This window comes from Rhodanobacter sp. MP7CTX1, from assembly GCF_014205795.1.
GTDB lineage: Bacteria > Pseudomonadota > Gammaproteobacteria > Xanthomonadales > Rhodanobacteraceae > Rhodanobacter.
Genome location: NZ_JACHCN010000003.1, coordinates 1 through 57,671, shown reverse-complemented (window position 1 = coordinate 57,671; position 57,671 = coordinate 1). Strand labels below are relative to the sequence as shown.

The 57,671-nt window shown below is 58.3% G+C and carries 47 protein-coding genes and 1 pseudogene (1 of these 48 running past the window's edge); 31 read left to right on the top strand and 17 right to left on the bottom strand.

Annotation, left to right across the window (positions count from 1 at the left end):
- The 6 genes in view from pxpB to pcp are tightly spaced (at most 35 nt apart) and all read left to right on the top strand, a layout consistent with a single transcriptional unit that may run on beyond the window.
- Nucleotides 1-81, top strand: the final stretch of a protein-coding gene (gene pxpB, locus HDE77_RS05020) for a 5-oxoprolinase subunit PxpB (RefSeq protein ID WP_184416078.1). 627 nt of this gene lie to the left of the window's left edge; only the last 81 of its 708 coding nucleotides appear in the window; its start codon lies beyond the left edge, outside the window; the stop codon is at nucleotides 79-81.
- Nucleotides 78-1,061 (top strand): biotin-dependent carboxyltransferase family protein, encoded by a 984-nt coding sequence (locus HDE77_RS05015; RefSeq protein ID WP_184416077.1) that lies wholly within the window; start codon nucleotides 78-80, stop codon nucleotides 1,059-1,061. Before pxpB ends, HDE77_RS05015 begins: the two co-directional genes overlap by 4 nt.
- 14 nt (nucleotides 1,062-1,075) lie before the next feature.
- Nucleotides 1,076-1,855: a 5-oxoprolinase subunit PxpA gene (locus HDE77_RS05010; RefSeq protein WP_221444131.1), complete on the top strand. Its 780-nt coding sequence runs from the start codon at nucleotides 1,076-1,078 to the stop codon at nucleotides 1,853-1,855.
- Between the two features lie 31 nt (nucleotides 1,856-1,886).
- Nucleotides 1,887-2,582, top strand: a complete 696-nt coding sequence (locus tag HDE77_RS05005; protein ID WP_184416076.1) for a DUF969 domain-containing protein — start codon at nucleotides 1,887-1,889, stop codon at nucleotides 2,580-2,582.
- A 1-nt stretch (nucleotide 2,583) separates the two neighbouring features.
- Entirely contained in the window at nucleotides 2,584-3,552 is a 969-nt protein-coding gene (locus HDE77_RS05000) for a DUF979 family protein (protein ID WP_184416075.1), read from the top strand.
- Nucleotides 3,553-3,587: 35 nt separating this feature from the next.
- Nucleotides 3,588-4,244, top strand: a complete 657-nt coding sequence (gene pcp, locus HDE77_RS04995; protein WP_221444130.1) for a pyroglutamyl-peptidase I — start codon at nucleotides 3,588-3,590, stop codon at nucleotides 4,242-4,244.
- Between the two features lie 337 nt (nucleotides 4,245-4,581).
- Here the strand turns inward: pcp and HDE77_RS04990 are convergent, their stop codons facing one another.
- From HDE77_RS04990 to apbC, 3 genes are all read right to left on the bottom strand, one after another.
- Nucleotides 4,582-5,067, bottom strand: a complete 486-nt coding sequence (locus HDE77_RS04990; RefSeq protein WP_184416074.1) for a hypothetical protein — start codon at nucleotides 5,065-5,067, stop codon at nucleotides 4,582-4,584.
- 129 nt (nucleotides 5,068-5,196) lie between these two features.
- Nucleotides 5,197-5,763: a dCTP deaminase gene (dcd, locus tag HDE77_RS04985; RefSeq protein WP_184416073.1), complete on the bottom strand. Its 567-nt coding sequence runs from the start codon at nucleotides 5,761-5,763 to the stop codon at nucleotides 5,197-5,199.
- 512 nt (nucleotides 5,764-6,275) lie between these two features.
- Entirely contained in the window at nucleotides 6,276-7,364 is a 1,089-nt protein-coding gene (gene apbC / locus HDE77_RS04980; RefSeq protein ID WP_184416072.1) for an iron-sulfur cluster carrier protein ApbC, read from the bottom strand.
- 157 nt (nucleotides 7,365-7,521) lie between these two features.
- Between apbC and HDE77_RS04975 the strand changes: the two genes are divergently transcribed.
- The 5 genes from HDE77_RS04975 to nth all read left to right on the top strand — a co-directional run bounded on the left by HDE77_RS04975 (nucleotide 7,522) and on the right by nth (nucleotide 12,108).
- Entirely contained in the window at nucleotides 7,522-7,986 is a 465-nt protein-coding gene (locus HDE77_RS04975; RefSeq protein ID WP_184416071.1) for a DUF2147 domain-containing protein, read from the top strand.
- 167 nt (nucleotides 7,987-8,153) lie between these two features.
- Nucleotides 8,154-8,612: a DUF2147 domain-containing protein gene (locus HDE77_RS04970; protein WP_184416070.1), complete on the top strand. Its 459-nt coding sequence runs from the start codon at nucleotides 8,154-8,156 to the stop codon at nucleotides 8,610-8,612.
- A gap of 124 nt (nucleotides 8,613-8,736) precedes the next feature.
- Nucleotides 8,737-10,845 carry a methionine--tRNA ligase gene (gene metG, locus HDE77_RS04965; protein ID WP_184416069.1) on the top strand — a complete coding sequence of 703 codons (2,109 nt, stop codon included), beginning with the start codon at nucleotides 8,737-8,739 and terminating at the stop codon, nucleotides 10,843-10,845.
- A 7-nt stretch (nucleotides 10,846-10,852) separates the two neighbouring features.
- Entirely contained in the window at nucleotides 10,853-11,473 is a 621-nt protein-coding gene (locus HDE77_RS04960) for an electron transport complex subunit RsxB (protein ID WP_255482552.1), read from the top strand.
- The gene (nth, locus tag HDE77_RS04955) at nucleotides 11,470-12,108 is read left to right on the top strand and encodes an endonuclease III (RefSeq protein ID WP_184416067.1); all 639 of its coding nucleotides are present in this window, start codon (nucleotides 11,470-11,472) and stop codon (nucleotides 12,106-12,108) included. Before HDE77_RS04960 ends, nth begins: the two co-directional genes overlap by 4 nt.
- A 554-nt stretch (nucleotides 12,109-12,662) precedes the next feature.
- Here nth and HDE77_RS04950 read toward each other — a convergent pair.
- Nucleotides 12,663-13,277, bottom strand: a complete 615-nt coding sequence (locus tag HDE77_RS04950; protein ID WP_184416066.1) for a class I SAM-dependent methyltransferase — start codon at nucleotides 13,275-13,277, stop codon at nucleotides 12,663-12,665.
- A gap of 161 nt (nucleotides 13,278-13,438) precedes the next feature.
- Here HDE77_RS04950 and HDE77_RS04945 point away from each other — a divergent pair, with 161 nt between their 5' ends.
- Nucleotides 13,439-15,046, top strand: coding sequence for a DUF1800 domain-containing protein (locus HDE77_RS04945; protein ID WP_184416065.1), 1,608 nt, complete (start codon nucleotides 13,439-13,441; stop codon nucleotides 15,044-15,046).
- A 52-nt stretch (nucleotides 15,047-15,098) separates the two neighbouring features.
- Entirely contained in the window at nucleotides 15,099-16,301 is a 1,203-nt protein-coding gene (locus HDE77_RS04940; RefSeq protein ID WP_184416064.1) for a DUF1501 domain-containing protein, read from the top strand.
- A gap of 251 nt (nucleotides 16,302-16,552) precedes the next feature.
- Here HDE77_RS04940 and HDE77_RS04935 read toward each other — a convergent pair whose 3' ends face one another.
- Nucleotides 16,553-17,455 carry a sensor domain-containing protein gene (locus tag HDE77_RS04935; RefSeq protein WP_184416063.1) on the bottom strand — a complete coding sequence of 301 codons (903 nt, stop codon included), beginning with the start codon at nucleotides 17,453-17,455 and terminating at the stop codon, nucleotides 16,553-16,555.
- Nucleotides 17,455-17,817: a PadR family transcriptional regulator gene (locus tag HDE77_RS04930; RefSeq protein ID WP_184416062.1), complete on the bottom strand. Its 363-nt coding sequence runs from the start codon at nucleotides 17,815-17,817 to the stop codon at nucleotides 17,455-17,457. The genes HDE77_RS04935 and HDE77_RS04930 overlap by 1 nt, the downstream gene beginning before the upstream one ends.
- A gap of 436 nt (nucleotides 17,818-18,253) precedes the next feature.
- Between HDE77_RS04930 and HDE77_RS04925 the strand changes: the two genes are divergently transcribed.
- Both HDE77_RS04925 and HDE77_RS04920 read left to right on the top strand, forming a co-directional pair.
- The gene (locus tag HDE77_RS04925) at nucleotides 18,254-20,389 is read left to right on the top strand and encodes an AAA family ATPase (protein ID WP_184416061.1); all 2,136 of its coding nucleotides are present in this window, start codon (nucleotides 18,254-18,256) and stop codon (nucleotides 20,387-20,389) included.
- Nucleotides 20,390-20,391: 2 nt separating this feature from the next.
- Nucleotides 20,392-22,194 carry an ATP-dependent helicase gene (locus HDE77_RS04920; protein ID WP_184416060.1) on the top strand — a complete coding sequence of 601 codons (1,803 nt, stop codon included), beginning with the start codon at nucleotides 20,392-20,394 and terminating at the stop codon, nucleotides 22,192-22,194.
- Between the two features lie 1,455 nt (nucleotides 22,195-23,649).
- Here the strand turns inward: HDE77_RS04920 and HDE77_RS04910 are convergent.
- Both HDE77_RS04910 and HDE77_RS04905 read right to left on the bottom strand, forming a co-directional pair.
- Nucleotides 23,650-24,636, bottom strand: a complete 987-nt coding sequence (locus HDE77_RS04910) for an AAA family ATPase (protein ID WP_184416058.1) — start codon at nucleotides 24,634-24,636, stop codon at nucleotides 23,650-23,652.
- Nucleotides 24,633-27,035: a hypothetical protein gene (locus tag HDE77_RS04905; protein WP_184416057.1), complete on the bottom strand. Its 2,403-nt coding sequence runs from the start codon at nucleotides 27,033-27,035 to the stop codon at nucleotides 24,633-24,635. Before HDE77_RS04905 ends, HDE77_RS04910 begins: the two co-directional genes overlap by 4 nt.
- Nucleotides 27,036-27,877: 842 nt before the next feature.
- Between HDE77_RS04905 and HDE77_RS04900 the strand changes: the two genes are divergently transcribed.
- The 4 genes from HDE77_RS04900 (at nucleotide 27,878) to HDE77_RS04880 (ending at nucleotide 34,051) form a co-directional block, all read left to right on the top strand.
- Nucleotides 27,878-28,621, top strand: a complete 744-nt coding sequence (locus HDE77_RS04900) for an SseB family protein (protein WP_184416056.1) — start codon at nucleotides 27,878-27,880, stop codon at nucleotides 28,619-28,621.
- Between the two features lie 672 nt (nucleotides 28,622-29,293).
- Nucleotides 29,294-30,058: a hypothetical protein gene (locus HDE77_RS04890; protein WP_184416054.1), complete on the top strand. Its 765-nt coding sequence runs from the start codon at nucleotides 29,294-29,296 to the stop codon at nucleotides 30,056-30,058.
- A 280-nt stretch (nucleotides 30,059-30,338) separates the two neighbouring features.
- Entirely contained in the window at nucleotides 30,339-32,474 is a 2,136-nt protein-coding gene (locus HDE77_RS04885; protein ID WP_184416053.1) for a P-loop NTPase fold protein, read from the top strand.
- Nucleotides 32,475-32,599: 125 nt separating this feature from the next.
- Nucleotides 32,600-34,051, top strand: a complete 1,452-nt coding sequence (locus tag HDE77_RS04880) for a hypothetical protein (protein WP_184416052.1) — start codon at nucleotides 32,600-32,602, stop codon at nucleotides 34,049-34,051.
- A 207-nt stretch (nucleotides 34,052-34,258) separates the two neighbouring features.
- Here the strand turns inward: HDE77_RS04880 and HDE77_RS04875 are convergent, their stop codons facing one another.
- Together HDE77_RS04875 and HDE77_RS04870 are read right to left on the bottom strand one after the other, a co-directional pair.
- Complete coding sequence (locus HDE77_RS04875; RefSeq protein ID WP_184416051.1) at nucleotides 34,259-34,822, bottom strand: hypothetical protein; 564 nt, start codon at nucleotides 34,820-34,822, stop codon at nucleotides 34,259-34,261.
- A gap of 572 nt (nucleotides 34,823-35,394) precedes the next feature.
- Nucleotides 35,395-35,544, bottom strand: coding sequence for a hypothetical protein (locus HDE77_RS04870; protein ID WP_184416050.1), 150 nt, complete (start codon nucleotides 35,542-35,544; stop codon nucleotides 35,395-35,397).
- A gap of 150 nt (nucleotides 35,545-35,694) precedes the next feature.
- On the opposite strand from HDE77_RS04870, the gene HDE77_RS04865 reads away from it, so the two are divergent.
- From HDE77_RS04865 to HDE77_RS04845, 5 genes and pseudogenes are all read left to right on the top strand, one after another.
- Complete coding sequence (locus HDE77_RS04865) at nucleotides 35,695-36,324, top strand: hypothetical protein (protein WP_184416049.1); 630 nt, start codon at nucleotides 35,695-35,697, stop codon at nucleotides 36,322-36,324.
- Nucleotides 36,325-36,470: 146 nt separating this feature from the next.
- A complete protein-coding gene (locus HDE77_RS04860; protein WP_184416048.1) occupies nucleotides 36,471-36,701 on the top strand; it encodes a hypothetical protein in 231 nt (76 codons plus the stop codon).
- Between the two features lie 48 nt (nucleotides 36,702-36,749).
- Nucleotides 36,750-37,825, top strand: a pseudogene (locus tag HDE77_RS04855) (IS3 family transposase).
- Nucleotides 37,826-37,930: 105 nt separating this feature from the next.
- The gene (locus HDE77_RS04850; RefSeq protein ID WP_184416046.1) at nucleotides 37,931-38,689 is read left to right on the top strand and encodes a DUF4145 domain-containing protein; all 759 of its coding nucleotides are present in this window, start codon (nucleotides 37,931-37,933) and stop codon (nucleotides 38,687-38,689) included.
- Nucleotides 38,690-39,130: 441 nt separating this feature from the next.
- Nucleotides 39,131-39,343 carry a hypothetical protein gene (locus tag HDE77_RS04845; protein WP_184416045.1) on the top strand — a complete coding sequence of 71 codons (213 nt, stop codon included), beginning with the start codon at nucleotides 39,131-39,133 and terminating at the stop codon, nucleotides 39,341-39,343.
- Nucleotides 39,344-39,433: 90 nt separating this feature from the next.
- Here the strand turns inward: HDE77_RS04845 and HDE77_RS04840 are convergent, their stop codons facing one another.
- Both HDE77_RS04840 and HDE77_RS04835 read right to left on the bottom strand, forming a co-directional pair.
- Entirely contained in the window at nucleotides 39,434-40,546 is a 1,113-nt protein-coding gene (locus HDE77_RS04840) for a hypothetical protein (protein WP_184416044.1), read from the bottom strand.
- A gap of 69 nt (nucleotides 40,547-40,615) precedes the next feature.
- The gene (locus HDE77_RS04835) at nucleotides 40,616-41,212 is read right to left on the bottom strand and encodes a hypothetical protein (protein ID WP_184416043.1); all 597 of its coding nucleotides are present in this window, start codon (nucleotides 41,210-41,212) and stop codon (nucleotides 40,616-40,618) included.
- A gap of 657 nt (nucleotides 41,213-41,869) precedes the next feature.
- Here HDE77_RS04835 and HDE77_RS04830 point away from each other — a divergent pair.
- Nucleotides 41,870-42,550 carry a VOC family protein gene (locus tag HDE77_RS04830; protein ID WP_221444129.1) on the top strand — a complete coding sequence of 227 codons (681 nt, stop codon included), beginning with the start codon at nucleotides 41,870-41,872 and terminating at the stop codon, nucleotides 42,548-42,550.
- 13 nt (nucleotides 42,551-42,563) lie between these two features.
- Complete coding sequence (locus HDE77_RS04825; RefSeq protein ID WP_184416042.1) at nucleotides 42,564-42,818, top strand: hypothetical protein; 255 nt, start codon at nucleotides 42,564-42,566, stop codon at nucleotides 42,816-42,818.
- 455 nt (nucleotides 42,819-43,273) lie between these two features.
- Here HDE77_RS04825 and HDE77_RS04820 read toward each other — a convergent pair whose 3' ends face one another.
- From HDE77_RS04820 to HDE77_RS04805, 4 genes are all read right to left on the bottom strand, one after another.
- Complete coding sequence (locus HDE77_RS04820) at nucleotides 43,274-44,119, bottom strand: enoyl-CoA hydratase/isomerase family protein (protein WP_184416041.1); 846 nt, start codon at nucleotides 44,117-44,119, stop codon at nucleotides 43,274-43,276.
- A gap of 54 nt (nucleotides 44,120-44,173) precedes the next feature.
- A complete protein-coding gene (locus HDE77_RS04815; protein WP_184416040.1) occupies nucleotides 44,174-45,739 on the bottom strand; it encodes an aldehyde dehydrogenase (NADP(+)) in 1,566 nt (521 codons plus the stop codon).
- A 69-nt stretch (nucleotides 45,740-45,808) separates the two neighbouring features.
- A complete protein-coding gene (locus HDE77_RS04810; protein ID WP_184416039.1) occupies nucleotides 45,809-46,678 on the bottom strand; it encodes a 3-hydroxyacyl-CoA dehydrogenase in 870 nt (289 codons plus the stop codon).
- 13 nt (nucleotides 46,679-46,691) lie between these two features.
- On the bottom strand, nucleotides 46,692-47,315 hold the full coding sequence (locus tag HDE77_RS04805) for an isochorismatase family cysteine hydrolase (RefSeq protein ID WP_184416038.1): 624 nt from the start codon (nucleotides 47,313-47,315) through the stop codon (nucleotides 46,692-46,694).
- A gap of 149 nt (nucleotides 47,316-47,464) precedes the next feature.
- On the opposite strand from HDE77_RS04805, the gene HDE77_RS04800 reads away from it, so the two are divergent.
- The gene (locus tag HDE77_RS04800; protein ID WP_343206060.1) at nucleotides 47,465-48,370 is read left to right on the top strand and encodes a LysR family transcriptional regulator; all 906 of its coding nucleotides are present in this window, start codon (nucleotides 47,465-47,467) and stop codon (nucleotides 48,368-48,370) included.
- Nucleotides 48,371-48,430: 60 nt separating this feature from the next.
- On the opposite strand, the gene HDE77_RS04795 is transcribed toward HDE77_RS04800, so the two are convergent.
- Nucleotides 48,431-49,075 carry a response regulator gene (locus tag HDE77_RS04795; protein ID WP_343206064.1) on the bottom strand — a complete coding sequence of 215 codons (645 nt, stop codon included), beginning with the start codon at nucleotides 49,073-49,075 and terminating at the stop codon, nucleotides 48,431-48,433.
- 247 nt (nucleotides 49,076-49,322) lie between these two features.
- Between HDE77_RS04795 and HDE77_RS04790 the strand changes: the two genes are divergently transcribed.
- The 4 genes from HDE77_RS04790 to HDE77_RS04775 all read left to right on the top strand — a co-directional run bounded on the left by HDE77_RS04790 (nucleotide 49,323) and on the right by HDE77_RS04775 (nucleotide 57,488).
- Nucleotides 49,323-49,706, top strand: a complete 384-nt coding sequence (locus tag HDE77_RS04790) for a response regulator (RefSeq protein WP_184416037.1) — start codon at nucleotides 49,323-49,325, stop codon at nucleotides 49,704-49,706.
- A gap of 153 nt (nucleotides 49,707-49,859) precedes the next feature.
- Nucleotides 49,860-55,376 carry an ATP-binding sensor histidine kinase gene (locus HDE77_RS04785; RefSeq protein WP_184416036.1) on the top strand — a complete coding sequence of 1,839 codons (5,517 nt, stop codon included), beginning with the start codon at nucleotides 49,860-49,862 and terminating at the stop codon, nucleotides 55,374-55,376.
- Between the two features lie 272 nt (nucleotides 55,377-55,648).
- Entirely contained in the window at nucleotides 55,649-56,983 is a 1,335-nt protein-coding gene (locus HDE77_RS04780) for an epoxide hydrolase family protein (RefSeq protein WP_184416035.1), read from the top strand.
- Between the two features lie 58 nt (nucleotides 56,984-57,041).
- The gene (locus tag HDE77_RS04775) at nucleotides 57,042-57,488 is read left to right on the top strand and encodes an Ohr family peroxiredoxin (protein ID WP_184416034.1); all 447 of its coding nucleotides are present in this window, start codon (nucleotides 57,042-57,044) and stop codon (nucleotides 57,486-57,488) included.
- Nucleotides 57,489-57,671 lie beyond the last annotated feature (183 nt).

The window sequence follows — 57,671 nt, the reverse complement described above, 5'->3', positions numbered from 1 at the left end:
CTGGCTGCGGGAGATCGTGTGCGGTTTCGCGCGATCGATGAAGAGACCTTTCGCCAACTTCTGGCAGCCTCTCCAGGATGAGCGTCAGCATTCTCAAGCCGGGTCTGCTGAGCAGCCTGCAGGATGCAGGGCGCCCGGGCCATGCAGCTCTCGGCGTGGGCCGTGCCGGTGCGATGGATGGGCCAGCCTGGCAGCTGGCGAATGCGTTGGTTGGCAACCAAGGCGGCGAGGCGGCGATCGAATGCACCCTGGTCGGTCCCAGCCTGCGCTTCGAACGCGCCTCCGTGATCGCACTGACCGGCGCGGTGATAGCAGCCCACGTAGGCAGCCAACCGATTCCCCTGTGGACCAGCTGTTTTCTACCGGCCGGCAGCGTGTTGCAGCTCGGCGGCATGACCCACGGTTGTCGCGCATATCTCGCCGTGCGCGGCGGTTTCGACGTGACGCCGGTACTGGGTAGCCGCAGCAGTGACCTGCATGCACGGATCGGTTACGAGCACGGCCGTGCCCTGCGCGCTGGTGACGTGTTGCCGATCGGTGCGGCCGCAGCATTGCCCGCTCTGCCAGCTGGCAACGACTTGCGCCCATTGCACTGGAGCCTCGATCCGCAACCCTGGTTCGATTTCGATCGACGTCCGCTGGCGATGCTGCATGGCAGTCACTGGTCGCAGCTGGATAAAGCCTCGAAGCAATGGTTGTCTGACGGCAGCTTCGTCCTGAGCAAGGACAGCAACCGCACTGCCGGCCGTCTGGATGGCCATGTGCTGCGTTTACAAGCGCCGTTGGAATTGATCTCCGAAGCCGCACTACCCGGCACGCTGCAGCTGCCGCCGTCAGGCCAGCCGATTGCGTTACTGGCCGAGGCGCCGGTGACCGGCGGCTACCCGAGGATCGGCCAGATCGCCGCGATGGATCTGCCGCGGCTGGCACAACTTCGGCCGGGCGATACCGTATGCTTTCACGAGAGCACACTCGACGAGGCGTTGACGCGCCTGGCCGCGCGCCAGCAACGACTGACACAGCTGGTCGAAACGATCGCGCAACGACTGGAACATCCTTGATGGGAACCACCTTGATGGAAACCGCCGCAATCAACCGCATCGACCTCAACTGTGACCTTGGCGAATCCTTTGGCGCCTGGCGGATGGGTGAGGATGTGGCGTTGCTGGAGCTGGTCAGCTCGGCAAACATCGCCTGCGGCTTTCATGCCGGTGATCCGGAAATCATGAGCCACACCGTGGCGCAAGCGATCGCGCACGGCGTGGCGATCGGCGCACACGTTTCGCTGCCGGACCTGCAGGGCTTCGGCCGGCGCGAGATGAGCGTGACTCCCGCCGAAGCGCACGCGATGACGCTGTACCAGATCGGCGCCCTGCACGCGTTCGTCCGTGCCGCCGGCGCCAAGCTGTCGCATGTCAAACCGCATGGCGCGCTGTACAACATGGCCGCACGCGATCCCTCGCTGGCGAACGCGATCGCCCGCGCCGTGCGCGACTTCGATCCGCAGCTGCGCCTGTTTGGACTGGCGGGCTCCGCACTGATCGAAGCTGGCAACGCACTCGGCCTGCCGGTGGCGTCCGAAGCATTTGCCGACCGTCGCTATCGTGCCGATGGCTCGCTGCAATCGCGTCGCGAAGTTGGTGCGGTGATCGAGGATGCCGAGCTGGCGACGGCCCAGGCAATCGGCATCGCGCGTGATGGCAAAGTACACACGGTGGAGGGCCATAACGTGCCATTGCAGGCAGATACGCTCTGTCTGCATGGCGACGGTGCCCATGCCGTGCTGTTGGCCCGCAACTTGCGCAAGGCTCTGGAGACGGCCGGCCTGCGCATCGCCGCACCGGGCACGGCGTGACGACCTCCTCACGATCCTGTGGAAACTGCGCATGAACTACTGGCCGCTGCTCGGCGTCGCGGTGATCATTGTCGGCTTCGCGCTGCGCTTCAATCCGGTGCCGGTGGTGGTAACCGCTGCATTGACTAGCGGCCTGCTCGCCGGCTTCCACGTACCCGCTTTGCTCGCTCTACTGGGCAAGAGTTTCGTATCCAGCCGGATGCTGCTGATCTTCGTGCTGACGTTGCCTGCTATCGGCCTTTTGGAACATGCCGGCTTGCGCGAACATGCGCAGCGCTGGATGGCGCGACTGCAGGGAATGACCCTGGCAAGGCTACTTATCGGCTATCTGCTACTGCGCCAATTGCTCGCGATGCTTGGGCTCACCGGCGTGGCCGGCCCCGCGCAGACAGTGCGCCCGTTGCTGGCGCCCATGAGTGAAGCGGCGGCGGAAAAAATTCTGCCCGAATTGACTGATGACGATCGCGACCAGTTGCGCGCGGTAGCCGCCGCCACCGACAACGTCGGCCGTTTCTTTGGCGAGGACGTCTTTGTTGCCGTGGGCGGAGTGTTGTTGATTCAGGCTTTCTATACCCAGCACGGCATCGAGTTGACCCCGCTTTCGATCGCACTATGGGCGCTACCCACGGCCATCGCCGCGTTTGTCATTCAGTCCGTACGCATCTGGCTGTACCAGCGCCGACTGCAGCGTCGCGCCGCGTACGACCAAGACACATCGGCAAGCTGACATGCTGCGCATCGAATACGCCTACTGGTTGATCGCCGCATTCCTGCTCTACACAGGTCTGCGCAATCTGCGTGAACGACGTGGCTGGCACGCCGCTTTCTGGTTGGTGCTTGGCACGTTGTTCGGCGCTGGCGATTACATACTGGCGCAGCAGGCGGCTGGGCATGCGCTGCCATCGGAATTCGCCGGTGCCGGAGTGATTACACTGGCGTTGCTGGCACCGCGCCTGCATCGAACACCACACGTCGAAACCGATACCAGTGAGCGACGCCTGCAATCGGCCATCCGACTGGGGCACCGCTTGTTTGTGCCAGCTCTGTTGATTCCGTTGGTGACTTTGCTGGTGGCGGTCCTCGGCGCGCATCTGTTCATTGCAGGACATGCTGTGTTCACCGCACCCCAGATGACGCTGACCGGGCTGGCGCTGGCCTGTATCGTCGCTCTTTTTGCCGCATCAAGAGTGGCACGCACACCATGGCACGCCGGCGTGGCTGAAGGTCGCCGTCTGCTCGACGCAATCGGCTGGGCCGCACTGCTGCCGCTGCTGCTGGCGTCGCTAGGCGAGGTGTTCACCCAGAGTGGGGTAGGCACAGCGATCGCGGCCCTGGCTGGCACGTTCCTGCCGACAGGCAGCGCGCTGGCCTGCCTGCTGACCTTCGCACTGGGCATGGTGCTGTTCACGGTTATCATGGGCAATGCCTTTGCGGCGTTCCCGGTGATGATGGCCGGCATTGGTTTGCCGCTGCTGATCCAGCAGCATGGCGCGCATCCGGCGATACTGGGTTCGATGGGCATGCTGTGCGGCTATTGCGGCACCCTGCTGACACCGATGGCAGCCGACTTCAACCTGGTGCCTGCGGCGCTGCTTGAGCTGCGCAATCCCTACGGGGTCATTCGCGCGCAGGTCTGGAGCGCACTGATGATATTTGCCACTAACGTCGTGCTGATGTGGTTGTTCGTGTTTCGCTGATCCTGCCCTACTGTTCCACCGAAGAGCCGACACTTATGAGCCCAAGTCTGCCGCGCATCCTGCTGACCGGTTTCGATCCGTTCGGTGGCGAAAGCATCAACCCTTCGTGGGAGGCTGTGCGCAGCTTGCACGGTCGCCGCATCGGCGGGCACCTGATTGTCGCGCGGCAGCTACCTACCGAGTTCGCCGGATCGCTGCGTGAGCTCAAGGCAGCAGTGCGCGAAGTGGCGCCGACGATCCTGCTTGGCGTTGGTCAGGCGGGCGGCCGTCACCAACTGTCGATCGAGCGGGTGGCGATCAATGTCCAGGATGCGCGCATTCCCGACAATGCCGGCGCGCAGCCGGTGGACGAACCGGTGATCGCCGACGGCCCGGCGGCCTACTTCAGCACGCTACCGATCAAGGCCATGCTGGCTGCGCTGCACGCACAGGGGTTGCCCGCCGAGATTTCGCAAAGCGCGGGCACCTATGTCTGCAACCACATCGCGTACGCCATGCTGCACCTGGCAGCGAAACGTCGCGGTGTGCGCGCAGGCTTCATCCACATTCCATATCTGCCCGTCCAGGCCGCACGTTTGCGCGGAGCCGCCAGCATGGCCCAGGCAGACGTCGTGCGCGGACTGGAAATCGCGCTGCGCACGGCAACTTCTACGGCGGTTGATCGCAAGCTTTCCGCCGGCGCCATCGACTGATTGGGCACCTCTCCCAAGAGGAACTCCCTTCGGTCCCAACATCCCCTGCGCCCCAAAGAAGTCCCTTCTTCGGGGCGAGCAGCGAGCAGAGCAAAGAGCTGACGCGCGACGGAGGTGCTCCCTGCCCTGCTCGCGGGGGAGGGTTGGGGTGGGGTTGCTCTTGGCCTTCGAAGATCAAAAGCACTACCCCTCCCAACCTCCCCCTGCGAGCAGGGGGAGGAGCAAAACCCAACACGTGAATATCGATGCCTGATGACGCCTGTACTCGCCCACACAAAAAAGCCCGCGAATCGCTTCGCGGGCTCTTTCTATCCATCCACAGTGTGACTGTGTGCGATCAGTATCCGACCGAACCGGTGTGATCCTGCGGCGGCGGCGCCGAGTCTTCGACCGGCGGCTTCTCGTGATGATCCTGCAGATCGCGCGCCTTCGTCTCGACCGGGTTGATTTCCTTCAGCGTGCCCTTGTCGTCGTAGAACACGCGAAAACCGTAATCGAGCTGCATGCGCGCCATATACTGCAGGTGCTGCTTGCGGATCTTCGAATCGTCGCTGGACTCCAGCAGCACGGTCTTCGGCAACTTGCCCTGATCCTTCAGGTAGGCGAAGTGGCTGCTGACATCGATCGACGAAAGCACGGCGCCATCGACCATGAACTGGCCTTCCTTATAGGCTTCGATGGTGGCGTCGAACTGCCCCTTCATCGAAGACGTGGTGACATCAGGATGCTTGGTGCCGCCGAGGCTGCAGCCAGCAAGCAGCAGCAGGCTGCCCAGCATGATCGCGCCCGTGGCGCGCGTCAGCAATGTGGAAAAACGGATCATGTGGGTCTCCTAACGATCAATCGGTTGAATCAAGGACAGAGTGTAACGCCGGGCCGTCTCAATGGCGGTGGCCACAGACGACATCCGTTCAGGCAAAATTGTTGAGGCAGATTTATTGGGGAAAATCGCTCAGGTACGCGGCAGGGTCACACCCTGTTGTCCCTGATATTTGCCGCCACGGTCCTTGTAGCTGGTCTCGCACTCCTCGTCGGATTCGAGAAACAGCATCTGCGCCACACCTTCGTTGGCGTAGATTTTTGCGGGCAGCGGGGTGGTGTTGGAGAATTCCAGCGTCACATGGCCTTCCCACTCCGGCTCCAGCGGCGTTACGTTGACGATGATGCCGCAGCGCGCGTAAGTACTTTTGCCCAGGCAGATGGTCAGCACCTGGCGCGGGATGCGGAAATATTCGACCGTGCGCGCCAGCGCGAACGAGTTCGGCGGAATGATGCAGACGTCCGCCTCGACGTCGACGAAGCTCGACGGATCGAACGCCTTCGGATCGACGATGGTCGAGTTGATGTTGGTGAAGATCTTGAATTCGCGCGCGCAACGCACGTCGTAGCCGTAGCTGGAAGTGCCGTAGGAAACCAGCTTCTGGCCGTCGCGCACCTTGACCTGCCCCGCCTCGAACGGTTCGATCATGCCGTGTTGCTCGGCCATGCGCCGGATCCACTTGTCGGATTTGATGCTCACGCGATCTCCACTGTCGATATCGGACTTCGGCCCATGCGTCGGCCCGGCCAAAGATGCGCAAAATACCATGCCGCGGGTGTCAGGCGGCGGATGGGGCACTGGCAGGCCCCGCTGGTACACCCCGTAATTCGCTGCGGCGACATCGCAACCCGCCAGGCATTGGGATTCGCTGGCGCTCATCCCAACCTGCGGAATCCCGAGCCACAGCTTACCGAAGCCGTTCGGGCTGAGCGTAGCGCCGAAGGGGCGAAGTCGAAGCCTCCCACCAGGCCCCCTTCGACTTCGCCGCTGCGCGGCTACGCTCAGGGCGAACGGTGGATGGAGGGAGAGGGAGTTGGCTGCTGCCACAACACGCGACACGGCGCCCCGACCAACAGCTGCACGGAAGGAGCGTGGCGCGTAGGTTGGGGTGAGCGCAGCGACGCCCAACCTCCCCACACTTGCCCGCAAATCCCAGGTCTCTACGATTCAGCACAGCCTCGATCACGCGATGCGGCTTAAACAGCGGGCACTCAAGGCGCGCCCTGCACCACGATCTTGCCCAGGCCCAACGACTTGTTGCGCGGTTGGCGCGATAAGCGCCCGGCCGTGTTGCGGGCGATCTCGCGATAACGGGCGGTGAGATCGGAATCCGGCATTGCGGCCACGGTTGGGTTGCCGCCATCGGCCTGCTCGCGAATGCGGATATCGAGCGGCAGCGAGCCCAGGTACGGCACGTCATATTGAGTTGCCATCCGCGCGCCGCCGCCTTCGCCGAAGATGTGCTCCTCGTGGCCGCAGTTCGAGCAGATATGAGTGGCCATGTTTTCCACGATGCCGAGCACCGGCACCTCAACCTTTTCGAACATCTTCAGCGCCTTGCGCGCGTCAAGCAGCGCGATATCCTGCGGCGTGGTGACGATCACCGCGCCGGCTACCGGCACCTTCTGCGACAGTGTCAGCTGGATGTCGCCAGTGCCCGGCGGCAGATCCACAATCAGATAATCGAGTTGCTCCCAGCGGGTGTCGTTAAGCAGCTGCATCATCGCCTGGGTGACCATGGGGCCGCGCCAGATCATCGGCGTGTCCTCTTCCACCAGAAAGCCGATCGACATCACCGACAAGCCATGCGCTTGCATCGGGATGATGGTCTTGCCGTCCGGCGACTGCGGCTTGCCGCTGGCGCCCAGCATGCGCGGCTGACTGGGGCCGTAGATATCGGCATCCAGCACGCCGACCTTGGCTCCTTCGGCCTGCAACGCCAACGCCAGGTTCGCAGACACCGTGGACTTGCCGACGCCGCCCTTGCCGGACGCCACCACGATGATGTTTTTCACGTTCGGCAAAGGTGCCAGCGTGCCTTGCACCTTGTGTACGTGGATGCGGCTGGTGATCGAAACGGCCGCCGTCTCGATCGCCGGATCGGCTTCCAGCGCCTGGCGCACGCGGTGGCTCAGGCTGTCGATCGCACCCGTCGCCGGATAGCCCAGCTGGATATCCACCGATACCCGGGGCCCATCCACGCCCACCGCACGCAGGGCATCGACCAGTGGCGCACCGGTATGGGTGTCGATCAGGTCGCCAAGAATGCGGCGGACCAGGGCTTCGTTCGCCTGTGTCATATCGGCTCGGATAGTTAGCGGAGAGTTGCCATTATGCCAGCCCAGGCCACCCCACCTTCAGCGGAATTCAGCCCAGGCCTCCGTTGCGCAATGCAGCTTGACGCCCCCGGCGGCCACCGGCAGGCTCACCCCGTACGCTTTCGTATGGGAGGACACAATGAAGCAACTGTTTCGACTCGCCATCGCCGCCAGCCTGCTGCTGGGCGCCGGTGCTGCATTTGCCGCCAACGACACGCCAGCGGGCACCTGGAAACAAGTGGACGACGAGACTGGCAAGCCCACGTCGATCATCCAGATCACCGACACCGACGGCAAACTGCAGGGCAAGGTACTGCAGGTGATGAACGAGAGCCCGGACGACATCGCCCGCGATGGCAGCCCGCCCAAGTGCACGCAATGCAGCGGGACCAACAAAGATCAGCCGATCATCGGCATGACCATCATGTGGGGCGTTGGCAAGGACGGCGACCATTGGGATGGCGGCCGGATCCTCGACCCGAAGAGCGGCAAAATCTACAAGGTCAAGCTCACCCTCTCCAACGCCGGCCAGAAGCTCGACGTGCACGGTTACATCGGCTTCGCCCTGCTCGGTCGCAGCCAGACGTGGGAACGTCAGCCGTAGTCGCTACGGCGCCCTTCGCACCCAAAAAGGCACGCCATCGGCGTGCCTTTTTTTGGCGTGGCATGATCGTGATGCGCTTGTCACGCCTGCCGTCGCACAATGCAGGCTGGCACCTCTGAGGGGCGCCAGCGCACCCCACTCAACCACTTTTGTTCAGGAAGAACGCCATGCATCTTTTCCGATTGACTCTCATCTCCGGATTTCTGTTTGTCACTGGCGTAGCGATGGCTGCCAACGACACACCGGTCGGCACATGGAAGCAGATCGATGGCACCGGCAAGACCCGGTCGATCATTCAGATCGCCGAGACCAACGGCGAGCTCAAGGGAACGATCAAGGAAGTGTTGAATCGGTCGCCCAGGGGTATGGCTCGGGACGGCACTCCCCCGATGTGCACGCAATGCAACGGTGCCTTTAAAAACAAGCCGATCATCGGCATGGTCAACATGTGGGGGGTCAAAAAGGACGGCGACGTATGGGATGGTGGAAAGATCCTCAATCCAGCGGATGGCAAGACCTACAAAGTCAGGCTGTCGCTCGCTAACAATGGCCAGAAACTCGACGTACGTGGGTATATCGGCGTGCCACTGATGGGCCAGAGCCAGGTCTGGGAACGTCAGGAATAACGCCGACCTTCCTTCCATCGTTGGCCTTCCCACGGCAATGGCGGCTATCTCGGGATAGCTGGGCCCGCCTGGCCTGACGTTGCCGCATGCCATAATGCGAGGCTACCCAGCCAACGCAGCCGCCATGAGCCGTCGCCTCCTCGTCACTCACGCATTGCCTTACGCCAATGGCCCGCTCCATCTGGGTCATATGCTGGGCTACATCCAGACCGATATCTGGGTACGCGCGCAGCGGATGATGGGCAACGAAGTGCATTTCGTCGCTGCCGACGACGCCCATGGCACGCCGATCATGCTGGCCGCGGAAAAGGCCGGCATGACGCCGGAAGCGTTCATCGCGGGCATTCGCGCCGGTCACGAGGCGGATTTCGCGGACTTCCATTTCAGTTTCGATCATTACCACACCACGCATTCGCAAGAGAATCGCGAGCTGGCCTCGCTGATCTATACGCGTCTGTGTGATGGTGGCTACATCGCGCGCCGCAGCATCCTGCAGCTGTTCGATCCCGAAAAGGAAATGTTCCTGCCGGACCGCTACATCAAGGGCGTATGCCCGAACTGCGGCACACCGGATCAGTACGGCGACAACTGCGAACACTGCGGTGCTACTTATGCGCCCACCGACCTGATCAACCCGTATTCCGTGATGTCCGGCGCCACGCCTGTATTGCGCGACTCGGAACATTACTTCTTCGAACTCGGCAAATTTGAAGGACTGCTGCGCGACTGGTTTGCCGGCAAGTTCACCGGCGGCAAACCAGTGACGAACAGCGGCGTCGCCGCGAAGCTGAAGGAATGGCTGGACGGCGGCCTGAAGGATTGGGACATCTCGCGCGATGCACCCTACTTCGGTTTTCCGATACCCGACGCGCCCGGTAAATTCTTCTACGTGTGGCTGGACGCGCCCGTGGGTTACCTCGCCAGCTTCAAGGCGCTGTGCGACACGACCGGGCTGAAGTTCGACGATTTTCTGGGTCCCGACAGCACTGCCGAAATGCACCACTTCATCGGCAAGGACATCATCAATTTCCACGGCCTGTTCTGGCCGGCGATGCTGCATGGCGCGCAGTTCCGCACGCCAACCGCGCTGCACGTCAACGGCTACCTCACCGTGAACGGCGCGAAGATGTCCAAGTCGCGGGGCACCTTCATTCAGGCACGAACGTATCTGGACGCCGGCATCCATCCGGAATTCCTGCGTTACTACTTCGCCACCATGCTGAGCGATGCGCCGGTCGACGTCGATCTGGACCTCAAGGCATTCGAGGAACGCGTCAATTCGCACCTGATCGGCAAGTGGGTGAACATCGCCAGCCGCACGGCCGGTTTCGTGCAGAAATTCTTCGACGGCAAACTGGCCGATCACTTCGACGTCGAGGAATCCGCCCTGTGGGAAACCCTGCTGTCGCACTACGACGGCATCGAGGAGCTCTACGAAACCGGCGAATTCGCCGAGTTGACGCGCCGCTTCGTTACCATCGCTGATCTGGTCAACGGCTATATCGCGACCAAGGCACCGTGGTTGCTAGCCAAGGATGACAGCCGCCGCGAAGAACTGCAGCAGGTCTGCACACTGGCGCTGAACGCGTTCCGCCTGCTTGCCGGTGTGCTCAAGCCCATCCTGCCGGCCACGGTGGCTGCCGCTGAACAATTCCTCGCCGCGCCGATCGCCGATTTCCACGACGCACGGCGCGAATTGCACGGTCACACCGTCAACGTATTCGAGCCGTTGCTCGCCCGCATCGACCCCAAGCACGTCGAGGCAATGGTGGAGGCATCCAAGGAATCGCTCGGCGCTTCCATGGAAGAAGCCAAACCGGCGCCCGCCAAAAAATCCAAGGAATCCAGCAAGGCCATGAGCGGAACAAGCGCGACTCCAGAGAAGGTCATCGACGGCGCCACTGTCATCGGCATCGACGACTTCGCGAAACTCGACCTGCGCATCGGCAAAGTGCAGGTCTGCGAATTCGTGGACGGCTCGGACAAGCTGCTGCGCTTCGAACTGGATGCCGGCCCGCTCGGCACACGACAGATTTTCTCCGGCATCCGCGCTGCCTACGGCGAACCTGAAAAACTGGTCGGCCGCAACGTGGTCTTCATCGCCAACCTCGCGCCGCGCAAGATGCGCTTCGGCCTGTCCGAAGGCATGATCCTTTCCGCTGGCGACGGCGGCGACGACCTGTTCCTGCTCGATGCCGATCAGGGTGCCAGGCCGGGCGCAACCGTCCGCTGATATCGTCATGACGCTGGTCGATCGCATCGACGCCCTGCTGCCGCAGACGCAGTGCGAACAATGCGGCTACCACGGCTGCCGGCCCTATGCGGAGGCGATCGCGCGCGGTGACGCTCCGATCAATCAATGCCCGCCCGGCGGTGAAGCTGGCATCGAAAAACTCGCCGCATTGCTGCAGCGACCGGTGCTGCCGCTGAATCCCGAACACGGCATCGAGAAGCCGCGGACGCTGGCGCGCATCGTCGAGGCCGACTGCATCGGCTGCACCAAATGCATCCAGGTCTGCCCGGTCGATGCGATTGTCGGCGCGTCGAAGCTGATGCATACGGTTATCACCGATGACTGCACCGGATGCGAACTGTGCGTGCCAGCCTGCCCGGTTGACTGCATCGTGCTGTTGCCGATGCCGCTCGAGCAAATCGATGCGCCGCATGCCGACGCCGCACGCACGCATTTCCAGCAGCGTGAGGCGCGACTGGAACGCCAGCATCTGCAGCGTGAGGCCGAACTGGCCGTACGCAAGACGACGGTGGATGGCAGTGCCGTCGAGGCCGGCACCCACCAACGCAACCCGGTGCTGGAAGCGCTGGCCCGCGCCAAGGCAAAACAGCAGGAACCGAAACCGTGAAGCGCAGCGACGTCATCGAGCTATTCACCCGCCTGCGCGAGATCGATCCGCACCCCACCACCGAACTCAACTACACCACCCCGTTCGAGCTGCTGGTCGCCGTGGTGTTGTCAGCGCAGGCCACCGATGTCGGCGTCAACAAGGCGACCAAAAAACTTTATCCGGTGGCCAATACACCGCAGGCGATCCTTGCTCTGGGCGAGGAAGGCCTCAAGCGTTACATCAGCACGATCGGCTTGTTCAACGCCAAGGCGAAGAACGTCATCGCGCTATGCCGCTTGCTGATCGAACAACACGCCAGCGAAGTTCCACATACCCGCGAAGCGCTGGAAGCGCTGCCCGGGGTCGGCCGCAAGACCGCCAACGTGGTACTCAATACCGCATTCGGCGAGCCCACGATCGCTGTCGATACGCACATCTTCCGGGTGGCCAACCGCACCGGGCTGGCACCAGGCAAGGACGTGCGCACGGTCGAGGACAAGCTGGTGAAAGTGATACCCGCTGAATTCAAACAGGACGCCCACCACTGGCTTATCCTGCACGGCCGCTACGTATGCAAGGCACGCAAGCCGGATTGCCCTCAATGCGTGATCCGCGACCTGTGCCGCTACAAAGACAAGACTGTCGCCGGCTGAGCGGACACCGGCGCCCACACGTAGGTTGGGATGAATGCCGGCGACCGCGAAGGCAGGATGCCGGAGCGAGCATCCGTGTAACGGATGGCCCAAAGGGCGGGCTGCAGGAGCGGCCCGTAATCCCAACGCTCTGGAGGGAGCTTCAGGGTTGGTTGCTCCAGCGGAAAACGACGGGGTTCGCCGCTCTGGTGGGAAATGTTGGGCATCGCTGCGCTCACCCCAACCTACGCGATACATGCCGCCCAACCTCCCTCTCCGTTCGCCCTGAGCGTAGCCGCGCAGCGGCGAAGTCGAAGGGGGCTGCCTCGAGGCTTCGACTTCGCGCCTTCGGCGCTACGCTCAGCCCGAACGGTTTCTTTGGCCCGAACGTTTCTTCGGCAAACCATCCATCGAGCATCGAAAAGCAACGTCGAGAGATTCCGCTCGCCCGGCCGAGCACGTAGCCCGTAGGTTGGGGTGAGCGTCAGCGAAGCCCAACGGTTTGACGCGGCATTGTTGGGGCTCGCTATGCTCACCCCAACCTACCAACCTACGCGCTTGATCCGCGCTCCTGGCTAGCCCGGTGCCGGCAGCTGCGCCCGCTCCAACGCCGCTATGTGTCGTTCCAGCCGCGGCCCGAGATAACAGTGCGAGCCACACGACAACAGCCCGACCTCACCGAATTCACGCAGATACCAGGCCGGTGCGCGAGATATGAAACCGTGGTGATCGCCGGCAACATCGTCGCGGCTGGTGAACACTTCAAGAAACGCGACGCCCTCGAGCATCTCGCCGATGCCATGCAGACCGGCGCGGATCTCGGATGGCTTCAGGTAATGCAACACATCGGTGCAGACGATCAGATCGAACCGGGTATCGAAGCGCAGCTGTTCGAGCTGTCCGAAACGCGCCAGCCCGATGTTGCGGCTGCGGCCGTAGCGCGCCACCACGTACTCGCTCGCATCCAGCCCGCGATACGCGATGTCCGGCCGCAACGCCCGTAGTGGCGCGCGCCAAGTCGCTTCGCCGCAACCCACATCGAGCACGTTGCGGATCGGTCGGGCCAGGTAGTACTCGGCCTGCGCCACCACCATGGCCACCTTGCGCCGCAGTTCCGCCGGCGACCCCACCGCGTGCTGCGGGTCGCGATACCACTTGTCGAAATAGTCGCGATCATAGGTTTTTGGCATGGCAGGCTCCGGCGGGTGTCGCATGGTACCCGTCACGGCGCACAACGGCGATCCAGATGAATCGCGCCGCAATATGTGCCACCCGTCACGGCGCCACAGTCAGCCGAACCGCCACCCTGTGCGTTAACACTACTCAACACCCATTCCCGGAGTACGGACGCATGCCTGCCGCCACCCCGCTTCGCTGCCGCACGCTGGTTCTCGGCCTGCTGCTGACGCTCGCTCCCGCACTGGCTTGGGCCGACGAAGCCCCCGCACCGGGAAAGCTGCCGACCGTCAAGGTCACCGCGAAGCTGGACGGCCTCAGGCTGGGCGACATCGCGTGGCTACGCCGAGACGGCTTCGGTCTCGACAGCACCACACTGGCGCGTTATCGCGAACTGGGCCGCACGCGCTTCCTCGACGAACAGCTTGCCGGCGACGACGACAGCCTGCCTCCCCAGGTGGCCACGCAGATCCGCAACCTGGCCGTCATCAACACACCGATGACCCAGCAGCTGGCCGAATACCAGGAGCGCGCGCAGCAGTTCAAGCAGGTGCCGGATGGCCCGGCCAAGGACGCCGCGAAGACAGCCTTCCAGCTGTACCGCCGCGACATCTACCAGCAGGCCGCGCAGGCCGAGATGCTGCATGCCATCTACGGCGGCGACCAGCTCAAGGAGCAACTGGTGTGGTTCTGGCTCAACCATTTCAGTGTGTATGCGGACAAGGGGCCGGTGCGTCTGTTCACCGCCGACTACGAGGAGCACGTGATACGCCCGCATGCGCTGGGCAAGTTCAAGGACCTGGTGATGGCCACGCTGCAAAGCCCGGCCATGCTGGTGTTCCTGGACAATGCGCACAACGTCAAGGACAAGACCAACGAAAACTACGCTCGGGAGCTGATGGAACTGCACACGCTGGGCGTGAATTCCGGCTACACCCAACAAGACGTGCAGCAGCTGATGCGCATCCTGACCGGCGCCACCGTGCTGCCGCCGAAGTTGGCCACGCGACAGAACCTGGTTGCCCGCGTCCGCCCCGGCGTGCTGCGCGACGGCTTGTTCGTGTTCAACCCGAATCAGCACGATTTCGGCGACAAGATCTTCCTCGGCAAGACCATCAAGGGCAGCGGCTACGACGAGATCGCCCAGGCCGTGGATCTTATCGTGCAGCAGCCCGCCTGCGCGCACTTCATCTCGAATAAGCTCGCCACCTACTTCATCGCCGACCAGCCGTCCTCGGCGCTGGTCGATGCCATGGCGGAAACATTCCAGCGCACCGACGGCAACATCGCCGCAGTACTGCGCACGATGTTCCTGTCGACCGACGCTGCCGCCATCAACGGACACAAGTTCAAGGACCCGATGCGTTTCCTGGTCTCTTCGATGCGGCTTACCTACGACGGTCAGCCGATTCCGAACGCGGAGCCACTGGTCAACTGGCTGCGACAGATGGGAGAGCCGCTATACGGCCGCATCACCCCCGACGGCTGGCCGCTGGATTCTGCGAGCTGGACGGGCTCGGGCCAGATGAGCAAACGGTTCGACTTCGCCGGCGTGATCGGCAGCGGACGCAACCGGCTTTTCGTCGAAAACAACGATCCTGCGATGTCAGGCAATTTCGCCAATCTGCCGAAGGATGCTCCCGCGTTGCGCGACTCATCCCTTTACCGAGACGCGATCGCGCAAGGTCTGTCCGCCGCTACCAGCAACGCACTGGACCAGGCCAAGTCGCCGACGGAATGGAATACTTTCCTGTTGTCTTCGCCCGATTTCAATTACCGCTGATGTTCTCTCCCTGCCTCACTAGCTAGCTTGCTCACCATCACCGAGGTGCCGCATGAACCGTCGCGAATTCCTGCTTGCCGCCGCCAGCGCCGCTGCCGCTCTGCCGGCGCTATCGTTCTCCGGAAAATTGTTCGCCACGCCGGCCAATGCGCCGCGTTTCCTGTTCGTATTCCTGCGCGGCGGTTACGATTGCAACAACCTGCTGGTGCCCCTGGGCAACGACTTCTATTACGAATCCCGACCGACCTTGGCAATCGCCAAGCCGGATCCGAACAACCCCAACAGCGCGATCGCACTGGATGCGAACTGGGGTCTCAACCCAGTGCTGCGCGACACGATCTATCCGCTGTGGCAGCGCAAGCAGATTGCGTTCATTCCGTTTGCCGGTACCGACGACCTCTCGCGCAGCCATTTCGAGACACAGGACAACATCGAATCGGGCGAGCCCACGGCGCAACGTGGTGACTTCCGGTCCGGCTTCCTCGCGCGGCTATCCGGCACTCTGCCCGGCATACCACCGATCGCATTCACTCAATCACTGCCACTGAGTTTTCAGGGCGCCGGCAAGGACATTCCCAACATCTCGCTCAAGGGCGATACCAAGTCGCATTTCGACGCCCGGCAATCGGCCATTCTCACGCAGATGTACCAAGGCACGTCGCTGGCCTCGGCCACTGCAGATGGCCTCGCCTTGCCCGTTACCGTATCGCAGGACCTGCGCGATGAAATGGTTCACGCCAGCCGCGGTGCGCCCAGCGCGACGGGTTTCGCTGCCGAGACGCAACGCATCGCCACGCTGATGCGCAATCAATACCGCCTCGGCTTTGTCGACGTCGGTGGCTGGGATACCCATGTGAATCAGGGCAGCATCACCGGTGGCCTTGCGAACAATCTGAAAAATCTCGGCGCCGGCCTGGCGGCCTACGCCGACGCACTCGGCGACGAATGGAACAACACGGTGGTGGTCGTGGTTTCCGAGTTCGGCCGCACCTTCCGCGAAAACGGCAACAAGGGTACCGATCACGGCCACGGCACCGTGCACTGGGTCCTCGGCGGCAAGGTCAACGGAGGGCGCATTGCCGGCGAACAAGTCGCCGTCAGTCAATCGAACCTGTTCCAGAACCGCGACTATCCCGTGCTCAATAATTATCGTGACGTACTCGGCGGCACGCTCAAGCGTGTCTGGAATCTATCCAACGATCAGTTGCAGACGGTGTTTCCAGGAGCGAGTCCACGCGATCTGCAACTCGTCTGACCCCCGCTGCCGTGAATCGAGCCGCCACCCGTAGGTTGGGGTGAGCACAGCGAACCCCAACGCATCGATACGAAAACGTTGGGGTTCGCTGTACTCACCCCAACCTACGCGCCACCTCAATCACCCCTACCCGTTCGCCCTGAGCGTAGCCGCGCAGCGGCGAAGTCGAAGGGTGCCTCGTGCAAGGCTTCGACTTCACGCCTTTGGCGCCACGCTCAGCCCGAACGGTTGCGGTGAGCAGGCGACTACGGTCACGCCGCCGAACTTGGGACCAGCAAACCCTTGGCAATCTGCCCATGCAGACGGCCGATGCCGCGTACCAGATGCAGGCTGGCAAAGAGCAGCACGATACCCACGAGACAAAGCGCGATGGTGCCCGCCCAACCCGGACCGTAGTAACTGAAACCATCGACATCCATGTTGATCACATTTAATCCGAACGCCTTCACGAACGGCGAACCGATGAAAGCCAGCGACACACTTAGAAAGGTTACTGCGATCGTGAAGTAGATGATGCCCAAGGGCAGCATCAACAGCATGTAAAACAGCGTGGTCCAGGTGCGCCCGTCGGTGAACATCGCACCGATGCGTTTCAGCAGTGGCAAACCTTGCTGCGCCGGATACGGCGGTCGCCGCGGCATGCGCACACCCAGCATCGTTTCCACGATGCGTCCTTCCAGCAGAGACAGCCCGCGCACGCTGCCAAGAAACAACAGGAAGAACGGGATGCCGATGATCAGCACCGACAGGCCGGCCGACAGCGACAGACCGGTGACCGCCCACGTGAAATAGAAGATGCCGGTGACCAGCGCAAGCAACAGGTAGAACAGCGCACCATAGGTATGCGGATCGGCCGCCACACCAAAGAATTTTCCCAGCACCGAGCGATGTTGCGGCGGCGGCGGTGGACGAATCGCGCGCTGGATCTTGATCTCCTGGTCGCGGTAGATATCCGCCACTTCGTCCGGCGCGCCGTAGCTGCCAACCACGTGTTCGAGCATGGCAGCCTCGTTACGACCAGGCTGCTCCGCGAGCTCGGCGCGCAGATGTTCCTCGGCGTCGTACAACGCATCCTGGATCAAGGCCGGGTCCGCACCGCGCAACGCAGCGCGAAGCTGTTCCAGATATTCGGCGATCGTGCGTGGCGCATTCATTACACCCCTCCTTGCAAAACGTTATCGACGGAATCGCGGGTAGCGGTCCATGCCGCCACCCATTCGCGCAATGCCTCGCGCCCCGGTTTGGTGATGCGGTAATAACGACGCGGCGGCCCACTGATCGACGGCTCGACTTCACTGCCGAGCAACCCGGCCGCCTCCAGATTGCGCAGCACCGGATACAGCGCACTCTGTTTGCCGGCCAATACCCCCTCACCCACTTCTTCCAGCCGCTTGGCAATCTGGTAGCCATACATCGGCTGGCGCGATTGCCCAAGCACCGCCAGCAACACCAGCGAGACGGTGCCACTGGAAAGCTCCTTCTGGAACTTCTTCAACTGGCTGGCACTATCTTCCACGAGCTCACCTGCACTGCCACTTAGACTTTAGTGAATCATAGTGTTTAGTTATGACTAGTACATGGGCCTGAAGTCATGCCATCGCTGTGCCTATGACTTGGGCATGACACCAATGTATGTACCGGTTGTACAAACATTGGTGTCAGGGGGTATGTACAAACATTGGTGTCAACCAAGCAACTACCCAGGCGCCGCCTCAAAGTGATATGCCTTGGACCTTCCCGCGTCTTGGCTAAAGGTTTCACACGGGGGCGTGCAACCTGAATAGCCGCCTTGTTTTCTTCAAGGGCCACTAAACATACGCCTTGGCACGGTGAGTCCAGGATCAGGACTAGCACGGCACCCCCAACCTATCGCAAGAACAAGCGTCCTGTAACATGGCCGCTTCTGAATGTGAGACGGGCGTGCGACCTTCGCATGCGCCAGGGAGGGACTCATGCACATTTCAAAGCTAAGCCTAGTCAACTATCGCAATTTCGCGAATGCCAAGCTGCTATTTCAAAAGGGTATCAACACGATCCTTGGCGAGAACGGGTCGGGCAAGACCAACGTCTTTCGCGCGATTAGGCTCTTGTTAGACGACAACATGATTCGGGCCGCTCATCGTCTGGAAGAGATGGACTTTCATCGGGGCCTAGGCCCCTGGAGGGGGCACTGGATCATCATCAGTCTGGAGTTCCAGAACGTTTCGTCAGACGAGGCGATCCAATCACTGTTTCTCCACGGTACCGGTGCAATCCAGGATGACCCTTTAGAGAAGGCAACTTACACGCTCATTTTTAGGCCTCGACTTGATGTTCGCACAAAATTGTCCAAACTTCCCCACGGTAACAAGATTGCACTTGCCGAAATTCTTGACCCTCTTCGCATTGAGGACTACGAGACTGTGTTCATGGGGCGGAGCCCAGCCGACTTCAACGACCCCGCCGTATACAAAGACGTTGTAGGCGATTTCGAAAATGTCATTTTCAACAAAGAACTTGACCCACCTCAGCTTGGCTCGCGCATCCCGGCCCAGCTGTCAATTTCGAAGGAGATAAGCTTCACCTTCGTGCAGGCCCTCCGCGACGTGGTCGCGGAGTTCCACAACAATCGTACCAATCCTCTACTAACTCTACTCAAGAACAAGAGCGGCGAGATCGACCCTGACCTCTTCGTCCCAATAGCGAAGCAGGTAAAAGATCTAAACGACTCCATAGAAGCATTGAAGGACGTCAAGGCCATACGTACTGACATCGCCGAGACGATTAAGGATGCCGCTGGCGAAGCCTACTCGCCGAGGTCACTATCCATAAGATCGGACCTATCTGACGAGGCCGACAAGCTTTTCCAATCGCTCAAGCTATTTGTTGGTGAGTCCGAGGAATCCTATGAAGGCGGTATCAGCGAACTCAGCCTTGGAGGCGCCAATCTAATCTTCTTGACCCTTAAGCTATTGGAATTCAAATATCAAAAGGCCAAGCAGTCCTTTGCCAATTTTCTATTGATCGAAGAGCCCGAGGCACATATCCACACGCATATCCAAAAAACCCTCTTCGATCGCTTGAGTTACGCTGACACACAGATCATCTACTCAACGCACTCAGTGCATATTTCAGAGGTTAGTAGCGTCGAGCGGATGAACATCCTAGGCCGCGAAGGCGGAACATGCGCGGTGTTCCAGCCCGCGACGAATCTGAATTCTGTCGAAATCGCAACCATTCAACGCTACCTTGACGCGGTCCGAAGCAATCTTCTCTTTGCTCGCAGCGTCCTATTGGTCGAAGGCGATGCAGAGGAACTGCTTGTTCCCATCATAATTAAGAAGGTTCTTGGCATCAGCCTGGATGAGCTTGGGGTCAGCCTCATCAACATCCGAAGCACAGGATTTCAGAACGTCGCCATGATGTTTCACCAGGAGCGCATCAGAAAGCGCTGCGCGATCCTTACGGATCTCGACACATCCATTGTTGATGTCACGCCAGCACCAGGTGATGGCAAGGCTCTTCTGAGCTACAAGGAAAAATGCGCTGGATCCCAGAAAAGTGGTGCCGAACGGAAGGCTATCCTGGAGGCCTTTCAATCCGGGAATAACTGGCTATCGTGCCACTACGCGACCCACACTTTCGAAGTTGACTTTGTAGCGAGTGGTAACTCGGAAAAAGTGGTAGCCGTTGTGCCCATGGTCTACAAGGATGCAGACACCATCAAGAAGGCAGAAGAGGACCTGAAATCAAACGACGTGGCTCGGTTTGGTCGTAGAGTTCTAACGATGGCTTCCAACAAAGGCAAAGGATGGTTTGCCCTTCTTCTCGGCAACGCGATCGACCATCAGACCGTTGTTCCAAAGTACATACTAGAAGCACTCGCTTTTGCCAACCCGGAGCTTGGCCGCGAGGTATGGTTTAACGTCCTGCGTCATCGGCTTCGACTGATTAAGTTAGCAGGAGCCACCGACCAAAATGCCATGAGGTCATTCGCTCAGCATCTAATCGCGTATCGTTCTGGAAACGTAAGTTTTGTAGATCTTCGGAGCGAAATGTATAAAGCTTTTCCTGAGGATCGGATAAATGGCGTACTTCAAGCTTACTGATTATGTTCATATGGAAGGATGGCGACCTAAACAAAGAACAAGAAGCCGCAGTCATGGAGTGTGGCAGCGTATTTCTTATCGCCTGCCCAGGTAGCGGCAAGACCCGTGCTTTGACTTACAAAATCGCCCAAGAGCTTTCGCGACTGGGTACTCAAAAAACGTTTGTCGTTGCAATTACCTATACGAACCGCGCCGCGGACGAAATACGGGAACGTGTTGAAGCTCTCGGCGTTGACACATCTCAGCTTTGGATAGGCACCATCCATGCGTTCTGTTTAGAGTGGATACTAAAGCCATACGGCATCTACAACAATGCGCTGAAACATGGCTTTCGAGTCATCGACATACACGAGCGGGAAATGCTTTTTGAGCAACTATGCGCACCATATCGCGCAGAAAAAATCAGCATATTTGATTGCGACTTCTTCTTTACCTCCGAAGGATACCGACTTTGTTGCCTGGACGAAAGAAAGCATCTGCGAGTTCGCCAGATACTCATACAGTATTTTTCGACGCTGAGAGAGAATCGACAAATTGACTTTGAAATGATCTTGTTCTACGCACATAAATTAATCAAATTTAACAAGAACATTACCCACATACTCTCAATGCTGTTTTCTATGGTGTTGGTTGACGAATATCAAGACACCAAAGAAATTCAGTACGCCATTGTTGCCGCCATCCTGAAAGCTGGGGAATCACGAATGAGAGCCTTCATCGTTGGTGATCCTAATCAGGCCATTTACGAGACACTGGGCGGATACCCCATTGAACACTCGGATTTCGAGGCAATGGCTGGCATCCAGCTTAAGCAAATGAGTCTGACCAGGAATTATCGCTCTTCCGAAAAGATCATCCACTACTTTTCGAAATATAAAGTGTACCCGTCTGAAATAGAATCATTTTCAGCGAGCAAGGATTACCCGAGTCTTATTTCTTACGAGCGAGGGGTGATGAAGGCAGATCTGTTAGAAGAGCTTGTCAGATTGGTCCGATTGAATATTGAATCGCTAGGCATCGCCCCTAGGCAAATTTGCATTGTAGCCCCCTGGTGGGTGCAGCTCGCCGGTATGACGCGTCATCTAGTCGCGCGAATGCCCGAGTATGACTTTGATGGGCCTGGCATGGTGCCCTTTGCCAACAACATAGAAAACTTCTGGTACAAGCTATCGAAAATTGCGCTTACCAAAGCGTCCCCGGGCATGTACGTTAGACGCCTGCGATGGGCGGCGGAGCTCCTGAAGGACCTCACTGCCATAGGCGTTGATATCTCAGCGCTTACGGCGAAGTCTTTGCTTCGAGAATGCAATGCTATTGAGATTGAAGAAAGCGATGGATTGAGATATCTCCGCTCCTTCTTCGAAGATATTTTTGCAGCCTTGGAGATCGATTTTCACCTGTACCCCACGCTTGATGAGCATCACGAAGCGTTCTTCCAGAGCTCGCAGGCCAGGATCGACAAACTTAAAAAGGATGGCGCAGAGTTCATTGGGGACATTGTGGCCTTCCGCAAGGTATTCCAGCCACGCACCGGCATTACCATTTCTACAATCCACGGGGTCAAGGGAGCAGAATTTGATACCGTGATTTCCTTCGCGCTGCTCGAGGGTATGGTTCCTCATTTCAAGGATCCTAACGGACAGCAGAACGCGAAAAGAATGCTTTACGTCCTTGGTTCTCGCGCACGAAAGAATCTTCACCTTATATCTGAATGTGGTCGCCACAACGGCATTCGCGAGGAATACAAGCCTACGCGGCAGCTTGCCTCATGTCGTTTTACATACAACGCTACAGACGGCAGCTAAGCTTCGACCTGGCACTTACACTCCACTCGCCCCTTGCCAGCACTCGGAACGCCAACTATCGAGCCACTTTCGCCTAAAGGAATCGCCGTCGCTCTAAGAACCAGTCCAGCGCTGACCGGAGGGGAAGCCCAGAGCGATACTTTTCGATCATCTCTTCCGTCTGGGTCTCCCTCATTAGTTTGGCGCCCTCGAGCACCATCGTCGCATCCTGAAGGCTAACTTCCATCAGCCTTGCAAGCCTCTCGGCTTGGCGATTTAAATTCGGAAAGCCCCTTCTGCAGGGATGAATAAGCACCCTCCGCGCGCATAGGAACGAACTTCGCAAACACGCCAGCCGTGAGCGAGAACCTTGGCTGAGGTAGCGTTCTTCATAAGCATGAAAGATATCGGCTGCGACATCTTTTAGTGCGAGAAGCTGGATGTGAAAACAAAGAAGCAGGATGTTCATGGGAGGAAGAAAGGGAGGATCTAGCGCGAGAAAGTCCTCTAGATACCGAGACGCAGCATGAATTCTTTGCGCGTGAACAGCAGAAGGCAGGGGCAAGTAGCTCATACCGGGCCACTGATCAAAGAGCAGCGGCCCAGACACCTGCCTCGGAGCGCATAAAAGCTCCTGCACAGATATACCCTGTAATGCGCAAACGTTGAGCAATGAACGTAAGGTTGGTCGCCGCGAGTTTCGCCGTGCGTGCCGCTCGATGTCCTTGAGTATGAGCCGCATCACTGTGTCCCTCCGGCCGCTCCTTTTGGCGTTGATGCACAGGCCCATCGCGAAATCGGTATAGATCGACAATGGCGCTGGCACGGCACGAGGCGTCGCGCAAAACTCGATCAGCTGCATGATCTGCTCATCGACCCAATGGGCGAAGTCCGGACGTTTCGGCCATATCGCGCCTGTAGAGAGAGAGGTGCCACATGCCCAACAAGTCCGACGAAGGTCGAGTTGGTAGGTATCGCGCTGAAATTTTCCACACTTCGGACAGGTGCATTCCATGCGACATTGGTGCCGTGGACAGACGCCTAAGAGGTCGACTCGCCAAACGAGAGGCTCATAGGAATTGCTGTCCCAGTCCTCGTAGCATTGAGGACACCATCGTCGCTTGTACTCGCCATAGACATTGGTTTTATAGGACATGATCTCTGATAGCGCCCAAAGAGAGCCGCAACGCAGATCCTTTTCCCCACTGAGGGATTCGAGCTCCTCGACACGAGATATCGCAATCGTGTTGAGTGCCTCCGAGACCATAAACGTGGTTGAACTTCCTGAGCCAGGAATAGCACGACGAGCCACGCATCTTACGAGGTGGTTCAAAGGAACGCCCGTCGTCCAGAGCATGCGAGCCACGTAGCTAGGCACCGATTCCACGAGCGAAGTACCCACGCCTTTTAACTTCAGGGGAGGGAGAACGGTCCATCGAGCTTTCAGATCACTCTTAGCGATGGAGCGCTGAGAATTCATTTGAGAATCCTCTTTATGGTGCTCGAATTCGCCGGCGTTCGGAGAACATCAAACTCTACCGCGTCCGCGTGAAGCGTCTTCAGCACGGCCTCTGGCTGGACGGCCCCTTCAAGATGGACCAGAGTGATGGATTCCGCGCCATCGCTCGCGCGCAAGTCGTCGGCGCGCAACAGGTAGCTCTTCAGCTCGCCGCAAACTCCAGCGCTCGACACGTAGGCAAGGTCGAAGTTTCGACGTAGAAGGTTCCGACGAGAGAAGGTAAAGCGCTGAGCGAGGCTCACAGCCAATCGTTCAAAATTCACGCAATCTTCCGCATTTTTCAAGCGATAGCGCTCAACATAAACAAATCTTGAGCGCCGAAGGATCTCCGCGTTTCCCTCCCAGAGTTTCGCTGCACGAGGAACGCCGAACAGCACCAAAGTGATGCCAATCTCTTCGGCTAGACACATGTAGTTCACCATGTGATTTTCAGGATCCTTTGACGTATGCGTGTAGGTAAGCGAGGCGGCCTCCTCAACAAAGACGCCTCGTACACCTCGGGCAGGAATCATGCGCTCCACATAAGTACGCAGCTGGTGCTCGGTCGTGCGACGCCGCATATCGATCCAAAATGCATCTGACAGGCGAGCGTCCGCCCTGCGATGCACCAAATCCGGATCGTTGATCACATTTCGTCCAGTGAGCCAGCGAAGATCGGGTTCATGCAGTTCAAGGTAAAAGCGAGTCATAAACTCCTTCGGACTAAAGCGGGATCGATCAGTCGGCGCTGCTCGCAGCGCAATCGCGGGCATCTGACCGTCTGGCCACTGATCCAGCGCTCCGGCAAACGCCTGCATCGCCTCATAGCGAATTTCAGACTTGCCCGATCCCGACAGACCGATGACAAAGATAATTTGCCCGCGCTGGTCCGTGTCCAGGGCCCGCACTAAGGCGTCCCGCGCTCGGACAAAGGCAGGATGGGGAATAATAGGCTGGCGGTTCATAGGTCACCCTGTCCGGTGGTGAAGGGGGCAATTGGGCTTTTGAGATCACTCCAGATGCGTGTTTTCTTAGTCTTCGGTGGCGCATCTTTCGCAGGCTTAAGCATGTATGTGAGGTGGTCCGCCGTCTTGGCTGCTAGGTTTGCTTCGGCAATGCGCTCTGCGCGTTTTCTCCGAAGTTCGTCGCGTTTCTGCGCCCCTTCGCTTCTCAGCTTGCTATCCATGATGGATTCGAAAAGTTTGGTCGCGGTATCCCTACCACCGGTTTGCAAGCTTTGGCTGGTCATTGCGAGCACCCACTTCGATGGAAATCGCACGTACATTCGGTGCGGATCCACACAATCCAACCGTATGTCGATCGGCTTATGAAAGCGAAGGAGTTGCATGAGGTCAGCGCTGGCGTAGGTTCGTTGGAGATAACGGATCCCACGACGAGGATCGGCGGTGACTCCTCGACCGAGAGGAACCGAGGTTACGATCAGGAACTCATCCAGATTCCGAATCCTTACTGCACCAGCATTGCCATAGAGGGCGGTAAGCTCATCGTTCCTTTCCTGAGGGCTGAACCGCGTAGACAACAGTGGTGTCTCGGGGACATCTTCGAAGAGATATTTCTCAAGGTGTTCTGCGATCGTCGAGTAACGATGGCAGGCTGTGGCGTAGCTCTTTTGGCGTGAAGTGACCGAGCGTCCCTTTTGATCCGGCGCGGTGCTACCCAAGAAGCGATGCGCGAGTTCGGCGTTGATTCGACCTAGGGCGTTTTCTGCAAGCGAGTTCCTGCGGGGAGTACCCGGAGGTGGCTGTATGCGGGTAGCGCCAAAAAACGAACACGCTTCTGCAAACCAGGGGCCGACATATTCCGCGCCACCATCAGCGATCCAGTAACGAGGCAAAAAACCTTGCCTGTGAAAGATGTCGCGAATGAGCACAGCTAACGCGTTGCGGCACGCCGGACCAAACAATACGGCGTAGCCCAACGGCTTAGCTGCAGCCGAATCCATGGCCACGTAGAGTGTCGGACAGTCGAACTCCAAGGCACCCAGGAAATCGGGAGTACAGCGCAAATCGAACTTCGTGGAGTCGATGTGCACCATCAGGCCCGGCACGTTGCAACGCAGTGTTCTATTACCAGGGTCTGATACACACTCCGCGGCGTGGTAGCCCCTGTAGCCTCCTTCGGTATAAGCGCGCACCAAGTCGCTCGACTGACGAAGGCGAGCGTTGAAAGTCGCACGGCCCGGAGGACGAATGCCCTTAAGATCGCAGGCTTTTACCAAATAGTCATGGGCTTGGAGCTTGTTGCGAATATCAGGATTCTTCCGATACGCGTCAATTGCCGCGGCCATTTCGCGCTCTTGATCGCCCGTCAACTGACCTATGCGTCGACCCGAGTTCGCGTAGCGCGTCAGGCAGACTTCGAGCTCGCTCTGTCCGTCTGATCGCGCTTGGCACACGATGCGGACCAAAGGAGCATATCGTCGAGTCGCGGGCACCTCACCCGCCAAGATTCGATTCACCTTTGCTAGGCGAAGTTGGGCGCTGGCGTAGTCCTTGGGGCTCGCCAGCATAAGCTTCGAGCCGACGTTGGGCTGGCTGACATGCGCCTTCAGCTGACTCAGCAGTCGCTCATCGCACTCGACCGCCTGCGCTTTGACGCCGAAAAGCGTGAAGCGGCCAGCCTCGTCGAGAGGAACCGACTGCAAAGGACCGAAGATGTATCCCTTTGCCAGCGCAGCGAGTACGTGCACTCCAGAGAGGCCAGAGACCCTATCGAGTGCGTCGCATATGGTTAGGGGGCCTTTCTGCAATAACCTGCGTAAGCGCCGAACGCACTTCATTTCGGCTTCTCGAGCCGCTGTATCGGCCACCACTCCGTAAAGAGACAGTAGGTTTACCTGACAAATGCCGTGAGGTTCCGGTGGGGACCAGATGGTGTAGGTCAGACCTCGATCGCTTGCCCACGCTTCCACCGGCGGCCTCGTCCAGCGCCCCGCGTGGCATACCCACTCTTCGGGGTTCGAAGTACCCAGCGCTTCCAGTCGGCTTTGCGGCTTTACTTCAACGAGCCGGATTCCCGCCCGATCAAACACCATGAAGTCGACGGTGAGCGAGCTCGTCCGCCTATTGCGAACCACGTTCTTCGGCCGCACCTGAGCGTAGTACTCGTCGCAGCCACTGAACACCTCTAGATAGAGCGCGAAGAGAAATTCGCCGGTATAGCTCTCCAACAACCACCGCCGGTCGCTCATCGTTGAGTGGAAGTCGACAATGGTGTTCGTGAGGCCACGTTGACTGGGTTCTCGCGCCGGGCTGTTCACCCTCATCTCCTCGACTTCGCGCAGGGCGGTGGAATGTAGACCTCGTGCTTGGTAGTAAAGGCTTCGCTGAGCATCACTAAACATGGGTGTGCCTCCTCGCTGGGCGCGCAAGGACCTAGACGGCCTGGCAGGGTCGCCGGAAATCCGAACACGCGGGATCAACTCATCACCGCTATGCGGTGAAATCGCTTGACGTGCTCTGGGGGCGGCACTATAAGGAAGGAGAAGCGCGATTCTCAAAAGCTTCGCCTTCGTATCCGAGCCCTGCGTCTTGCCACGCGGGGCTCGAACTTTTATAGCCCGCCAAGTGGGCTATTCGCTCATAGTCATCTCCTGTCTCCTGGGTTGGTACCGACGCCCCCTTCGGACATGACTCCGTGCAACCACTCTCTCACAGCGGGAGTAGCCGCAAACCAGCCTCGTCGTCCAGGTAAGCGAAACAGGTCGATCGGCAGCCGTCCGGCTTGCCGTGCCTTGTAAAGGGCTTCGGTAGTGGAAAACCCCATGATGCGGGCAGTCTCTGCGCCGCTTATAACCGGTGTCCTGGGCAGGTACAGCTCAAGGTCCACTCGGGATTGGGGGTTATCGCCCATGACCAACGCCTCTCAGTCCGGATTGGTCCGGATTAAGCCCACTCGCCGGGGTACGGGCAGACGACGCGGGAGCCCATCCCTCTGACGGCGATCCGGGGTGTACTCACGGGCAAAAACTGGCATATTCGCACTGCCAAGTCAAGCGTAAGTCATTGTTTTTCCGTGTGATATACACGATACGAAAGACAAGTCCGAAACGGCTTCAGAACGGGCTTTAGCCGGCCGATCCGCGGTGACAGCAGAGTGGAGAAATCACCCTTGAACGGTTTTGGTTCGCGTAGTGGCTAAGAAGCAGAAATTCTCGCGGCGTGCGGACTAGAAAAGGAGAAGACGATGTCAGATGAGCACCATGACCCATTGGGCGAACAGATAGATGCTGGATTTTTAAGTGAGAATGGTGAGTTGGATTTCCTCGACCAGCTGTCGACGAGCACCATCGTTGCCATACTCAGATGCCCACCCGGTCCAGGCGAGGCAGACCCCAGACACAATCTGGTCGAGTGGGGGTATACCGATGGTCGGCATGTTGTTCCCCTCTTCACTTCGACATCTCGTGGACCGCCAGCCTTACCTTCCCCAGCGACCTATGTCCGGGTGCACATGCTTCGTTTGTTATTGAGCACAAACAAGCGGCGCTTTGTGATCAATCCGCTCTCGCCCGTCAAATATGAGATAAGCGATTTCGCGTACAAACGATTGCAGGCTCTTGCTGCAGCCGACCCGGAATTCGGGAGCCTTCCGTCGCATGACAGTCCGTGGGTGTTCCGATTGCCTGACGATAGCCTCTACCCAGTTGCCTACGCCTTGGCGTCCTGGTTTGTGTCCACCGGTTACATTGATGAGGCCTACATGTACGAATTGCATCACCCCAATCGTGACGTGCCGCCGCAGATTGTTCTCGCAGTAAATGCGGCGCACGAGGCTGTACTAGAGGACGCACTCATTCGAATCGCATGTGACGCAGGCCTTACCTCGAACATGTTTCAAGTTTGCTTCCTTCCCCAAGAGCCGTCCCATCGTGCGGGAATATCCGGCCTGCAACTCGAACCGTTTTACAGACGTCCCGCTTCGACGTGACCGAATTCAGCCGCCCTAATGGGGTCAACCCCGTCAACGCAGATACCTTCAAGAAGACCGATGACCGAACAATGAGGAGGACACGTCATGCGAGATCTTCCCAATCCGTCAGTCCAAACGGTGCCAATTTTCACTCGGATGAGCGAGCTGCTTAACCTGAAACTTGACTCTGAAGCCGATGTCGTCCGTGCGGTTTCCAGTGGTATCAGCGCCCGAACATACATGCGCGTGACGGCAAAGCTCAGGTTGCCACCCGGCCTTCTCGTCCCTGAAAGTACAGTGCGGCGCCGACTCGCTTCTAACAGCCGATTCGCCGTACACGAATCCGATCGTGTCGTGCGCCTGGCCCGTGTCTTTGCCGAGGCTGTGCAACTGTTTTGCAATGAGGAAGCCGCATTGAAGTGGCTCCGCACTCCCGCAAACTACATTCCCAAGCAAATTCCCATCACTCCGATGGCCTTAGCTGTAAGCGATAGCGGTGCCCGTCTAGTAGAGTCCCTGTTGTACCGAACAGCACATGGGATTTACTAGGGCGTGGCGTTCATCGGGGCCCGCGGACGAAGTAGGCTGGAACTGCTTATGATTCAGGGGGCGGGCCACCGCCCAGTCTCGCTCCGCGAGACCAACCCAAAGCCTAATGGCAACTTCGTCAAAATTTAGAGGATATGCAACATGGACGCTGAATCTGCAGCCACGGATGGTGGGAAAGAAAAGATGGCTTGGTATGCCATCGCCAAATGGCTAGTTACCGCAATCGCAATCCTTACACCCGTGTTCTATTTGAACGGGGTAGCCTTTCACGAAGGCTATCTTGGCTACTTTCACCTATCCTCTTCCATGTTCCCATCCGATGTCCCCGATACATTGACCTTTGCAGCGCTCGCCTGGATGGGAGGGGCAACCAGGGTCTTTACGGCCATCAGTGACACCTTCAAAATGCACTGGGCGGCCACCACTCTGGTGCCCGCTATTTCAATCGTGGTATTGGCTGTCGGCGCTTATTACCTTCGCCAGCTTGCCGAGCGCTGGCGTAGCTCACGATCGCATCAAGGTACTCGGTCGCTTTCGCTGCACCCTGCGGTAAAGCTGGCAGCCCTTTGGGTCTTCAGCGCCTTCTTCGGCGCCTATATGCTCTACACCCTGTGCCTTGTAATTGGCGCCACGCTCCTACTCCTTGTGGCACCTTTCCTGCACGTAGGAGCTGCAACGGCTGCGGAAGACTTCGCGCGAGGGTTTCCCAATGCGCCGGCGATCGTGGTCACGTCTCCTGACGGAGTGCTTCACTCATATCGGATCATGCAATGCTCCGATCGCTTCTGTGCCCTTTTCTCCCATGAGGAAGTAGTAACCGTACCGATAGGATCGGTAGTGTGGGCAACGTCCAGAGTGCAGCACAGTGATGGAGCCACCTCAACCCCGACGAACTCATCTCGATGATGCTCTGATAGAAGGTGAATAGACCCGACCATCGACAGTTTAAGCATCACTTCCCTTCCGGCATGTCGGTTACCGATCTCCTCGGCATATCTACAAGGGACTGGTGACTGGAGAGCCGATTTCGCGGTCGCAGACTAGGACCGCCGCGGAGAAAAGCATCGGCTATTCTTCGAAGCGGCAGGATCGGCGTCGGCGAAGAGAGAACGGCCAGGCCGATTCTCACGCCAAGAAACGCCCAGTGCAATATATATAGTAGGTTACAAAGCCTACGGAGAAAGGGATGTCCCAGTACTTTAACGACAGTCCAATTGAACGTCGGGAAGACGATTGTTATGGAGTCCACGCCTTTGCCGAGGCTCTGGCGACGAGTTTGCTTGGCATTGCCAAACCTGTCGGGAGCACCATTGCGGTGACCGGCCCGTGGGGCTCGGGCAAGAGCAGTGCCGTCAACTTGATTCGGGCAGAACTGCTCGAGCGAAAGGACGACACCTTGTCGGTCTTTGATTTTAAGTGTTGGTGGTACCGAGGCGAGGAAGCAATCGCCCTGGCGTTTTTGCAAGAACTGAACTCCGCACTGAAGAGCTCCTTGGGTGACAAGGTCAAAGACCTAGTGCCGGAAATGGGTCGCCACGTGCTTCAAGCCGGGCCGGTACTCGGCAGTGCGATCGCCTTGGCTACGACCAGCGGTTGGGGTGCCTTGGCCGCGGGCTCGGCAGCCTTCGCCAAGCGCTTTTTCCCCGACAAACCCTCGTTGGAAAAGACCTTTCGCAAGCTCTCCAAGACGCTCGAGGCGCAGGACCGGCGTGTGTTAATCATCATCGATGACATCGACCGGTTGGCCCCGGACGAGGCGTTGGGGGTGTTTCGGCTGGTCAAGTCCATCGGTCGCTTGCCCAACGTTATGTATCTGATGGTGTTCGATCGTGCGCTGGCCGATGCTGCGGTCAAGGAGCGCTTTCCTTCTGAAGGCCCTCACTTTCTCGAGAAGATCATCCAAGCCAGCTTCGAACTTCCTTCGCCAACGCCCAGCGATTTGCACAACGCGCTACTGACGGCCTTCCAGGAACGGTGCGGTACGCCTAAGGAAGAGCATCAGGTGCGTTTCATGAATTTGTTCTATGACGTGGTGGTTCCCTACCTCACCACGCCGCGGCACGTTACTCGCTTGATCAACGCGATCACTGTTACCTGGCCGCCAGTGGCCAACAACGTCAGCCACGCCGACTACCTCGCCTTAGAAACCTTGCGCCTGTACGAGCCCTCGCTCTACACGTCGATCCGGCAGCACCGGGATATTGTGACCAGCGCCAGTCGGGGTGGGTCGAGGGACAAGGCGCGCTTCGATCCGTTCTTGGCCGGCATGCCGAAAGAGCGCCTTGAAGGGCTGCAAATTGCTCTGCAGCGTCTGTTCCCGGCGTTCGAGGAAGTCACATACTCGGGGTTTCGCGAAAGCTGGGAATTGGAACGCCGCGTGTGCGTGGCCAAGCATTTCGATACCTATTTCAAGATGTCCTTGAGCGACGACACATTGCCCAGTAAGGAGATCCGGGAGCTTCTGGATCGATCGGGTGACAAAGAGTTCATTCAAGAGAGGTTGTTGCGTGCAGCGACACAGCTTCGGAGCAAAGCTAAATCGATGGTCCCGGTGGTGCTGGACGAGCTGACCAGTCATGGGCGACAAATCGCCAAAGACAAGGTGCCCGCGTTCTTCTCGGCCATCTTCGAGATCGCCGACGCGATTGATCGCGAGCAAGACGGAGAGCGTGGTTTCGCGATGGCTACGACGTCGCTGCGTATACATTGGCTCATTCGCCGCGTGACAGAAGATCGCTTCACGCTCGAGGAAAAGTCCGCGCTCTACTTGGCCGCTACCGAGCGCGCCACATTGGGCTGGCTGGTTGATTTTGTTTCTTCGGCCTACGCTGATCACTATCCCCGGCAGGGACGAGAGTTAGATTTAGCGACGGCACTAACGACGAAGGAAGCTTTGCCCGCCCTGATAGAGCGCGCGTTAAACGCGCTACGCCAGGCAGCCCAGGATGATTCGCTGCTACTCCAGCGAGACATCATGTATTGCCTGTACCGCTGGAGGGAGTTTGCCGGCGACGACGGTGCCGAAATGAAGGCTTGGCTCACCGACAGAATGCGCCGCGACGATGTCCTGGTGCGGCTGGCGCGCGCGTTGACTAGTGAGTCAAGGACGACAGGGCTGGGTGGGTTTGGCAGCCTCGGTGATCGCGTGTCACGCCGAGAGATGCGTGTCGATATTCGCAGCGACTTTGACTTGTTTGATCCAGACCAGTTTCGAACTGCACTGGAGCGTATCGCTCGCGAGCAGCGGCGGCCCGCAGAAGACCTCGAGGCCGTGCGGGTATTCCTGGAGGCGTGGGCGAGAAAGGGGTCGGAGAGATTTTGACCGATAGAGTCCATGCTAACGGTATGTAAAATTCGCTTCAGGACGCGATCGGCTGGTCAGTGAGCGGCCGGTTGGTCGATCACTGCGAACGGTGGGCTGATAGTGACAAATCTGTCCAAATGATCATGAAAGACGAACTCGGCATTTGGACGGAAATGACTGGCGAAGAGAGTCGATCGAAATTTCCCGGACTCTGGCGGCGTGCTATGGCGCTGCCGAGCTTGAATGATCTTCAGGCGGACCTGGTCTCTGGCTGGGCCCACCAGATGGAAATCAAAGTGCTCGATGTTTCGGAGCGTAGTGTTGGCATCTTCCGGCCCACTCCCGCAGTTGTTCTGCAGTCGGACGAGGGAATAGCCTGCTTTCCGAAAGTTGCGGCAACTGGTGACCCGCAATGGGTCGCCCACAAAGTCCATTTGGACCGGATCGCAAGCCTGTGGGAAAAAGTCGAGTGGTTTGCACCTCTCTGGGTTCCCCAGGGGAAGGTCAATGAGCTACTTCAGGCGATTGAGCACCGTTCCAAAGAGGACGCGCTGCGATTGTTTGAATATCACACATCAACGATCTACACGTTACCGTTTCAGGCAGTGTGCATCGCGCAATTCTTGCCTCAGTCTCGATCGCTTTCGGTATTTGCCCCGATCGCACGGGAAGCCTATCTCGCGTTCTATTCAGGGCACAGGGCCTCCAGCATTGCGGCGCTGATTCCGGTGATGGAAGGCGCGGTCAGTCGCATATCGAGCGAAGCCGCAGGGCAACCTGTTCTCGAGCAGGTCGACAAAATTATTGATCGGGCATGCATGTTGGCAGCCAGATCGCACTTCGGTGACATGTGGGTTCCATCCGAGTACCGCGAAAAAGATTACCTTTACGTGCAGGACGAACGAGTCTTTGTATTTCAAACCTTCCGGCGGTGGCTCGAGAATTCATTCTTTCGCCGTACCGGCGAGTATGACGGCCTCACTTGGTTAAACCGACACCTGTTCGCACACGGCGCATCAATGGACTGGCAGAAGCCGTCAAATTTTTCGCGTCTTGTGGTGGCTATTGCAACACTTGGGGTGATCGAGTCATGGCACGATGAGTCCAATCAGGTGCCGCTTATATTCCCTGGCATGGATGAGGACGGCAGGCTTCTATGGCAGCAGGCGATGTTGCAAGCGCAGGCCCAAATGGCAGTAAAGCAAATCGAACAACAAAATTATCGCCAGCATGGCAGGCTGGTACCTGCAATGCCTACCGACGACGGCGTCTTGCTACGAAAAGCCGTGCTTCAGCAGGAATGCATTGACGATCTGGTGCGACCTTTAAGAAACGCAGGCTGGAGCGTCGAGATTGGTGAGCCAGACGATCGTTCGCTATATGTCAAGGTCGCCGCCTCAAGCGGGCCTCAAAAACTGCGCATTGCGCTTTTGTATTCCTGCGCGACGGACAACGAGCTTTATCGAGAGCTCGCCCAAGAGGTCGACGCAATTCTCTACCGCGGATCTCCATATCATCAGCATCAATTTGCATACGGCATCAGCGTTCACGTCGGACCAGTGACTGGATGGCAGCCACCAATCCCTCAACGCTGAGCTAGCTGCCCGCAGAAGCGTCAGGCGGGATAGCTCACTCCAGGAATCGCAAACTTGCCGTTGGCTTGAGCTCCAAGGGGCTTTTCGACAATGCCAAAGAGCCCTTCAATTTCTATTTCAATAGCCAGAGTATGGTGATTCGAAAAGCTTCTCGTTATGTCCGCTCCGGGCGCTAACCAAGCGGCGTTTCCTGTCCTGAGCGCACAGTTAGGCGCCGCCACGTTGCAATTGTTCGAGCATAGCGAGTGTAGCCGCCTCGTAAGATTTGCTTGCAGAGACGCGGAACGAGTGCCCAAGAGCCTCAGCTGCTACGTTAAAGGCTTCTGACGTCGCGTCAATCAACTCCCATATTTCGTCTGGCTGAATGCCATGCATCTCATAGACAATAGCCCGCTCTAGAGCATGTTCGTTGTGCAGCACGGTGCGGTTGCGAATCCCGAGGATGCGTTGCACATGCGCGTTCATTGAGGCCAAGTCCCGCTGGACCTTATCCGCCACGTCAGCTCGCCCCTCGGCTCGTAAGGCGCTCTTCAACTCAGCTATGCCAGCGGCGCGGGTGTCACTGTCGTAAATCTTACCTAGAGCAACGAACACCAGCTTGTAATGGCCAGAATTCGAAGCATGGAAGAACTGGACATACTTGGAATCATTCATTGTGTCGTAAAACTCTGGCAACGCCAGGTTGCGCAACGCCCACCACACTTGAAAATGCGCGCGAGCGGCATTTGCTTCGTCGATAAGGTGGCCAAGAATTTTGAACGCGACGGTCATCGGTTGCGGGACATAGTGGTGGAACTGAGCGGCGACGCGACCGTTCGCCTAGAATTGTTAGGCACCGCTCTCAGGCCCTTTTCGCTTGAATTGCACAAGCTCATCAGCAGGTTTGTCTGTGTTGCCTGTAAGGAAGGTGAGCCTCCCAAAACGCGATGAAGCGCCTGGTAGAACTTTTGACGTATGACCACAGCCGCCTCCCACTCGATACCGCTGCCTTTTGGACCATGCGCATATCCTCCTTTGTGATTTCAGATAGAAGAGCGATCACTTCGGTAACCCCAAACCCCAGCAGGAAACCCGTGGGGCCAAAAACCGCATGTGTACAGCCCGCCATCATCAGTCTCAGGAGGCCACCTCTGAGAGACGCAATTTCCGCGTTTCGACAGGTACGAGTTTAGTTACTTGTGCTGCCCAAGCCCAGCGGTAGTGTTACGCGCCGGCAAAGCCGTCAGCCACGAACGCCGACTATGAGGCCCAAATGCCCAGGCATTTTTCCGAAACAGGATTGTTAGAGCCGGCTGCTACTGCACACGGGGAACTTCTGTGTCGTCCGAGGCCTTGAGCAAGGCTCAGCCTTGCTGGGAGGACGCGCCTTTACGCATTGCGTCGAGCGTCGGGCCAACCTGGTTTTTGGCGTGGTCGGCCGTCTTTTTCTGCGCGGCCTCGTATGCACTGACGTTGAATCGAAACTTCAACTCTTCGCGCATCAATGCCAGCACAGGGACTCGTGGGGGGGAAGCCACTCTTGCCCGACTAGTTTTCGCCTAAGATTACAAGCCGCACCGAACTCGCCACAGCGTCGGGGTATGGCCGTGGCACAAGCGAAACCGCCATGTTTGCCCCACCAGCACGCTAAAGGAATTGAAACGATGAGCCAGGAAGCTTCGAACGAGATAGCGAGTTGCATGGGTCTCATTGATAGCATGCTGCGTGAGCTGTTCCCAGATGACTACGATGCACGATGCGTGTACGCCGCCTTCGGTCTTTCCTCACTACTCAGACAATTGGGCCTCGACGCCCGTATTGTTGGAGGTGATTTTCTTGCATTCGTCGTCTCGAAGGACGGCCGGCAAGCAAATTTTCAGGGCTTCGGGCAAGGAAGCGATTTAGCGCTGCCGTCGCATTTCTGGGTCGAGTCCTCGGGGCGACTCCTCGACCTAGGCCCCCACTATTTGCCTCGTAAATCCAGCTTTCCCGCTGCGACCATACCAGCGATAGCGCTGCCACTTGCTCAGTGCCCACTATTCCTCCGATATCGACCGAAATTTCGCTATGAGCCCGACGTACAACTAGCGTCGAACGACACCATCACTGGCCGCATGCAAGCATTTCTTAAGGAGTGCAATAGCCGGTGGGAACAGGGAATACGCCCGACGCTACCGACTTGGATTTTCAGCGGAAAAGAAGCGTTGCAGCGAGCCATGACCCGCAGAGACCCTTGGGCACACGGCGCGATCAAATTTGCGAGGTATGCGCGAATCGAAAAGCTTCCGTTCTAGATGCTACGTCCTTCCGAAAAATACTTCTTCACGTCCGATCTCCTCAAGTGTGAGGTAGGACCTCTAATGCTTCGTGCTACTCAATTCCAGACGGACGTCGCCTGGCACACGCCCAGAAAATGAACACACATGCGGATCAAAACCGAATGGACATGAACGGGCTCGGCAGTATGACCAAAGAGCGAATGGATGCCCAGCTAAAGCAAATGGAAACGTTTGTTGGCTTCTATACATCTGAAGGATTTTGGGTCGATGAGGCGATTGACCCCTACAACTTTCAAAGCGCACACCGTCTAGCAGGAATAATTCCCGAAATCGCCGTTCAAACAGTAAACGACACGTTTAAAGCACTTGTGTCGACGTCCCCCCGGTTTTGAGTAGCACAGCGATTTGGAGTCCAATCCCTCAACCCAAGGAGATTGGACGTGAAGAAGCGGTTTACCGAAGAACAGATCATCGGCTTCCTGCGCGAAGCGGAAGCCGGCATGCCGGTGAAGGAGCTGTGCCGCCGGCACGGCTTCAGCGAGGCCTCGTACTACCTGTGGCGCAGCAAGTTTGGCGGGATGAGCGTGCCCGATGCCAAGCGCCTGAAGGAGCTGGAGACGGAGAACGCGCGGCTGAAGAAGTTGCTCGCCGAGCACGTGCTCGAGAACGAGGTCATCAAGGAAGCGTTGCGAAAAAAGTGGTGAGCGCACCGGCTCGACGCGAGTTGGTGCGGCACATAGTGGACAAGGGCTTGAGCGAACGCCGGTCGCTGGCGATCGTGGGCATGAGTGCCAGTGCGTATCGCTACGAGACGCGCCCGGATGGTAACGAGGATCTTCGACAACGGATCGTGGCCCTGGCACAGCGGCACAAGCGCTACGGCGTGGGGATGATCTACCTGAAGCTTCGACAGGAGGGACTGCTGGTGAACTACAAACGCGTGGAGCGTCTGTACCAGGAAGCGAAGCTGCAGGTGCGCCGACGCAAGCGGAAGAAAGTGCCAGTAGCTGAGCGGCAACCGCTGTTGCGGCCGTCGGCACCCAACGAGGTATGGTCGATGGATTTCGTGTTTGATCGCACGGCGGATGCTCGTGTCATCAAGTGCCTAACCGTGGTCGACGATGCCACCCACGAGGCAGTCGTTATCGAGGTTGAACGGGCGATCTCCGGCATGGGCCTGGCGCGCGTGCTGGATCGTCTTGCGCTCAGTCGCGGCCTGCCCAAAGTCATTCGCAGCGACAACGGCAAAGAGTTCTGCGGCAAGGCCATGGTCACCTGGGCACACGAACGTGGCGTGCAGCTTCGCCTGATCGAACCAGGCAAGCCCAACCAGAACGCTTATATCGAATCGTTCAATGGCCGCTTTCGCGATGAATGCCTCAACGAGCACTGGTTTCCCAGCCTGTTACACGCACGCACCGAGATCGAAAGCTGGCGTCGGGAATACAACGAGGAACGACCCAAGAAAGCACTCGGCGGACTGACGCCTGCCGCCTATGCAAAACAGTTACAGTAATCCCGGACTCTAATTCGCTCCGCTACTGAAAGCGGGGGGACGTCGGTGTGTATCGATGGCCTAGTTCTTCTGAGAATGGACCATCTAGCGACATCCATACCTAACATGGGCGACCCCAACAAGCTCAACGAGTCTGTCCAGTGGTGGGATGAGCACTTGGACTACGCGAACACTTTGCTACTTCTTATCGAGTCTGAATCACTCAAATGCACGATTTCGCAGGAGGCCTTAGCCGATGCAGTGTCGATCTCTGATACCTGTAGAGTCGGCTTCCTGGACGGCTCGGTGGTTAATCGAAGATATCCTCGACGCTGGTCGCCTCTGCGCGCACGAAGCGATCTGACTGCATGGATAGCCGGCGGAATGAAGACGCCTTTGACCACCAATGAGACACTCGATGACTTGGCGCTTTGGCGCGTGGTCAAGAGATCGGTGATTGTAGACGCCCTAGATAGTTTTACTTTCGTGTCGAAAGACGCCGATTTGGTGAAGAGACTATCGTTCATTGCAAAAGCGAAGACAGCCTACAAGAACAACGACTACAAGGTCTCCTTCACACTTCTATGGTTCGTTATCGAGTCTTCCGTCAAGGCCATCTTTGGCCCTCGGTCACAAAAAAACGGCCGCCCCATTCCAGTCAGCAAAATGGTCAATGAACTCCGTGACACCGGCTTGATTCCTGCCAAGATTGCCGACCTGGTGGACACACTTCGCAAGCTCCGTAACCAATTGGTGCATGAACCTGGATCAACCGTCTGCCACGCACATGACTGCATGCAAGCAGTCCATGCAGCGACTCAACTCGCGACGGTCACCGCCAACATCGATTTAAGGATGAAATGGGAGACTGGAGTGCAGTTTTGAGGTTGGGTGTAAACCACCTCTGGGAAATCACCGAGAGCCTCGATCTCTCGGAAAAGTCCAGGGCTTCATTGGGTGTCAATCGGTCGATATCGTCGACAAAGAACACAAAGCGCTTGCCGACGGCCCGCAAGGATCCCGCCGCTTTCTTCTTCACCTTGGGCACCCCTTGAGGCTCGACCAATCCTCTTAGTTTGGGGATGTATCCAGCCAGCCATCTGACAGGCGCCTTCGCCCAGTGAGATATTTTCGGAAGATAAGCGAGTACGCTTTGGTTTCCTGGCTACGAACGTTCCTTCCTGCTACTACGTGACGGTAAACAACTACGAGTATTTGAGCGGGCGAACTTGAATGCGGGGATCCAGCTTTGATGCACACTCGCGTGAGGTGCTCACTGGCCGGTCGCGCTATTCTCTTTGCCTCTTCGTGGATCGAGGATGCGCTATGGCGAATATCGAATTACGAGATCTGCATTTGGTGAAAAAGGCGCTCGCTATAGCAGTGTTGGCGATCGAGCGCCAATCCGGGCCGTTGCGGCCCGGTTCCGATCAGCACGAAATGAAACTGTTGCTCGACCGATTGACCTCAGACTCGGAAATCGAGCACTACACCCGCTCCGCGTGGATCGCGGTGACAGGTGGGTTGCCACCACAATGAGGGGGAGAGAAGTTGCCCGCATGCCGCTGCGCAAGCCCACCACGATCGTGCGAACTTTTCCTGATCAGTTGCCAACCTATCGCTTCATGATCAGAAGGGAATCGAATCATCAAGGTCGCTCCTGAATCCTTGAATAAGATCCACGGTGTCGGACTTTCCACGCTCTTCGTATGCCTTGATCCATGATGCCGCCACCCTGTCAGCGGCCTGCCAGAAGGCATAGTCAGACTGGGCTATCGTTTCAATCGCTATGATCCTTGCCTTCTTCTTCAATTGTTGTTCGATGCTCGGCGACAGAATCGATAACATGATTGGCCCGAACCAGCGCCGTGCGTCCTCAGGTACTAGAAATTTGCCGATCCCGGCGAGGACAGCTAAGTCTTCGTCTCTGAGCAAGTTACCGATCGATCCGAAGATATGCTCCTTGACGATCGCGAGGTGTTGCGGACTCAGGTGCTCCAGGTCGGACCCCTTGAAGAAAGCCATTCGGTAGGTCGCAATAACTTCACCATCCTCTTCCCGCAGCAAACGCGCGAAGCGATCAGCTACTTCCGTTTTCCGAGAAGCGGAAAGCGACTCAAATATCGTTCGAAAGGCTGCCTCGATGCGTTTCGCTACCTCTTGACCTTCGAAATACCCTAGATGGGCCCGATGTGCTTTGGGGAGAAGGTCAGTGAGAAGTCTGACGCGCTGAGCCTCCCGCACTTCGTCAAGAAGGTGCCTCAATATCGACTGAATTTGGAAATCTTTCTCGATCTTCTGGAGAATCTGCTCAGCAGTCAGACCTACCGTGTCTCTTCTGGTTTGCGCGATGTCGTCAACGATCAGCTCGATCAGTGCAACCGCGATTTCACCGGACGCGCGGTTTGGCGCCTTCTCTTCGAGTCGAATCATTCGGCCTGGGTGGATCAGGTTTCTATATGACCGGACGACAGCGCACAGATCCGCCGTTCGGTCGGAAATTGCGCCATCCTCCTTGCAAGCAGCAATGGCTTCGGCGAGGTCCATTTTTAGGGGATTCTTTCCGGGCGGCCCGTCGGGCTTCGAAAGCAGATAATCGACAAGTAAGCATTCGACGATGCTACCAGCCATGACCTGGGCGCTCTTCCAAGCTCCCACCTTGGCGGCTTTTTGCATTTCCTCGTAATCGCCTTGCAGCGAGTTGCGAAGGTCCACCGATTCAATGTAGTCAAAGTTGGGCAAGAGACATTGTGAGCCGACGCCGGCTGCCCAAACGCCATGTGTCGCGAGTACCGGCCCGTCTAGACCGGTTTACTTCCTTCCAGCCAGCACGTAACTACATGCTGCACGACCGTCGTCGCGAGATCCTGCCATACCAGTTTTATGCAGAAAATCTAAGCCAACAAGCATTGGCTTGTAGCTAAACCCTCGTGTCTGATCCCCATGCATGGCAATCACGCCACCGTGCCCGCTTGGCAATCCTTGCAGTACCGCCATACTGGTCGCTAGTGATACATCGATGATTTCCATACTGGGCAATGTTAGCCACGCATGGATGTTGACTAGCCCTCCAGTGCGATAGGTCCGTAGTCTATCTTCGATGAACATCTCATCGAAACGGAACATCCCATTCTCAGTGCCGTCGTCGACCCAACCGTTTGTGTAAAGAACAGGGCAGCCAAGCCATTCTTGAATCACTGGCAGCAGACGATAGTGAATGGCCAAGCACTGACCCACAACGTCGCTGAAGTCCAATTCACCCAAGCCCCCACGTACGATGTAAGGAAACTGAGCGTGCGCAGTGGCATCGAGCCACCGACGTTCTGATTCAAATGCATACGCGGGAACAGCCAGGCCCAAACGACGTGACCTTTCTTCGGCGGAGCGGAAATCTTCTGTGTAGGGCATCAGATTGATCCGAAACAGGGCGAAACTCGAGCGACATGGCCCTCAAATACCTTTGACATGTCCACTCCATTTACCTTCACACATGGATCGGCAGACAGTTCAGAAACTTTAGCGAAGTAACTCCATAGTGATTACAGGAGACGTATACAGAGCCACTAACGATTGTGGCACGCCCTTGCTTCCGCGAAAACGAGTAGGCCTCCTCGCCCTGTCGACTCCCCTTAAACTTGATCCAGGCAAAAACAGAGATCTCCCGGCGACGGCGCGATCCCGAAGAAGTGGAGATGATGGCGGTGGCGCTGACCACGCAGTGCCCCTATTGCATCGAAACCCACAGGGGGGAGGCGTTTAAGGCCGGGCCACCAAAGTGGAGCATGCCGAAACCGCGTTCGTCGCTGCAAACCTGCGCGCCGGTGGGACCGTCACCCATGCCACGCATCTGATCTCGGAGTAAAGTGGGGCGGGCATGGGCAGCCAAGCGCCGTCCATGCCCGCCCGATCGTCACGGCCGACCCGGCGCCAAGAGATGCGGCGTAGCGAGTACGGGTTGCACGCCACCCTGGTCTCGTTGACGTTTCACAGCCCGGTTCCGTTTACCAAGCTTTGTTGTCGTCAATCTCAAAGGCCGCGTTGCGGCCCAAGCTATCGGAGGTCCACATGATGAGCAGCGCTGCAGTTGAAACCCCGCATGCACGGGGTGTGGATATGAAGCTCGAGATCATCGTCATCCCTGTTTCGGACGTTGATCGCGCCAAGCGCTTTTACGGTGGCCTGGGGTGGCGGTTAGACGCTGATTACCCTTCAGAGGATGGCTACTTCCGCGTGATTCAGTTCACCCCGCCCGGTTCCGGGTGCTCAGTCATCTTCGGCAAGAACGTCACCGCGGCCACCCCCGGATCCGCCCAGGGCCTCTACCTGATCGTCTCCGACGTCGAGGCAGCTCGTAAAGAACTGGTCGGTCGCGGCGTGGAGATCAGCGAAGTATTCCACGACGCCGCTGGCGTGTACGCCGGCCAGGACGAGCCTTACCTGTTCGGGAGGGTCCGGGTTAGCGGTCCGGATCCCGAACGTAGCAGCTACCGCTCGTTCGCCTCGTTCAACGATCCGGACGGCAATGGCTGGCTGTTCCAGGAACTCACCCATCGAGCACCCGGCCGCATCGACACGGATGTCACGACATTCACCTCATCGGCGGATCTCGCGGCTGCGCTGCGGCGGGCGGAGGCTGCGCACGGCGAGCACGAGAAGCGTACCGGCGGCCAGCGCGATGAGAATTGGCCGGACTGGTACGCGGAGTACCTCATCCGCGAGCAGGATGGGAAGGGACTGCCCTTGTGATGCGGCGGCTCTGATGGGCGCTGTCACCATCGCTGTGGTCGATGCCTCGCCGGCGCGACTGCAAGAAATGGCCCTGGACCGGCTAATCCTACGGACGCCCCGAAAGTGGAAAGACACCCGCTGGGTGAGCCCCACGCTGGACGATGACGACCTCGACTCGTTTGTCGATGCGCTCCTCCGGCGTCTGGCCTCGTTCGACCGTGAAACGTTGGTCGCGGCGAAGGCATGGATCAATCAGTTCTGGACGCGGACAGCAGCCGAGCTTTAGTCGAGCATCGACATGTTCTTCTCAATCCTCGCATGGTCCAGCACGCAGGCCGTTCCAAGGTCGGCAGTATGGGTTACGGTGCTCCGAGCGACTTCGAATTGAACTTCGGCCGATACCGTCCTGCGGGCGGGCAGGCAACGAGGACACTGATGCGCAACCCGATGATCGTCGCCCTGGATTTCAGAACTCGGCGCCGATGGCACCAGAGGTGAGCTGACACCAATCAGGCGGCCTCGCGCGCCGAGTTGTTCAGACATTCCCTACGGACGGTCCCTACGCACGATAAACCCCTCGTTTCTCTGATGCGAGCGAAGCGTTAGGTCAAGGGACTCCCAGTCGTCATAACGATTGCTGTCTGGCACCCGATGGCCAAGAACTTTGACGAACCAAAGTAGTTCAGGCTCCCGACTGACATAAACATAGGCTGGAAGTGCCATCATCTCCGGGGAAGTCCATTACTTCGCGCTCGCGCCGTCGTTGAGCTGACTTAGGTAGCGACCAAAGTTCAGCTCAAGATCGCTATAACGGCCAACACCAAGCGCCGCAAGTTTGGGAGCACGCGTTGCCGCGCCTGGCCAACGATAGGCGCCAAAGAAGGCCTGCTGGGATTCGTTGACTGACGCGGATGACGGCTCATCATAATGCGCATTGAGAAGGCGCTTGGCCTCCGAAAGAGCTTGCTTATCGAAGGACGCGATTCGGCGAGCAAATGCGTCGACGAAACCCTCAAACTCTGCGTCGGGGACAGCGCGGTTCAGCCATCCGTACATCTCGGCCGTCACCGCATCAAAGTCGTCCGCTCCCAAGATGACTTCCAGCGCGCGCCCTCGCCCGACCAGACGAGGCAATCGTTCCAACGCACCGCCGCCCGGAAAAAGGCCAACCCCGACTTCGATCTGCGCCAGGATAGCTTTCTCCCTGCTGCCAAAACGAATGTCACAGGACAGCGCAAATTCGGCGCCTACGCCCCGCGCCCGCCCACGGATCGCTGCAACCGTCACCACCGGAACCCTGGACAGCCGGTCGACGAAGTCGACCCACGGATAGAGACCGTTCGGCCGGGGCGTGACTATCGTGTCGAGCCCGGCCGAGGCGCTGAAGTGCGCGATGAAGAATTCGGGGTTCGCGCTGTCGAAAACAATCACACGCAGATCCGGATCAGACTCCATGAGTTCGATGAGGTTCAGTAGCTCGGGCACCGTGGCCGCATCGAGCAGATTGATGGGGGGATTATCGAAGGTCACGCGCCAGTACGCGCTGTTCTCGCGGGTGATTTTCAGCTGTTTGAGGGAAGTATCCATGGTTGAAAAGCCTCGCTGCCCGGTTAGATCCTGCAATCACTAAGCGCTTACGACTTACTGGCCGTCCACCAGGCGCGGCACTTCCAAAGGGTTGGCGTCGCGTAGCGCCTCTGGCAGCAGGTTGTCCGGAAAGCCTTGGTAGCTGATCGGCCGCAGAAACCGCTCGATCGATGTCATGCCGACCGAGGTGAAGCGGCTGTCCGAGGTCGCCGGGAAGGGTCCGCCATGGATGGAGGCGAAGGAGACCTCCTGCGGATGGGAGAAGGCATTTACGACCACACGTCCGGTGCGACGCTCAAGCAGAGGCAGAAGGCGACGAGCCAGCGCCGTATCACCGGGCTCCAGGTGCATGGTTGCAGAGAGCTGTCCGCGGAGCGAGCGTGCGATGGCCAATAGCTCTTCCTCATTGCGGGCTTTCACTAGCAACGCAGCCGGACCGAAGACCTCTTCCGCCAACGCCGCGTTGGACAAAAAAGCCTGTCCATCAACCTCGAGCAGCACTGACTGTCCATCGAAGGCCGCTTGTGATGTGCCGCCCTCGGCGACACGGCAGGCCCCTTCGCCTTCCAACCTCGTGACGCCGCGCTCATAGGCCGAGTGAATACCCGGTGTGAGCATAGTGCGCGCCGGTGCACCGGCAACGCGCTCGGCCATGGCATCACGCAGCGCATCGAAACCCGGGCCTTCGATGGAAATAAGAATGGCCGGCTTGAGGCATGCCTGGCCCACGTTGACTAGCATTCGTTCCGCGAAACCATCGCCAATCGCTGCCCCTCGCGCTGCCTGCGCAGCGGGAAGAATGAAGGTGGGGTTGACGCTTGTCATCTCGGTGAATACCGGGATGGGGTCCGGGCGCCGTTGCGCGCGTCGATAGAGGGCCATCCCACCCACCTCTGAGCCGGTGAACGTCACTGCTTTGACGAGCGGATGATCGACCAGTGCTTCGCCGATCGCATTGCCTTCGCCGCGCAACATGGAGAAGACGCCCTCATGCAGCCCGCTCTCGCGCACCGCATTGCGGATAGCGCGCGCCTGGATTTCCGATGCGCCGGGATGGGCGTTGTGGGCTTTCAGGATCACCGTTGCGCCCGATGCCAGCGCGGACGCCGTGTCACCACCCGCCACTGAATAGGAGATGGGAAAGTTGCTCGCACCGAAGATCGTTACCGGGCCAATCGCCATCTTCTGGAGGCGATGATCCATGCGTGGCCGGGGTTGGCGTTCCGGCAGTGCGGGATCGATGGAGAGTTGCAGGAAGCGGCCCTTTCGTACCACATCCGCGAATTGGCGGAACTGTGTCGCCGCTTTAGCTGCCTCGGCTTCGAGTGGTGCTTCGGCAAGGCCAGTTTCCAGCGATGCGCGTGCGGCCAGTTCCTTGCGCACGGCATCCAGGTTGTCTGCAATACGCTCGAGGAATTGAGCGCGCTCTGTGAGTGAAGTGTGGCTGTAGCTGTCGAACGCATCGTCGGCGAGCAAGGCTGCCCTATCGACTTCAGCCAATCCACCGAGCGCAAACTCCGGCTCGATAACCTGGTTCGTCGCGGGATTAAGCGCCTTCATGGTTCCTTCGGTCGCCGCGACTTCGCTGGCGCCGATAAATAGCTTGCCTGTCAGTTTCATGATGAGTCACCTTTAAGTTGTTGCCGCAAAGCACGCGATGCGCGGCTTAGTTGGCGGGCCTTTTAAGAGTTAGAGCATGCAGATGCCGGTGAATCTTCCGGATCCCGAGATCAGTCGACTCCAGCGCCGGCCGTCGAGATAACCGACCTGGATGTTGCCGCCGAGGTCGGCCACAAACATGCGGTTCGTATCGGGATCGAGTGCCAGACCAATAGGCTGATCCAGACCCATCGTAAGCACCTCAGGTGTGCTGTGGGCGCCAGTGACTGGATCAATTCGGGCGCGGTAAGCGCTGCCGCCGCCTGGACCACGAGAGCGATCGGTCCAGTAGAGACTGTCGCCGCCCGTGTTGAACTCGAGGTCGACTGGTTCAGGCAAGTTGTCGATCAGAAGCTCAATTTCCGAAGTGGCATACGGACGGCTTGGTCTATCCATCGGCGCGCGGAAGATGCGGCCATGGCCGCCACTGGGTGGCCCCTTCTGTGTCCAGTACACCTGACGCCGGTCGAGATCGAGCGCCATGCCTACGCACCAACGTGTCGCATCGCCGCGATGGACCTCTGCATCACCGGTTACCACCAACGCCTCGACTGAAGTGCCGTCGAGATTCGCCCGCATGATTCGCATACCTTCCCGATCACACCAATAGATATGGCCGTTTGCCATGTCGAGGCGAAGTTGCTTGGGCGTGCGCGTCGCGCCTTCGGCAACGATGGTCGTGCGCTCGCTGCCATCCAGTCGCGCGCGTTCGATCGATCCGTTCGCGTCCTCGAAGGTCGGCCCCATGTTCGTCCAGTACAGGTAGCCGGCCTCGCCATCCACCACAATGCCATCCGGGTGGGGGCAGCCATCGACCAGGACCGTAAGGTCGCTGCCGTCCTCCCGGGCGGTTATTACTGCGCCTCGGGACTGGTCGAGGAAGAAGAGTCGATGTGTCATGGCCGTCGCTCGCTTACTTGGTCAGGTTCGCGACGAGCTCGTCCGTCGTCACGATCGAGTGTGCGAAAGTGGGGCCATTGAGCTCATGCGCGGCGTGCATCATCTCCGGCTTGAACGCCGCCGTGGCATCGCGGACCAGTGTGACGTGGTAGCCCATCTCACTTGCATAGCGTGCCGTGCACTCAATGCATGTATTCGCCAGAAGGCCCGCGACGATGACGTGCGTGATGCCCTTCTGCTTCAGGCGGAAGTCGAGGTCGGTGTTGGCGAACCCACTCGAACCCCAATGCTCATGCACGATGGTGTCTCCCGCCTTCGGTGTGAAGTCCGGATGCCATTCACCACCCCATTCGCCGCGTGCGAAGTGGTGGCGCTGGGATACCTTCACCTGGTTGGGATTGGGGTGGTCCCAACCTTCATAGTCGCCCGGCTCCCAGCGGCGGTGCGGAACGAAAAAGACGGGAACGCCGTGGTCGCGCAACTCGCGGTCAAGCTTGCGCAGGTTGTCGAGTAATCCGACTTCGTCGGCAATCGGCTTGATGAAGGAATACACCTTGCCACCATCGGACAGGAAGTCGTTGTACGGATCGACCAGCAGGTAGGCAGTTCGATTGGCGGGATATGTGGTCTTAGACATGGCGTGTCTCCTAGTGGGAAGAAGTGCCGGTCGCTGCCGAGTGGAACTGGTCTTTTGCGCGGGCCGGGAACGGGGAGAGAAATTAGGCCCTTCCAGATCCGCCCACTAGACGGTAAATTCGGTAGGCATCCTTCCACCGGTGAGAGGCTGTGGACCGATTTGAAGCCATGACGATCCTTTTGGCAGCGGTAGACACAGGCAGTCTTTCCGCAGCCAGTCGCCAACTGCACATTCCGCTGGCCACCGTCAGCCGTCGTGTATCGGAATTGGAAGAACACCTCCAGGTCCGTCTGTTGTTGCGAGGCACGCGAAAGCTCACCCTGACCGATGCTGGCAGCGATTACGTCACCTCGTGTCGCCGCATCATGGAAGACATCGTGGAAGCCGAGCGCACGGCGACGGGCGAATATCGAGCGCCCCAGGGAGAGCTGATCATTAGCGCGCCACAGGTCATTGGCCGTCATCATGTAGTTCCCGTGCTGGTGGAGTTTCTGCACGCGTATCCGGAGATTCGCGCTCGCATCCAGTTGAGCGACCGCGTTGCAAACTTGCTGGAGGAACATGTCGACGTCGCCGTGCGCGTTGGCGAACTTCCCGATAGCGACATGATCGCCACACGCATCGCACTTATCAGCCGCGTGCTGTGCGCTGGTCCCGCCTATTTGAAATCGCGCGGCATGCCAAAAGAGCCGATCGATCTTGCCTCACACGATTGCATTACCTACGACGGATATTCCGCCGCAGACAAATGGGAGTTTCGTTCGGGCCAAACCTCTCAGGTGGTCCAAGTATCCTCTCGCCTCACTGTGAATTCGGCGGAGGCAGCCGTCATTGCTGCCATCGCCGACGCCGGCATCGCCCGCGTCCTATCGGACCAAATCTTCGATCCACTGAAGTCAGGGGTACTGGTCCGGTTGCTTGAGGCATTCGAACCAACGCCCATGCCTGCAAGCCTGGTGTATCCGAAACAACGCCACGTACCGCTCAAACTGCGCGCATTCCTTGACTTCGTAACGCCACGACTGCGGGAACGTCTTGGCTATAAAAATTCGTAAAGTCCTCAGGTCAGCGTACACGGCGATCAGACCACCCTTGGGATGATCTTCCGCGAAGCGCTAGGAAATCTCCTCTGAGTCCTTCGGCAACAACTTCAGCTTATCTACCATCCTGCAAAGTTCGGCGAGCGATGCAACTTTGACCTTGCGCATCATGTTGCAGCGATGAACCTTCACCGTGGCCTCCTTAATGCCGATGTCAGCGGCTATCTGCTTGTTCAAGCGACCCTTCGCAACCTCAAACAAAATCACGCGCTCACGCGGCGTCAATACATCCAATCGCGCCCTCAATGCGATCTGAGTTTCGTCCTTCTCGCGCCGCGCGCGGTCGCGGGCAAGGCCAAGATTTACTGCGTCAAGCAGATCCTGATCGCGGAACGGCTTGGCGAGAAACTCCACGGCGCCCCTCTTCATCGCTTGCACAGTCATCGGAATATCACCGTATGCGGTGATAAAAATTATCGGTAGACCTATGCCTTTTGCGGCAACGTCTTTCTGGAAATCCAGACCACTCTGCCCAGGTAACCGCACGTCGAGCACAAGACAGCTAGGAGCATCGGGCAGTTCCGCTCCCTGAAAATCGGCGATCGACGCAAAGAGGTGGGTCTGCAGACCCATGGACCGCAGTAACCGTCCGAGCGAGGCACGAAAGGGTTCATCGTCATCGACGACCAACACGTGACCGCCCGAATTTGCCACCGACACCGATTTCGTTCGCGACCCAAGGTCCACGGAACGCACCTCACTTCCATCGCAGCCATCTGCTGCAGTTCGTCGTAGTCCCCGTGCGAGGGAAGTCTAGTCCAACCATTGGCCTGCGGAGCGCCGAACTACCTAAACCAAGGTTTAGAGCCCGACGCTCCCGGCAGCGCTATGCTTGCGTCAAGAAGCGTTACCGAACCGCGCCCTTGGGCGCGGCGTACCGGCTGCGATAGGCGTGTTGGAGCCTCCATTGTCTGAGCGATCGCTGATCTCCATCGTTGACGACGACCAGTCCTTTCGCGACTCCATGCGAAGGCTGCTGAAGTCGCTTGGCTACGCTGTCGCGGTGTTTCCTTCCGCCCTCGAATTTCTTGCCTCCCCCAAGATCTCGGCCACCGCCTGTCTCGTCGCGGACATTCATATGCTTTCAATGTCGGGCATTGATCTTTACCGTCACCTGATCAAGAAGGGGCAACCGATTCCGACTATCCTGGTGACGGCTTACCCCGATGACCGGGTTCGCGAGCAACTGCTGGCCGAGGGCGTCGATTGTTATCTTTACAAGCCGCTGGACGAGAGCCATCTCATTGGCTGTTTACGCTCTGCATTTGCCCGCGGTAGCGCTCCGACATAGACAACGAATGATTTACTTTTGCGGCACGAGGCGAAGGAAGATGACGGTCAGCCAACCGGTGCCGATCGCGAGCATGCTGGCCCCGAATTCCAAACATTCCGCGTAGCTCACAAAACCCTACAGTGCTTTCGAATCACTGACGGTAACAGGCAGATGAAGGCTTCTTCCTTGCTAGGCGCCGGTTGGGAAAATGGATCCCTTGAGGTGCTATGGGAAGACGCCGAACGCGCGTTCTGTAGAACAGGGCGCGGTGAGGGTGGGAGCGATGCGTACGCATTCATACCTCTCCCTGGCGACGACGAGCATTCGGCAGGTGAGGTCCTCAGCCGCATGACGCACGAATTTCAGCTCAAGGATTACCTCGACTCCGACTGGGCACTGCGCCCCTTGGACCTCGTCCGTGAACGTGGACGCATCCTGCTGGTTGTCGACTACGAAAAGGGCGAGCCCCTAAACCGGCTGATGCGTCACCCTATGGAAATTGGGTGGTTTTTGCGGGTGGCGGCGTCCCTTGCGGCTGCGCTTGGCCACCTCCATGGCAGCGGCCTCATCCATAAAGACATCAAGCCGGCAAACGTGATTGTGGATCCTGCGACTGGGCAGGTCCGGCTGACTGGGTTCGGCATTGCCTCTCGCCTGCCCCGAGAGCGGCAAGCGCCCGAGCCTCCGGAATTCATCGCCGGAACGCTCGCTTATATGGCACCCGAGCAGACTGGAAGGGTAAACCGCTCGGTTGATTCCCGTAGCGACCTTTACTCCCTTGGGGTGACGTTCTACGAGATGCTGACCGGCAGTCTTCCGTTCATGGCATCCGACCCCATGGAATGGGTTCACTGTCACGTCGCGACAGAACCGAAGAGGCCAAGCGAGCAACTGGAGAGCATCCCGGCATGCATCTCTGCCATCACCATGAAACTGCTCTCCAAGACTGCCGAAGAGCGATATCAGACAGCGGCCGGCATTGAGAGTGATCTTCGACGCTGCCTCTGCGAGTGGGATGAATACGGTCGTATAAGCGACTTCGAACTGGGCACTCAGGACATGCCCGATCGGCTCATGATCCCGGAGCAGCTCTACGGTCGTGACCGTGAACTCGACACCCTTCTCAACGCGTTCGACCGCATCGTTGCCGGCGGAAGACCCGAGTTGGTACTCGTCTCCGGATACTCTGGCATCGGCAAGTCCGCCGTGGTCAACGAGCTGCACAAACCACTGGTTCCTCCCCGCGGGCTGTTTGCCGCGGGCAAGTTTGACCAGTACAAGCGCGACATCCCGTACGCCACGCTGGCCCAAGCCTTCCAGAGTCTTATCCGGCCGCTACTCAGCAAGAAAGAAGATGATCTGAGCAGGTGGCGCGATTTGCTCTGTGATGCGCTTGATCCAAATGGTCAACTCATGGTGGATCTCGTTCCGGAGCTAAAGCACATCATAGGCGAGCAGCCACCCGTACCCGAACTGCCACCACAAGATGCGCAACGTCGCTTCCAGCTCGTATTTCGGCGATTCATAAGCGTCTTCGCCCGACCTGAGCATCCGCTGGCACTTTTTCTCGACGACTTGCAGTGGCTTGACGCGGCTACTCTCGATTTGCTCGAGGACATGCTGACTCGCACGGATCTAAAACACTTGTTGCTCATCGGCGCCTATCGAGACAACGAGGTCAGTGCCACCCATCCATTGGTGCGCAAGCTGGACGCGATCCGCCAGGCCGGCGCCGTACTGCAGGACATCGTCCTGGCTCCCTTGAGCCGCCACGACCTCGGTCGTCTGCTTGCCGACTCACTCCACTGCGGGATGGAAGGCGCGGCGCCTCTTGCGCAGTTGATCCATGAAAAGACAAGCGGCAACCCCTTCTTCGCCATTCAATTCATTTCTGCCCTCGCCGATGAGAGGTTGCTTGCCTTTGATCACGCCGAGAGACGATGGTCATGGAACCTGGATCGCATCCGCGCCAAAGGCTACACAGACAACGTCGTCGAGCTGATGATCGCAAAGCTGACTCGCCTTCCCATCGATACGCAGAAGGCAATGCAGCAATTTGCATGCATGGGCAATAGCGCCGAGTTCGGCATGCTGCAAAAGGTATATCAATCGTCTATCGAAGATATGCACCAACATCTGTGGGAAGCCGTTCGGACCGGGCTGATCTTCAGATCGGAGAATTCGTACCATTTCCTTCACGACCGGGTGCAAGAGGGAGCATATTCTCTTATCCCCGAGAGTAAGCGTGCCGAGGCTCATCTAAGAATCGGCATGCTGCTGGCTGAGCACATTCCGCCCGAAGAACGTGAGGAGGCGATATTCGAAATCGTCAATCAACTCAATCGAGGCTCACGCCTAATCGCCTCGTCCGAGGTGCGGGCGAGAGTCGCAGAGTTCAATCTCATCGCGGGAAGGCGAGCAAAAACTTCGACAGCGTATGCTTCGGCGCTAAAGTACCTTCGAGCCGGTCGAACGCTGCTTAGCGATGAGGCGTGGGAGCAGAGCTACGGACTCGTCTTCCAGATCGAATACCTCATGGCCGAATGCGAGCTGCTTACTGCTGACATGGCGTCAGCGGAGGACCGGCTCGAACGGCTGGCAGAGCGAACGAACTATCGCCACGACTTTTGCTTGGCCACACGCTTACGGCTCACGCTATACACCACCCTTGATCGCTGCGACCGTAGCGTAGATGTGTTCCTGGACTGGCTACGTCGACAGGGTACTGACTGGTCGAATCGCCCAAGCCGTGAAGACGCGACGCGTGAATACGACCGTATTTGGACCTTGCTCGGCGATCGACAGATCGAAGAGCTTCTGGACATGCCTCTGATAACGGATCCCTGCGTCCTCGACACCCTGGACGTCTTCACCGAGATCGTTACGCCGGCCACTCTCTTTGACGAGCACCTGTCATCGCTCATTGTCTGTCGCCTGGTGACGCTTAGTCTGGAACACGGTAACTCAGATGCGGCGGGCTTCGCCTATGTTTGGCTTGCCATGTTCGCTGGCCCGCGTTTCGGCAACTATCGAGACGGATTTCGGTTTGGCCAGCTTGGCTACGATCTGGTGGAGAAGCGCGGACTGACGCGTTACCAGGCTCGAACATACATGTCGGTGGGCGCCATGGTCATGCCGTGGGAGGGCCACGTCGCGAACGGTCGCGAGTTGGTGCGCCGCGCATTCGATGCGGCGCATCGTATAGGGGACCTCACGTTTGCCGCTTATAGCTGGGACCAGCTGATCACCATCTGCCTGGCCGTTGGGGACCCTCTCGCCGAAGTTCAATCTGAGGCCGAAAACGGTCTGGTATTCGCCAGAATGGCTCGATTTGGCCTTGTCATCGAACTTTGTGAATCGCAGCTCGGGCTCATCCAAACCCTTCGCGGTGTTTCGCCCATGTTGGGTAGCCTGGATCACCCTGGTTACGGCGAGATCGACACCGAGCATCGTTTAGCGGGCAACCCAAACCTGGTCTTTGCCGAGTTCTACTATTGGACGCGAAAACTGCAGGCTCGCTTCATCGTCGGCGACATCGCATCAGCAGTCGACGCCGCCCAGAACGGTCAACGTATCCTGTGGACATCGGCAGGCATGTTCGAAACCGCGGACTTTCACCTCTATGCTGCGCTCGCTCACGCCTCAGCTCATGGATCCGCTTCTGCCGATAAGCGATGTGAGCACCTCGACGCGCTGCTGGCTCACCACCGACAGATTGAAGTATGGGCAGAGTTGAACCCCGCGACCTTCGAGAACCGCGCGGCGTTGGTTGGTGCCGAGCTCGCCCGGGTCGAAGGACGATGGCTTGAGGCGCAAGATCTCTTTGAGAAAGCCATTCGTTCGTCCAAAGAGTACGGCTTCGTGCATAACGAAGCGATCGCTAACGAACTGGCCGGGCGTTTCTACGATGCTCGCGGCTTCGAGAAGATCGCGATCGCCTACCTGCGAGATGCGCGCCACGGTTACCTTCGTTGGGGAGCGGACGGCAAGGTCCGCCAACTCGACGAACGGTACCCGCAGCTCAGGCTGGATAAGTCGATATCCGATGCCACCAGCACGATCCTGACCTCGGTTGAGCGTCTCGACCTCGCGACGGTGATCAAAGTGTCCGAAGCCGTATCGGGCGAGATGGTGTTCGAGAAGCTTATCGATACCTTGATGCGAACGGCGCTTGAGCACGCAGGAGCGCAACGAGGGCTACTCATCCTTCCCAAGGGAGATGAATATCAAATAGTCGCAGAAGTCAGAACCGGTCACGGCGGCGGCGTGACGATGGATATGCGTCACTCGCAGGTGACTGCAGAAAACCTTCCAGAATCGGTGTTGCGTTACGTTGTTCGCACGAAGGAAATAGTGGTTCTGCAAGATGCCACAGGGCACGGGCCATTCTCCACGGACGATTACGTCGGGGTCCACCACGCGCGTTCCGTGCTCTGTATACCCATACTCAAGCAGGCCATGCTCCTCGGCATCCTGTACCTGGAGAACAACCTGACGCCTGATGCTTTCACGCCCTCTCGGATGGCCATCCTGAAGTTGCTCGCGTCGGAAGCGTCGATTTCCATGGAAAACGCGCGGCTCTACCAGGACCTTGCCAACCGCGAATCTCGCATACGTCGCTTGGTGGACGCAAACATCATCGGCATCTTCATCTGGGATCTTCAAGGCAGGATCCTGGAGGCCAATGAAGCGTTTCTCCGGATGCTTGGCTATGACCACGAAGATCCGGCCTCAAAACACCTCCGTTGGACCGACCTTACTCCCCCGGAATGGCTTGATGGTGACCGGGGGAAACGCATGCCCACACTGAAGTCCACGGGCCGTATACCGCCTTACGAGAAGGAATTTTTCCGCAAGGATGGGATCCGGATTCCGGTGCTGATCGGCGTGGCGGCCTTTGAAGAAGAAGGCACCGAAGGCGTTGCCTTCGTGCTCGACCTGTCGGAACGCAAGCACGCGACCGACACGCTGCGTGAACTGCAAGCCGAGCTCGCACATGCAAATCGGCTGGCAACCATGGGACAACTCGTGGCAACCATCGCTCACGAAGTGATTCAGCCGATTGGCGCTGCCCGCAACAACGCCAATGCCGCACTACGCTTCCTCGCAGCAGAGCAAAGGGACCTGGGCGAAGTACGCGAGGCCATCGAATGTGTTGTCAGCGACACCTATCGTGCGGGAAACATTGTTGGCAGGATTCGCGACCAGGTTAAGAAGCTACCTCCGCGGCAGGAGGGGGTCGACTTGAACTACGCGATCGAAGAGGTGATCGCACTCGTGCGAGGCGAGCTGTCCAAAAATCACGTCGAAGTGCAGATGCGTCTGACCAAGGGGCTGCCTCCGGTTCACGGCGATCGGGTTCAGCTGCAGCAGGTCATCTTGAACCTGGTCATCAACGCTATCGAGGCCATGGCGAACATCGATGGCGAATTGCGGCAGCTGTCCGTCAGCACCGCGTCGGCCCCCGCGGATGTGATTCTCGTTGCGGTGGGCGATTCGGGACCCGGTGTCGATCTTGAGTATCGCGAACGTATCTTTGAATCCTTTTATACGACCAAGGCTGATGGAGTGGGAATCGGCCTATCCATATGCCGCTCGATCATAGAAGCGCACGGCGGGAGCCTTTGGGTCGATCCAGCCCAGTCCCGCGGCGCGATCTTTCGATTCAGTCTTCCGGTGAATCGCTAAACGAAGGTTTAGTACGCGTGGCCACTGCTCGCTATTGCCAGTCCCCCATGAAGGACGCTCGCCATCCTGGGCTTCAGGACTCGCAACCTTCGCTTGCGTTCAAGGCGGCGAAGCGGGACGCAAGCTCGCGGTTGCGGATGATCTTTACCACTGTGTAGATCCCTAAGCCTCTGCTCAATAGACGCACCCTCCTTCTTCTCCTTTAATTCAAGTCAACCTGTGTGCCGTCACGCGCACATCGACGTCAACGAACAGGTGCCAAGGAGATCGACATGAAAGAGATTTCAGAGGTATCTGACCCGAGTCGTCGACACTTTTGCGGCGCTGCGGCGGCGGTCATCGCTGCAGTCCCGATAGGAATGTCCGGTTTATTTTCAGAAAGGAGCGAAGCAATGAATGCGGGTGCCCAGCAATCAGTCGCAGATAACATGGCCATTCGACCGTTTCATATGACATTTTCGGACGCGGAGCTCACTGACCTGCGCCGTCGCATCAAGGCGACACGATGGCCCGAGAAAGAGACGGTCACGGATCATACTCAAGGCGTGCCGCTTGCCACGATGCAAAAGCTCGCCAGCTACTGGTCGACCGATTACGACTGGCGCAACGTCGAGACGCGACTGAACAAGCTGCCCAATTTCATCACCGAAATTGATGGGCTGGACATTCACTTCATCCACGTCCGATCGAAGCATCCGAATGCTCTGCCCGTCATCATCACGCACGGTTGGCCAGGTTCGATCATCGAGCAGATGAAGATTATCGACCCGTTGACCAACCCCACGGCACACGGCGGTAGCGTAGCCGATGCTTTCGATGTGGTGATTCCGTCCATGCCGGGCTACGGATTTTCAGGCAAACCGAGCACGACAGGGTGGGACCCCGACCACATCGCACGCGCATGGGTCGTACTGATGAAGCGCCTTGGATACACAAAGTTTGTGGCACAAGGTGGGGATTGGGGCGCGATCATCACCGAGCAGATGGGAGCGCACGCGTCACCGGAATTGCTCGGCATTCACACCAATATGCCTGGCATTTTCCCAGCCGATATCGATAAGGCGGCTTTTTCCGGCGCGCCAGCACCATCGAGCCTGTCACCTGACGAAAAGATCGCTTACGAGCGCCTGGCATTCGTATATTCAAAAGGCATCGCCTACGGATATCAGATGGGATTACGCCCGCAGACGTTGTACGGCATTGAAGATTCACCGGTTGGCCTCGCGGCGTACTTCCTTGATCATGATGCGCGCAGCCTTACGCTCATCGCGGGCGACTTTGACGGACACCCTGCGGGCATTTCTCGTGACGATGTGCTCGACAACATCACGCTCACCTGGCTCACCGGCACGGCGCTTTCTGGTGCGCGTCTCTATTGGGAGAACAAGTTGCCGTTCTTTGGCATCAAGGGCGTCAAGATCCCGGTCGCGGTAAGCGTCTTCCCCGACGAACTCTATCCAGCCCCGAAAAGTTGGTCTGAGCAGGCGTTTCCCAAACTCATCCATTACAACAGACTCGCCAAGGGTGGCCACTTCGCAGCGTGGGAGCAGCCAACACTCTTTACAGAAGAGCTTCGCAGCGGATTCAAGCCGCTCCGCACGGCTTGACTAAGGGCTAACGATTCGTACTAAGCGCACCACACCCATTACTTACGAGAGACGTGCCATGACCAAGATCGAAAAAGTAATTTTTACCGGCTATACCCATACCGTCCTCAATCAGGACCCCAAGGCCCAGAAAGGAGACTACGGCGTCGTTGATATCAAACTGTCCGCGGTAGGCGGCGAAAGCCATGAATTTATCGGTGCGGTGACACACCCGACGGCCGAACAATTCTTCGCAGGCGCGTGGTCTTCTTGCTATCTCGCCGCCCTCGTCCTCGCAGCGTCCCTGAAAAAAGTAAGCCTTCCGTCCGATTTTTCCGTGGATATCCAGGTCGATGTGGGTCAGACCGGTCCCGGCTGGTTCCTCGGCGCGAAGTTCACTGTCCGCATTCCGGGCATGGCACAGGACCTTGCGGAGCAGCTTGTTCATGACGCGCATGAAATCTGCCCGTACTCAAAGGCTGTCAAGGGCAATATCGAAGTCGCGGTGAACGTTGTAACAAAGTGAACTGCCTTGCGGTCGGTTCGTCGCCTCCCGCACTTCGAACCGGCCGCGGCATGGGCAAGCTAGATACCCTTGGAGTTACCTATGAAAATTGGACTTGCCCGGCTCCGGCAGACACTTCGGCCCTATGATTTGAGCATAGGAGGAAGTGCAATGAGCAACCAGAGATTTACTCCGGAATTTAAA

Bases quoted from the DNA above. Each gene is read 5' to 3' on its own strand.
- HDE77_RS04810 (WP_184416039.1), bottom strand. From the start codon at position 46,678: ATGACACATCGACTCTTCTTCCTCGACCAGTCCCGAGGCGCAGTAATA.
- HDE77_RS05000 (WP_184416075.1), top strand. From the start codon at position 2,584: ATGCTGCGCATCGAATACGCCTACTGGTTGATCGCCGCATTCCTGCTC.
- HDE77_RS05010 (WP_221444131.1), top strand. From the start codon at position 1,076: ATGGAAACCGCCGCAATCAACCGCATCGACCTCAACTGTGACCTTGGC.
- HDE77_RS04835 (WP_184416043.1), bottom strand. From the start codon at position 41,212: ATGCCCTACACAGAAGATTTCCGCTCCGCCGAAGAAAGGTCACGTCGT.
- HDE77_RS04975 (WP_184416071.1), top strand. From the start codon at position 7,522: ATGAAGCAACTGTTTCGACTCGCCATCGCCGCCAGCCTGCTGCTGGGC.
- HDE77_RS04890 (WP_184416054.1), top strand. From the start codon at position 29,294: ATGGACGCTGAATCTGCAGCCACGGATGGTGGGAAAGAAAAGATGGCT.
- HDE77_RS05015 (WP_184416077.1), top strand. From the start codon at position 78: ATGAGCGTCAGCATTCTCAAGCCGGGTCTGCTGAGCAGCCTGCAGGAT.
- HDE77_RS04960 (WP_255482552.1), top strand. From the start codon at position 10,853: ATGACGCTGGTCGATCGCATCGACGCCCTGCTGCCGCAGACGCAGTGC.
- HDE77_RS04905 (WP_184416057.1), bottom strand. From the start codon at position 27,035: ATGTTTAGTGATGCTCAGCGAAGCCTTTACTACCAAGCACGAGGTCTA.
- HDE77_RS04850 (WP_184416046.1), top strand. From the start codon at position 37,931: ATGGGCGACCCCAACAAGCTCAACGAGTCTGTCCAGTGGTGGGATGAG.
- HDE77_RS04860 (WP_184416048.1), top strand. From the start codon at position 36,471: ATGGACATGAACGGGCTCGGCAGTATGACCAAAGAGCGAATGGATGCC.
- apbC (WP_184416072.1), bottom strand. From the start codon at position 7,364: ATGACACAGGCGAACGAAGCCCTGGTCCGCCGCATTCTTGGCGACCTG.
- HDE77_RS04990 (WP_184416074.1), bottom strand. From the start codon at position 5,067: ATGATCCGTTTTTCCACATTGCTGACGCGCGCCACGGGCGCGATCATG.
- HDE77_RS04780 (WP_184416035.1), top strand. From the start codon at position 55,649: ATGAAAGAGATTTCAGAGGTATCTGACCCGAGTCGTCGACACTTTTGC.
- HDE77_RS04935 (WP_184416063.1), bottom strand. From the start codon at position 17,455: ATGAATGCGCCACGCACGATCGCCGAATATCTGGAACAGCTTCGCGCT.
- HDE77_RS04945 (WP_184416065.1), top strand. From the start codon at position 13,439: ATGCCTGCCGCCACCCCGCTTCGCTGCCGCACGCTGGTTCTCGGCCTG.
- HDE77_RS04820 (WP_184416041.1), bottom strand. From the start codon at position 44,119: ATGGATACTTCCCTCAAACAGCTGAAAATCACCCGCGAGAACAGCGCG.
- metG (WP_184416069.1), top strand. From the start codon at position 8,737: ATGAGCCGTCGCCTCCTCGTCACTCACGCATTGCCTTACGCCAATGGC.
- HDE77_RS04885 (WP_184416053.1), top strand. From the start codon at position 30,339: ATGTCCCAGTACTTTAACGACAGTCCAATTGAACGTCGGGAAGACGAT.
- HDE77_RS04775 (WP_184416034.1), top strand. From the start codon at position 57,042: ATGACCAAGATCGAAAAAGTAATTTTTACCGGCTATACCCATACCGTC.
- HDE77_RS04970 (WP_184416070.1), top strand. From the start codon at position 8,154: ATGCATCTTTTCCGATTGACTCTCATCTCCGGATTTCTGTTTGTCACT.
- HDE77_RS04825 (WP_184416042.1), top strand. From the start codon at position 42,564: ATGGGCGCTGTCACCATCGCTGTGGTCGATGCCTCGCCGGCGCGACTG.
- HDE77_RS04805 (WP_184416038.1), bottom strand. From the start codon at position 47,315: ATGTCTAAGACCACATATCCCGCCAATCGAACTGCCTACCTGCTGGTC.
- HDE77_RS04920 (WP_184416060.1), top strand. From the start codon at position 20,392: ATGTTCATATGGAAGGATGGCGACCTAAACAAAGAACAAGAAGCCGCA.
- HDE77_RS04865 (WP_184416049.1), top strand. From the start codon at position 35,695: ATGAGCCAGGAAGCTTCGAACGAGATAGCGAGTTGCATGGGTCTCATT.
- HDE77_RS04940 (WP_184416064.1), top strand. From the start codon at position 15,099: ATGAACCGTCGCGAATTCCTGCTTGCCGCCGCCAGCGCCGCTGCCGCT.
- HDE77_RS04880 (WP_184416052.1), top strand. From the start codon at position 32,600: ATGAAAGACGAACTCGGCATTTGGACGGAAATGACTGGCGAAGAGAGT.
- HDE77_RS04815 (WP_184416040.1), bottom strand. From the start codon at position 45,739: ATGAAACTGACAGGCAAGCTATTTATCGGCGCCAGCGAAGTCGCGGCG.
- HDE77_RS04925 (WP_184416061.1), top strand. From the start codon at position 18,254: ATGCACATTTCAAAGCTAAGCCTAGTCAACTATCGCAATTTCGCGAAT.
- HDE77_RS04900 (WP_184416056.1), top strand. From the start codon at position 27,878: ATGTCAGATGAGCACCATGACCCATTGGGCGAACAGATAGATGCTGGA.
- HDE77_RS04830 (WP_221444129.1), top strand. From the start codon at position 41,870: ATGATGAGCAGCGCTGCAGTTGAAACCCCGCATGCACGGGGTGTGGAT.
- HDE77_RS04875 (WP_184416051.1), bottom strand. From the start codon at position 34,822: ATGACCGTCGCGTTCAAAATTCTTGGCCACCTTATCGACGAAGCAAAT.
- HDE77_RS04910 (WP_184416058.1), bottom strand. From the start codon at position 24,636: ATGAACCGCCAGCCTATTATTCCCCATCCTGCCTTTGTCCGAGCGCGG.
- HDE77_RS04845 (WP_184416045.1), top strand. From the start codon at position 39,131: ATGGCGAATATCGAATTACGAGATCTGCATTTGGTGAAAAAGGCGCTC.
- HDE77_RS04950 (WP_184416066.1), bottom strand. From the start codon at position 13,277: ATGCCAAAAACCTATGATCGCGACTATTTCGACAAGTGGTATCGCGAC.
- HDE77_RS05005 (WP_184416076.1), top strand. From the start codon at position 1,887: ATGAACTACTGGCCGCTGCTCGGCGTCGCGGTGATCATTGTCGGCTTC.
- HDE77_RS04785 (WP_184416036.1), top strand. From the start codon at position 49,860: ATGAAGGCTTCTTCCTTGCTAGGCGCCGGTTGGGAAAATGGATCCCTT.
- pcp (WP_221444130.1), top strand. From the start codon at position 3,588: ATGAGCCCAAGTCTGCCGCGCATCCTGCTGACCGGTTTCGATCCGTTC.